Raw genomic sequence first — 56,239 nt, 5'->3', positions numbered from 1 at the left:
AATTATGTCATTTATTTTTATTAAAAAACCTAAATGACTTCTTTATATTTTTTAATACTTAGTATTTTTATTGGAATTGTAAACTTTAATTCTTAGCTTTATGGTAAAATATTAGAAATTAACACAATCGTTTTATAGCAAAAGGAGGGAATTCGATGGAATTTCGCGTTATTAAAACGTTTCAAACCATTGTTCGTTTAGGAAGCTTTCAATTAGCCGCTGAATATTTAAAGTACTCTCAGCCTACCATTACACTGCACATTCAAAAGTTAGAATCCGAACTAGGATTTAAGCTTTTAGAACGAGGAAAAAGCATTAAACTTACTGAAGCAGGTAAAATCTTTTACGAACGGGCAAATATTTTACTAAAGGAATATGAATATCTAAATAATACCTTAAAGGATTATTCAACAGGCGAAGCTGGCACGATCCGTATAGGTGCTGCAGAGCCTACAGCAAGCAGTCGACTGCCTTCCATTCTCTCATTATTTAAAAAAAGATATCCCAACACAGAAATTAGCTTACTCGTTGCAGACGAAAAGCACCTTCATCAACATATACGCAATCAAGAAATTGATTTCGCGATTGGCACTGTATCAGAATCGTTCAGAGATATAGAGTTTGAGGCATTGCTAACGGAAAAACTTGTGCTGCTACTACCATTCAATCATGCGCTAACAAAAAGAAAAACAATCTTTGCAAAAGATTTAATACACGAAACGCTGATTACAGCTGGGCAATCTTCCGTTCAAAAGAAAATTGAGCAGCTAATCTTTGAACGAACAGGACAGCTGCCTGCTAAAGTCCAGTTAGGCACTATTAGCACACTTCAGCATTTTGTAAAAGAAAACTTAGGAATAGCCGTTGTTCCACAAATAAGCGCAACTCTTCCGCCGGATCAAGTGGTGGTTAAAACGATTCATGACTTACATGAGGGGCCTGCAATCGGCATTTTAAAGCACCAGTCTCACACCGTAAGTACAGCTGGAAAAACATTTTTAGCTCTCTTAAAACAAAACCTCGCATTTGACTTAAAAAAGACGCAGATTGAACTCTCTGTATAATAATAAAAAGCACGCGCTCGAACAGCGCGTGCTTTTTATTATTTTCCTGTTGCTGCTTTTTCATTTTCGCAAATAAATGCAATCTTGCTTGCAATCTCTCCATATATTTGACCTAAACGATGCGATTCGTCGTAAATGGAAGGTGCAAAATCTTCTTCATTCCAATCAGGCTGACTTAACGGAAGCTGTCCTAACAGCTCTGTCTGAAGTTCCTCAGCCAGTTTTGGACCCCCGCCTTTACCAAATACATACTCTTTTTCCCCTGTTAGCTGGCTTTCAAAGTAAGCCATATTTTCTACAACTCCAATGACCTCATGATCGGTTTTCAAAGCCATAGCACCCGCTCTAGCTGCAACAAATGCCGCTGTAGGATGTGGTGTTGTAATAATCACTTCTTTACAAGCAGGAAGCATGGAGTGAACGTCTAATGCGACATCACCTGTTCCTGGGGGTAAGTCTAGTAAAAGATAATCTAATTCTCCCCATTCAACTTCTGTAAAGAAGCTCGTCAACATTTTTCCGAGCATAGGTCCTCGCCAGATAACAGGTGAATTATCTTCTACAAAGAAGCCCATGGAAATAACTTTTACTCCGAAACGATCAACTGGAATAATCTTTTCACCTTCTACTACAGGACGTTGTGTGATTCCCATCATGTCTGGGACGCTGAATCCATAAATGTCAGCATCAATTAAACCAACTTTTTTTCCTAAACGAGCTAGAGAAACGGCTAAGTTAACAGAGACTGTTGATTTACCAACGCCTCCTTTACCGCTGGCAATAGCAATAAATTCAGGTGCATTCGGACTAGTTAGTAAGTTGCCAGTATTCGGCTGCTCAGCTCGGTACTGCTGAAGTTCCTCAGGCGTAAACTCAACAAATCGCAGTCCAACCGACTGTACACCTGCTTTTTTTAATTCTTCTACAATTGTGCCTTGCAGGCTCAACTGTTCACTCGTACCTGTTTTTGCAACAGCAATCTTCAGGCTTATATGCTGTTTTTCAGCTTTGATTGTTATTTCTTTAATCGCATCTGTTTCTGATAGTTTTTTATTTAAAAATGGATCTGTAATTTCCCCTACTACTTCTTTTACTTGCTTTTCCGTTAGCATACTCCCACCACCATGTTAAAATCTATTTATTTATACTATCAAGTATATCATACATATTAGATTTTTCTGAATAGAAGGGTGCTATGCTTTTTATTTAGGCTTTTCTCCAGTAAAATACCGGCTGACTCCTTCATAAATGGATTCAGCTAACTTTTTTTGATAGCGTTTCGATTGAAGCATTTTACGTTCTGTAGGATTTGACAAGAATCCTACTTCAACCAAAGCACCGGGTGGCTTAGAATGCTTAAGAAGGTAAAGAGTTTGAATAGCTTTTGCTTCACGGGTCGTATTGTCCAGATTATTTCTTAGCTCTTGTTGAATGAGTTTGGCCACTTGCTCGTTTTCTTTTAGGGATCCGTAATAGAAAGTTTGAGCCCCTCTCCACGCAGAGGATGGAATAGCATTCAAGTGAATACTTAAGTACAAATCAGCGTTGGATTTATTAATCATCGTTAAGCGATTTTTTAAGTCTTCTACTTTTCTGCGACTGTATCCTCTTGTATCTTTGGCCGCTAGGTCTTCGTCTTTTTCTCTCGTCATAATAACAAGTGCCCCTTGCTCTTGCAGATAGTCTCGAAGCATTAACGAAATTTTAAGAGTTATTTCTTTTTCAAGCACCTCATCCTCTCCTACCGCTCCTCCATCAACACCGCCATGTCCAGGATCTAGTACAATAACTTTCCCGCTAAGAGGAAGTGAAAGCGAACCGGATGATGTTCTATGATCTATTTGATATTGTACAATGACAAAAAGAACGAGAAGCGCTATAATTGTGCTCATTATTTTTACTTTAGACATTTTATCCCTTCCCTTCTTGCCTCACCTATTTATTTCTATATGGGACAAGAACGGGAATTATGAGTACTTTTTAATGCAAACGTAAACGGCGTCTTTTTTCTGCGGTTCGATAACCTTCTTTCCACCAGTCTTGCACATATCCTTGACACAAATAATACAGACCATCTTGATAAAGATCTGTTACAGACATGCTAACGGCTCCGTACAATGTATCAATTAAAAGAGACTCTTCTTGCTTACTGTGCTTCTGAACATCTTCGTAGCCTTTACCACGTTTACTCACCCGGGCACCTAATAAAAATGATTCGATAGCAATGTCAAGACAGTACTCCTCCACATGTTCGTCTCCTAGCATATTCCACTGAAACATTGGATGAAAATAACGGCGCAGCCTCTCTTGAAGCAAATCAAACGATAGTTCCCTTAGGACTTTGCGTTCATATTTCATTTCTTTTTCATAACGTTTTTCTTTTAAATATGTAACCTCGTTCACGATAACGCCTCCCTTTTTTACATATTGTCTGCACAAGCCTTCGTCTCATACGCAAACAACAAATAAAAAAAGCCTTGGTCCAAAGACCAAGGCTTGAAACGTAATATAAAATTAACGTTTTGAGAATTGTGGTGCACGACGAGCGCCTTTAAGACCGTATTTTTTACGTTCTTTCGCACGAGCGTCACGAGTTAATAGACCAGCACGTTTTAATGTTCCACGGTATTCAGGGTCTGCTTCTAATAAAGCACGAGAGATTCCGTGACGAATAGCGCCAGCTTGACCTGCATAACCTCCACCATTAACGTTTACAAATACGTCATAGTTACCTACAGTTTCAGTTAAAGCAAGTGGTTGTTTTACTACTTCACGTAGTGCAGCAAATGGAATGTATTCTTCGATTTCACGACCGTTGATTGTTACGCGACCGTTACCTGGTACTAAACGTACACGAGCAACAGAGCTTTTACGACGACCAGTTCCGTAATATTGTACCTGTGCCAAGATAATAACCTCCTCTTATTAATTATCCGCGAAGTTCGTAAACTTCTGGTTTTTGTGCTTCATGTGGATGTGTTTCACCAGCATACACATGTAATTTTTTGAACATTTGACGGCCTAGGCTACCTTTTGGAAGCATGCCTTTGATTCCTAATTCAAGCATTTTCTCAGAGTAGTTAGTACGCATTTCTAATGCTGTACGTTGTTTCAAACCACCTGGGTGCATGCTGTGACGGTAATAAATTTTATCAGTTAATTTTTTACCTGTTAATTCGATTTTTGACGCATTGATAAGGATCACGTGATCACCAGTATCAACATGTGGTGTAAAAGTTGGTTTATGTTTACCGCGTAAGATTGATGCTACTTCACTTGCTAAACGACCTAAAGTTTTACCTTCAGCATCGACAACATACCATTTACGCTCTACTTCGTTTGCTTTCGCCATGAAAGTTGTACGCATGAGTTTCCCTCCTAATTTTCATCATCAATTATAAAATTATTTCAACCTTCTATTTCAACACGATTAATTTCCGGGGCTAACCGTGGGGTTAAAATACATACCATATGATATATTATATCTTTAAGCTACTAATGTCAAGAAAATGTTACACCAGGTTTAGTTGTCATAGAAAACGCGCCATAAATATAGTCCTTGCGAAGGCGCAGTTTTCCCTGCACGAGGACGTGATTTGCTTTCTAGAATATCTTTTATAGCATCTGGTTCAATACGGCCTTGTCCTACTTCTAAAAGCGTTCCAACAAGAATACGAACCATATTATACAGAAAGCCACTTCCAACGAATCTAAACACAAGCTGACTATTCTCTTCATACATATCAATCTTGTAAATCGTACGAATCTTATCTTCCACTTCTGTCCTCGCTGAACAAAAGCTTGTAAAGTCGTGTGTACCGAGTAAATATGTGATGGCTTTTTTCATTTTTGAGTAGTCTAATGGATAAGGGTAATGGTATGCATAAGAACGAGTGAAAGGATTTCGATCTTCGCCGCGCAAAATATGATAGCGATACTCTTTTGAAGTAACGTCATACCGGGCGTGAAAATGTGCATCAACTTCACATACATTCTTCATTACAATATCATCTGGTAGCATTGAATTCAATGCTTTTTTCCACTTATCACATGGAATATTTAGGTTTGTGTCAAAATGAATGACTTGCCCCTGTGCATGAACATTTGTGTCCGTTCGTCCAGAGGCGTAAATCGGAACTTTTTTGTTATGCATTTTCTCTAAAACGGCTTCAATCTCCAGTTGAACTGTTCGCTTATTGGGCTGAACTTGATAACCTGAAAAGTGTGTGCCGTCGTATGCAACTATACATTTTAAACGTTTCATCTTTTCACCAAACAATCTTTACGTTCTAATCAGCACTAAAACAACTGCTACTGCCAGCAGAAGTAAAAGCATAATTGTATCTATGCTTCCCCATTTTAATTGACGATACTTTGTACGCCCTTCTCCGCCTTTATATCCTCTTGCCTCCATGGCAATAGCTAGCTCTTCAGCACGCTTAAATGAACCTATAAATAAAGGAACAAGCAAAGGAACGACAGCTTTCAACCGATCCGTAACGGGACCGCTGCTAAAGTCCACTCCTCGTGCTGTCTGCGCTTTAATAATTTTATCTGTCTCTTCCATCAATGTAGGAATAAAGCGAAGAGAAATGGACATCATTAAAGCTAATTCATGAACAGGAAGCTTGAGCTTTTTAAATGGATTCAACAAGCTTTCCATTCCATCTGTTACTTCAATGGGCGTAGTCGTTAACGTTAGCATCGTCGTAATTAAAATTAAGAACAAGAAGCGCAAGGAAATTAAAACACCTTGAATAAGGCCGCCTTTATAGACAGAAAACCATCCCCATTCAAACAAAAGAGGACCTTCCTTCGTCATAAAAATGTGCAAAAGAAACGTGATGATAATAATAAATAGAACGGGCTTTAACCCTCTTAAAATAAAGGAAACGGGCACTTTACTCATGGCCACTATCACAAGGGTATACACACCTAAAAAAGAATAGCCGATAGGGTTATTTGCTAAAAACACAATTAATACATACGCAAATACGAGAAGCAGCTTGGCCCGAGGATCCATTCGATGGACAACAGAATGACCCGGGACATACTTACCAATAATGATTGAGTTCATCATATTCGTTCACCTTGCTGCATAAGGTGCTGCACTTTCTCTACCACTTCAGAAAAGGTAATAACCGTATCCGATGCTTCAAGCTGAAATTTCTCTTGCAGCTTCAGCATAAAGCGAAGCGATTCTGGAACATCCAATCCATATTCTTTTAGCTGCGTATGCTGACCGAAAACTTCTCTAGGTGACCCTTTCATCGCAATCGTTCCTTTATTCATTACAATTAGCTCATCAGCGTACATAGCTGCATCTTCCATGCTGTGAGTCACGAGAATCGTCGTCAAGCCTTTTTCTTTATGAAGACGATAAATCATATTCATAATTTCTTGACGGCCTCTAGGGTCCAATCCAGCAGTTGGCTCATCTAAAATTAGCACATTAGGATTCATCGCTAGAATACCTGCTATCGCTACACGACGCATTTGTCCACCACTCAAATCAAAAGGAGATCTGGTGAGAATGTCTTCTGGCAACCCCACTAACTTGATAAGCTCTCGTGCTTTTTGCTTTGCTTCTTCTTCCGAAATGCCATAATTCATTGGTCCAAAAGCTATATCTTTTTCCACCGTTTCTTCAAAAAGCTGATGTTCTGGAAATTGAAACACCACGCCTACTTGCTGACGAATAGCTTTTAAATTCTTTTCTTTTCGATTGGCTTTAATAGTGCGCTCACCGATTTGAATTTCACCAGCAGTTGGCTTCAATAAGGCATTCAGATGCTGTATGATTGTTGATTTCCCAGAACCAGTATGGCCAATAACAGCCAAAAATGTACCTGATTGAATGCTTAAATTTAAGTCATGCAGAGCAATTCGTTCAAATGGTGTATTAACTTGATAACGATGCTCTACTTCTTTGAATATAATGTCCATAGTTCGTCCACCAAGTCCTCATCTGTTAAATGAATTTTTGATAAAGGAATTCCTACGGAAGCAAAACGATGGCTTAGTTTAACGGAAAACGGCAAGTCTAGTCCAATATCCGTTAACTTGGAACCTAATGCAAATACTTCGCGTGGAGTACCTGTTGCATAGATCTTCCCTTTGTTCATCACAACGACTCTGTCAGCCATTGCTACTTCATCTAAATCGTGGGTAATTGAAATAACCGTCAGTTGTTTTTCTTCTTTTAATTTTCTAACAGTTTCAAGTACTTCAGTTCGTCCAATAGGATCTAACATAGATGTTGCTTCATCTAGAATGATAACAGATGGCTGTACGGCAATTATACCCGCAATGGCCACACGCTGTTTTTGTCCACCTGATAGCTGATGAGGCTCTTGATCCAGAAAAGCACTCATATTGACCATTTCGATTGCTTCAGGTATACGTTTTTCCATAATTTCAAATGGAATCCCGTTGTTTTCAAGCCCAAACGCAATATCATCTTGAACGGTTGAGCCAACAAATTGATTATCTGGGTTTTGAAACACCATTCCAATCTGCTTGCGCACATCCCATATTGTTTCTTCAGATAAAAGAGTATCGCCCACTCGAACCGTTCCTTTTTCAGGTAGCAAAAGGCCGTTTAGAATTCGTGCCAGCGTCGATTTCCCAGATCCATTATGTCCAGCTATCGCTAACCATTCACCTTTATAAGCAGAGAGAGAAAGGTGATCTAATGTTAGGTCTGCTTCAGGATCGTATCGAAAGCATAAATCTTTTACCTCTAAAGACATTTCTTTCAACGCTATCTTCCTCTCAGCTTTTTCTATTGCAGCATTGCCTACATTGGTTTTTTACGCTATTTACCCGGTTTAAGGTATAAAAAAAGGGCAACGACTAGTTACACACTGTCTCGCCCTTTTCTATCTGTATTAAAAATATTAAACTAATTCAATGATAACCATTGGAGCACCGTCACCACGGCGAGGTCCAACTTTTAAGATACGAGTGTAACCGCCTTGGCGATCTTCGTAGCGAGTAGCGATATCGCTGAATAGTTTTTGTAAAGCGCTTTGACCAGCTTCCTCGTTAGCTACTTCATTACGGATGTAAGATGCAGCTTGACGACGAGCGTGTAGATCTCCACGTTTACCTAAAGTAATCATTTTTTCAACAGTTGAACGTAATTCTTTTGCACGAGCTTCAGTTGTCTCAATGCGTTCACTGATGATTAAATCAGTTGTTAAATCACGAAGAAGCGCCTTGCGTTGTGCGCTTGTACGACCTAATTTACGGTAAGACATGTGAGGTCCCCTCCTTTGTTAAGTAGTTAAACAGGTAGATATAATCAGTCGTCCTTACGTAGACCCAAACCTAATTCTTCAAGTTTAGCTTTAACTTCTTCTAAAGATTTACGGCCTAAGTTACGAACTTTCATCATATCTTCTTCTGTTTTATTAGCAAGCTCTTGTACAGTATTGATGCCTGCTCGTTTTAAGCAGTTGTAAGAACGAACAGATAAATCCAGTTCCTCGATCGTCATCTCTAGAACTTTTTCTTTCTGGTCTTCTTCTTTTTCTACCATGATCTCTGCTTTTTGAGCTTCATCTGTTAAGTTAACGAAGATATTTAAGTGTTCCGTTAGAATCTTTGCACCTAAAGCAACAGCTTTTTCTGGCTCGATGCTACCGTCAGTCCAAACATCCAACGTTAACTTATCGTAATTTGTCATTTGACCAACACGAGTATTTTCTACATAATACGATACGCGAGTAACAGGCGTATAGATTGAGTCAATTGGAAGTACACCAATTGGTTGGTCTTCACGCTTGTTAGCATCGGCAGGATTATAACCTCGACCTGTGCGAGCAGTAAGTCTCATACGGAAATGAGCATCTGACTCAAGTGTTGCAATATGAAGATCCGGATTTAGAACTTCGATATCACTGTCTGCTTGAATGTCAGCAGCCGTTACTGTACCAGGACCTTTAACATCGATCTCAAGTGTTTTCTCTTCATCAGAGTAAATCTTTAACGCTAACTTTTTAACGTTTAAAATGATGTTTGTTACATCTTCAACAACTCCAGGAACTGTTGAAAATTCATGTAATACACCTTCAATTTGAATAGATGTTACAGCTGCACCAGGGAGTGAGGATAATAGGATACGACGTAAGGAGTTACCCAAAGTAGTACCATATCCACGCTCAAGTGGTTCGACGACGAATTTACCGTACTTTCTATCATCGCTGATTTCTACCGTTTCGATTTTTGGCTTTTCAATCTCTATCAATATAAACCCTCCTTCAAAACGTCGAAACCTCGGCTAGACGGCTGATTTCTCAAATGCCTAACCGAAATTCCCTATTAGACAGTTCCCGAATGTGCACAACAAATGGAAAACATTTCGTTGCATGAATAAATTCTACACCATCATCATTATAGACAACGAAATAGAATCTATACATATTAATTATACACGACGACGTTTTGGTGGGCGGCATCCGTTGTGAGGTACAGGAGTAACATCTCTAATAGCTGTTACTTCTAAACCTGCAGCTTGAAGAGCACGGATAGCTGCTTCACGACCAGCACCAGGGCCTTTAACTGTAACTTCAAGAGTTTTCATTCCGTTATCCATAGAAACTTTTGCAGCAGCTTCAGCAGCCATTTGCGCAGCAAATGGAGTGGATTTACGAGAACCTCTGAAGCCAAGTGCGCCTGCACTAGACCAAGCAATCGCATTACCGTGAACATCTGTAATTGTTACAATAGTGTTATTAAACGTTGAGCGAATATGAGCTACACCAGCTTCAATATTCTTTTTCACGCGACGTTTACGTGTATTAGTTTTACGTGCCATCTGTTAATGACCTCCCTTACTAATTATTTCTTCTTGTTCGCTACAGTACGGCGTGGGCCTTTACGTGTACGAGCATTGTTTTTACTGTTTTGACCACGAACTGGTAAACTACGACGGTGGCGGATACCACGGTATGAACCAATCTCAATTAAACGTTTGATGTTTAAAGAAACTTCACGACGAAGATCGCCTTCTACTTTATAGCTATCTAAAATATCACGAATTTTACCTAATTCTTCTTCTGTTAAGTCACGAACGCGAGTATCTTCAGAAACTCCAGCTTCAGCTAGAACTTTTTCAGCAGTTGGACGACCAATACCGAAAATGTATGTTAATGAAATTACTACACGCTTGTCACGAGGAATATCAACACCAGCAATACGTGCCATATGAATAGTGCACCTCCTTATTGATTAACCTTGTTTTTGTTTATGCTTAGGGTTTTCACAAATTACCATTACTTTACCTTTTCTACGGATAACTTTACATTTTTCGCAGATTGGTTTAACTGATGGTCTGACTTTCATGTTTCATACCTCCTTGATAGTACGGAGTGCATAGGTTTTATTTGAAACGGTACGTAATTCTACCGCGAGTTAAATCGTATGGTGACAATTCTACAGTTACTTTATCACCAGGTAAGATTCGAATGAAATGCATGCGAATTTTTCCTGATACGTGAGCAAGTACTGTATGACCATTTTCTAATTCTACCTTGAACATAGCGTTAGGTAAAGTCTCAGCAACTGTACCTTCAACTTCAATTACATCGTCTTTTGCCATTAAAGTGCTCTCCTTTCTTTGAAACAGTAACAAGCTATCATTAAACGACTTAAAAAGAACCTGTTCTGAACATCCGGAGATCGTAATCATTAAATTCAAGATGATTGACGCTAATATACATCTTTACCATTTTAACAGCAATTCAGACGAAAAACGATCATCGTGAATTTAGATAATTACTGTTTACTGTCCAGTGCATCTAGCGAGGAATGGATAGAGATAACATCCTTTAACATTACAATGCTGTCAGAATTTCATATCCCGTCTCAGTAATTGCAATAGTATGTTCGAAGTGCGCACACATTTTACCATCCACTGTCACAACTGTCCAGTTATCAGGTAATGTTTTTACATATCGCATACCAGCATTCACCATTGGCTCAACTGCCAATACCATGCCTGGACGTAGACGCGGTCCTTTATTCGGTGGACCATAATGAGGTACTTGCGGATCTTCATGTAAGTCTTTGCCGACACCATGGCCAACATATTCTCTTACAATCGAAAAGTTACGTGATTCTGCGTACTGTTGAATAGCATGTGAAATATTCGACAAACGCTCACCCGGCTTCGCTTCTGCTAATCCTTTGTAGAGAGATTGCTCAGTCACATCAAGCAGCTCTTGATTTTCTAATGAAATCTTTCCTACTCCATATGTCCAAGCTGAGTCACCATGATAGCCACCGAATTTAGCTCCGATGTCCAAACTGATGATATCCCCTTCATTAAGCTTGCGTTCTCCCGGAATACCATGAACTAATTCTTCATTCACAGAAGCACATACACTGCCGCGAAAACCATTATACCCTTTAAAAGACGGAATTGCATCATGTTGACGAATAAAATTTTCAGCAATTGCATCCAATTCTATAGTCGTTATACCTGGAACGATATGTTTTTTCAACTCTTGATGAGTTAAAGCCACGATTCGTCCAGCTTCACGCATGACCTCAATTTCCTCTGGTGTCTTGCAAATGATCATTGCTTAACCCCAGCAAGTAATTGACGAACATCCTCAAACACAATGTTAATATCTTGATTACCATTAATATTGCGTAGATAACCTTTTTCTTGATAGAAATCAAGTAGAGGTTGAGATTGTTTAACATTAACTGAAAGTCTAGTTGAAACCGTCTCAGCATTGTCATCTGCACGTTGATAAAGCTCTCCGCCACATTTGTCACAAACTCCTTCTTTCGCAGGAGGATTGAATACTAAGTGGTAAGTAGCTCCGCAATCTTTACAAATGCGGCGTCCAGTAAGACGCTCCATTAAAATGCTTTGATCTACATCAATATTAATCACATAATCAATTTGCTTGTTTAGTTCTTTTGTAATTGTTTCAAGAGCTTCTGCTTGGGCTACTGTTCTCGGGAAGCCATCAAGTAAAAAGCCGTTTTCACAATCTTGTTTGTTTAAACGCTCGCGCACAATTCCAATTGTTACTTCATCAGGAACAAGGTTACCTTGGTCCATAAATGATTTAGCTTTTAAACCTAGTTGCGTTCCTTCTTTAATTGCAGCTCGGAACATATCTCCTGTTGAGATATGAGGGATATCGTAATGCTCAACGATTTTTTCTGCTTGAGTACCTTTCCCAGCACCAGGAAGGCCCATTAACACTAAATTCATTTCTTGCTTCCCCCTCAGTATCTTATCCGTTTAATGGGAAAGCAGCCTGCCTCCCACTAAACAGCTTTACTTAATAAATCCCTTATAATGGCGTTTCACTAATTGACTCTCAAGCTGTTTCATTGTCTCAAGAGCTACACCGACAACAATTAACAAACTAGTACCGCCGATCTGAGCAGATGAGGGTAGGTTTGCAATTTTGATGAACAGAACCGGCAACACAGCAATTAACGCAAGGAATATCGAACCGATTAATGTCAGACGATATAACACTTTCGTTAAATAAGCTTGTGTGCTTTTACCAGGACGAATGCCTGGGATGTAGCCACCTTGCTTTTTCAAGTTCTCTGCTACTTGTTCAGGGTTAACTTGAACAAATGTATAGAAGTAACAAAAAGCAATGATTAACGCTACATACACTATCATACCAATTGGCTTAGTATAGTCAAATGTATTCTGAATCCACGTCGTTACATCATTTGGACCGAAAAATGATGCAATTGTTGGTGGTGTGATAATAAATGAAACTGCAAAGATAACAGGAATAACCCCAGCAGCATTTACTTTTAACGGTAAATGAGTGGATTGACCTCCAACAGGATTACGACCAGCTGAACCCTTTGCATATTGAATAGGAATTTTTCGTAGCGCTTGTTGGAAGTAAATAACCCCAACAATAATAGCTAAAACTGCAATCGCAATTAAAACTACCGTTACGATACGAATGAATAATTGATCCCCAACGTCTTCAAATTGCTGTGCATAAATTTGATTTAATGTTGTCGGAATACCAGCTGCAATCCCAGCAAAGATAATGATAGAAATACCATTACCTACGCCTTTTGCAGTAATCTGTTCTCCTAACCACATTAAGAAGGCAGTACCTGCCGTTAACACTGTAGCAATTAGAAGATACGTAGAAATTCCTGGATTAGCGATCAATTGTCCGCCCGAAATATTGTTGAATCCTATAGACATACCTAAAGCCTGGATAAATCCAAGCACAATTGTTCCATAACGAGTTACTTGAGCTAATTTACGGCGCCCAACATCTCCCTGCTTTGACCATTCTGTAAACTTAGGTACAACATCCATCTGCAATAATTGGACGATGATGGATGCTGTAATATAAGGCATAATGCCCATAGCAAGAATGGAAAAGTTTTTTAACGCGCCGCCGCCAAATGTATTCAGAACTCCGAATACATTTAACCCATCTTGCAATTTTAGTACATCCGTATTAACACTTGGTACAGGAATAAATGTACCAATTCGGAAGACAATTAACATTAACAAAGTGAAAAAGATTTTTTGTCTTATTTCACGCACGCGCATTAAATTGGAGATTGTTTGAAACATTAGATCACCTCAACTGTACCGCCAGCAGCTTCGATAGCTTCTTTAGCAGTTGAAGAGAATTTAGCAGCTTTAACAGTTAGCTTAGAGTTTAATGTACCGTTTCCTAGTACTTTAACGCCAGCTTTTGCTTTGCTTACTAAACCAGTTTCGATTAATAATTCTGGTGTTACTTCAGTTCCATCTTCAAAACGGTTAAGAGCTTCTAAATTAACGATCGCGTATTCTTTGCGATTGATATTAGTGAACCCACGTTTTGGAAGACGACGGAATAAAGGAGTTTGACCACCTTCGAAGCCAGGTCTTACGCCACCGCCAGAGCGAGCGTTTTGCCCTTTGTGACCTTTACCTGAAGTCTTTCCGTTACCTGAACCAGTACCACGACCTACACGGTTACGTACTTTACGTGAACCTTCAGCTGGTTTCAATTCATGAAGTTTCATTCCGGAGCACCTCCTTAGAGTGACAATTTATACTTATTGCTCTTTTACTGTAACAAGGTGAGCTACTTTGTTAATCATTCCGCGAATTGCAGGATTATCGTCTTGAACGACAGTTTGATTTAACTTACGTAGGCCAAGTGTACGAACAGTTACACGTTGATCTTCTGGACGACCAATTACGCTACGAGTAAGGGTAATTGCTAGTTTGTTTGCCATTCCATATCCCTCCCTTATCCTAACAGTTCTTCTACAGTCTTGCCACGTAGTTTTGCAACATCTTCAGCACGTTTTAGGTTAGCTAAACCGTTAAGAGTTGCACGTACCATGTTGATTGGAGTGTTTGAACCTAAAGATTTAGATAGAATATCACTTACTCCACCCAATTCTAGTACCGCACGAACTGGGCCACCAGCGATAACTCCTGTACCTTCAGAAGCAGGTTTTAAGAAAATTTGACCTGCACCAAATTGTCCAAGGATTTCGTGTGGAATAGTTGTACCAACCATAGGTACAGTAATTAAGTTTTTCTTCGCATCTTCAATTGCTTTACGGATTGCATCTGGTACCTCTTGTGCTTTACCAGTACCGAATCCAACGTGACCGTTTTTGTCACCAACTACAACTAATGCAGCGAAGCGGAAACGACGTCCACCTTTCACAACTTTAGCTACGCGGTTAACGGTAACAACACGTTCTTCAAGCTCTAATTTATTTGGATCAATACGACGCATGATTTTCCCTCCTTTTACAATTAGAATTGTAATCCAGCTTCACGAGCAGCGTCAGCTAATGCTTTAACACGGCCATGATATAAATAACCGCCACGGTCGAATACTACTTCGTTTACACCTTTTTCTACTGCGCGTTTAGCGACTAATTCGCCAACTTTGATAGCAGCTTCAGTGTTACCAGTGCTTTCTAAAGTCAGGTCTTTATCTAACGTTGAAGCACTTGCGATTGTTACTGAATTTAAATCGTCGATAACTTGTGCGTAAATATGTTGATTAGAACGGAACACGTTTAAACGCGGACGAGTTGCAGTTCCAGATAACTTCGCACGAACACGAGCATGTCTTTTTTTACGAACTTTGTTTTTATCAAGCTTCGTGATCATTTCGGGCACTCCTTTCTTTTACCTAACCGGCATTACTTCTTAGCAGTTTTACCTTCTTTACGACGTACATATTCGCCTTCGTAACGAATACCTTTACCTTTGTAAGGCTCTGGTGGACGAACGTCACGAATATTTGCAGCTAATGCACCTACGCGTTCTTTATCAATACCTTTAATAACGATCTTAGTTTGAGAAGGAACTTCGATTTCGATTCCTGTTTCAGGAGTAATCTCAACTGGGTGAGAGTATCCAACGCTCAATACTAATTTGCTACCAGATTTTTGTGCACGGTAACCTACACCGACTAATTCTAAACCACGTTCGAATCCTTTAGTAACACCTTCAACCATGTTACCTAAAAGGCTACGAGTAGTTCCATGAAGAGCGCGGTGCTCTTTATTGTCACTAGGACGATTAACAACTAATACGTTGTCTTCAACTTTAATTTCGATTTCAGGGTGGAATGTACGAGTTAATTCACCCTTTGGTCCTTTTACAGTTACAGTGTTGCTCTCGTTCGTAACTGTAACACCTGCTGGAAGTTCTAAAGGCTTTTTACCAACACGTGACATAGTTACACCTCCATTCACATTTAAAACTTATTACCAAACGTACGCTAATACTTCTCCACCAGTTTGCTTTTGACGAGCTTCTTTGTCAGTTAAAACACCTTGAGAAGTAGAAACGATTGCGATACCTAAACCGTTAAGTACACGTGGTACTTCGTTAGTTTTTGCATAAACACGTAGACCAGGTTTACTGATACGTTTTAAGCCTGTAATTACACGTTCGTTATTTGAACCGTATTTTAAGAAGATACGGATAATACCTTGTTTGTTGTCTTCGATGTATTCTACATCACGTACGAAACCCTCACGCTTAAGGATTTCTGCAATTTGCTTCTTAATGTTAGAAGCAGGAACTTCAATTTTCTCATGACGAACCATGTTCGCATTGCGGATACGAGTTAGTAAATCTGCAATAGGATCAGTCATTACCATATTAATTTACCTCCTTCCCAAACTTGGGTTTTACCAACTAGCTTTTTTAACACCAGGAATTTGACCTTTATAAGCAAGCTCACGGAAACAAATACGGCAAAGCTTGAATTTACGTAGTACTGAGTGTGGACGTCCACAACGTTCGCAACGTGTATACTCTTGTACTTGGAATTTTTGCTGGCGTTTTTGCTTCGCAATCATTGATTTTTTAGCCACATTTTCGCCTCCTCTGCTTAACGTTGGCAGTTATTACTTCTGGAATGGCATACCGAACTGAGTTAAAAGCTCACGAGCTTCTTCATCAGTGTTTGCTGTTGTAACAATAACGATATCCATACCACGAACTTTAGTTACTTTATCATAATCGATCTCTGGGAAGATCAATTGTTCTTTAACACCTAACGTGTAGTTTCCACGACCATCAAATGCTTTTTTAGATACACCACGGAAATCGCGCACACGTGGAAGTGATACTGATACTAATTTATCGAAGAATTCGTACATACGCTCGCCGCGTAAAGTAACTTTCGCACCGATTGGCATACCTTCACGAAGACGGAAACCAGCGATAGATTTTTTCGCACGAGTTACAACAGGTTTTTGACCAGTGATTTCAGCTAGTTCTTCAACAGCGTTATCTAAAGCTTTTGAGTTAGAAACAGCATCACCGATACCCATGTTGATTACGATCTTGTCGATTTTTGGCACTTGCATTACAGATTCATAATTAAACTTGCTAACTAGAGCAGGAGTAATCTCTTTTGTAAATTTCTCTTTAAGACGGTTCATGTGAACTAAACCTCCCTTCACATTTCATTAATTATTTATCTAAAGTTTCACCAGATTTTTTTGCTACACGTACCTTTTTGCCATCGATAACTTGGTACCCAACACGAGTTGGCTCACCAGATTTAGGATCCAACGGCATTACGTTTGATACGTGGATAGGTGCCTCTTGGCTAACGATTCCACCTTGTGGATTTACTTGAGAAGGTTTAGAGTGTTTTTTCACAACGTTCACGCCTTCAACAAGTACACGGTCTTTCTTTGGGAAAGCTGCAAGTACTTCACCTTGCTTACCTTTGTCTTTACCAGAGATAACCACTACTTTGTCGCCCTTTTTAACATGCATCCTATTCGCACCTCCTTAAAAGGCATTTTGTATTTGTTCTATATATCAATTAGATAACTTCTGGAGCCAATGATACGATCTTCATGAAGTTGTTATCACGTAATTCACGAGCAACTGGTCCGAAGATACGAGTACCACGTGGTCCTTTGTCGTCACGGATGATTACGCAAGCATTTTCGTCGAAACGGATGTAAGAACCGTCAGTACGGCGAACACCACTTTTTGTACGTACAACAACAGCTTTAACAACGTCACCTTTTTTAACAACGCCTCCTGGTGTTGCTTGTTTCACCGTACAAACGATAACATCACCAATGTTTGCTGTCTTACGACCTGAACCACCAAGTACTTTAATAGTAAGTACCTCACGTGCACCAGAGTTGTCTGCAACTTTTAAACGAGATTCTTGTTGAATCATGTACGAAACCTCCCTTCGGATGAATCATTCTTATCCGATCTATCTTAACTATTAGATGATAACAGCTTTTTCTACAACTTCTACTAGACGGAAACGTTTAGTAGCTGATAACGGACGAGTTTCCATGATCTTCACGATATCGCCTAGTTGAGCTGTATTGTTTTCATCGTGAGCTTTGAATTTCTTTGAGTATTTTACACGCTTGCCATAAAGCGAATGCTTTTTGTAAGTTTCAACAAGAACAGTAACAGTCTTATCCATTTTGTCAGAAACTACGCGGCCAGTGTAAACTTTACGTTGGTTGCGTTCACTCATTCTGAAAGCCTCCTCTCAGACTTAATTATTTATTAGCAGCAATCTCTCTTTCACGAACTACAGTTTTCATACGAGCGATCGATTTGCGCACTTCGCGAATACGAGTAGTATTCTCTAATTGTCCAGTCGCTAATTGGAAACGAAGGTTAAACAACTCTTCTTTTAAAGCCTTAACTTTTTGTTCAATTTCAGCAGTGGTAAGGTCACGAATTTCATTAGCTTTCATTAGAATCACCACCAATTTCTTCACGTTTTACAAACTTACATTTTACAGGTAGCTTGTGTGCAGCTAAACGTAAAGCTTCACGTGCAACCTCTTCAGATACACCTGAAATTTCAAACATTACTTTTCCAGGTTTAACAACTGCTACCCAACCTTCAGGAGCACCTTTACCAGAACCCATTCGGACTTCTAGAGGCTTAGCAGTATAAGGTTTAGAAGGGAAAATTTTAATCCATACTTTACCGCCACGTTTCATGTAACGAGTCATTGCGATACGAGCAGCTTCGATTTGACGGTTTGTAATCCAAGAAGCTTCAGTAGCTTGTAAACCGAATTCACCGAAATGTACTTCCGTACCACCTTTAGCGCGTCCACGCATTTTTCCGCGATGTTCGCGACGATATTTAACGCGTTTTGGTAATAACATAATTATTTTCCTCCTTCCTCAGTTTTCTTTTTAGTAGGAAGAACCTCTCCACGATAGATCCATACTTTCACACCAAGTTTACCATAAGTAGTATCTGCTTCAGCGTGAGCATAGTCAATATCAGCGCGAAGTGTATGAAGTGGAACTGTACCTTCACTGTAATATTCAGAACGAGCAATATCAGCTCCGCCTAAACGACCAGATACCATTGTTTTGATACCTTGTGCGCCAGCACGCATACTACGTTGGATAGCTTGCTTTTGAGCACGACGGAATGATACACGGTTCTCAAGTTGGCGAGCGATGTTTTCAGCTACTAGTTTAGCATCTAAATCTGCTCGTTTAATTTCAAGGATGTTAATGTGTACACGCTTGCCTGTTAATTGGTTAAGAGCTTTACGAAGTGATTCTACTTCAGTACCACCTTTACCAATTACCATACCAGGTTTTGCAGTGTGGATCGTTACGTTTAAGCGGTTAGCAGCGCGTTCGATTTCAACTTTAGAAACAGCTGCATCGTTTAAACGTTTAGCGATATATTCACGTACTTTTAAGTCTTCATGTAATAAGTCAGCGTAGTCTTTGCCAGCGAACCATCTTGATTCCCAATCACGGATGACACCGACGCGAAGACCGACCGGATTTACCTTTTGACCCATGAATTATCCCTCCTTCTTTTCTGATACCACGATTGTGATGTGGCTTGTGCGCTTGTTAATTTGGCTTGCACGTCCCATAGCGCGTGGACGGAAACGTTTTAAAGTTGGACCTTCGTTAACAAAAGCGTCAGTAATAACTAAATTGTTAGCGTCCATTTCATAATTGTGTTCTGCATTGGCAATAGCAGATTTTAATACTTTCTCAACGACTGGAGAAGCAGCCTTTGGCGTGTGAAGTAGCACTGCTAGCGCTTCACCCACTTGCTTACCTCGAATTAAATCTACAACTAAACGAACTTTACGAGGAGCAATACGTACTGTTCTCGCGACAGCTTTAGCTTGCATTTAAAAGCCTCCTCTCATATTAGCGTCTTGTTTTCTTATCATCACTTGCGTGACCTTTGTAAGTACGAGATGGTGCGAATTCACCAAGTTTGTGACCTACCATGTCTTCAGTAACATAAACTGGTACATGTTTACGACCGTCATATACAGCAATTGTATGACCAATGAACTGAGGGAAGATAGTTGAACGACGAGACCAAGTTTTTACTACTTGCTTGCTGTCAGTTTCGTTTAACTTCTCAATTTTGTTGATTAAATGGTCATCTACAAAAGGTCCTTTCTTTAAGCTGCGACCCATAAATGAACCTCCCTTCGTGATTGTCCTACGGTTCGTTTGAACCGTAGCTCAATCCCGTTATTTTTTACGACGACGAACGATAAATTTATCGGATTTGTTTTTCTTCTTACGAGTTTTGTAACCAAGTGTTGGTTTACCCCATGGACTCATTGGAGACTTACGTCCGATTGGAGAACGTCCTTCACCACCACCGTGTGGGTGATCGTTAGGGTTCATTACAGAACCACGTACAGTTGGACGAATACCTAACCAACGAGAACGACCGGCTTTACCGATGTTGATTAACTCGTGTTGTTCGTTACCAACTTGACCTACAGTTGCACGACAAGTTGCAAGGATCATGCGTACTTCACCAGAAGTTAAACGTACTAATACGTATTTACCTTCTTTACCAAGTACTTGAGCAGATGTACCTGCAGAACGAACTAATTGTCCACCTTTACCAGGTTTCAATTCGATGTTGTGTACTACTGTACCAACAGGGATGTTAGCTAAAGGAAGCGCGTTACCTACTTTAATGTCAGCTTCAGGACCTGACATAACTTCTAAACCTACTTTTAGGTTTTTAGGAGCAAGGATGTAACGTTTTTCACCATCAGCATAATGAATTAATGCGATGTTAGCTGAACGGTTTGGATCATATTCGATTGTAGCAACGCGTCCAGGTATTCCATCTTTATCGCGTTTAAAATCGATGATACGGTATTGACGCTTGTGCCCACCACCTTGGTGACGAACAGTCAATTTACCTTGGTTGTTACGACCACCTTTTCTCTTGACAGGTGCAAGTAACGATTTTTCTGGTTTGTCAGTAGTAATTTCAGCGAAATCAGAAACTGACATACCACGACGACCATTTGAGGTTGGTTTATACTTTTTAATCGCCATCTCAATTTCCCTCCTTCTCTAGTAATCTTAAGCTTCGAAGAATTCGATTTCGTTGCTCTCTTGAGTTAGTGTTACTACCGCTTTACGACGACGGTTAGTAAGACCACTGTAGCGACCTACACGCTTGAATTTACCTTTGTAGTTCATGATGTTTACTTTTTCAACTTTTACGTCAAAGATTTTTTCGATAGCATCTTTAACCTCAGTTTTATTAGCTTTTACATCAACATCAAACGTATATTTTTTCTCAGCCATTAAGTCTGTTGAACGTTCTGTAATTACGGGGCGCTTAATAATATCACGAGGATCTTTCATTATGCAAGCACCTCCTCTACTTTTTCAACTGCGTCTTTAGTGATTACAAGCTTATCATGGTTCATAACGTCTAATACGCTTAAACCATTAGCTGCAACAACTGTTACACCAGGAATATTACGTGCTGAAAGTGCAACATTTTCGTTAAGATCAGCAGTTACTACTAATGCTTTGCGTTCTACTGTTAGGTTTTTAAGAACTGCTACCATTTCTTTTGTTTTTGGAGCGTCAAAAGAAAGAGCTTCAAGAACAACGATGCTGTTATCTTGAGCTTTAGTTGATAATGCAGACTTAATTGCTAAACGACGAACTTTTTTAGGTAATTTGTAGCTATAGCTTCTTGGAACTGGACCAAATACTACGCCACCACCACGCCATTGTGGAGAACGGATAGATCCTTGACGAGCACGACCAGTACCTTTTTGACGCCATGGCTTACGGCCACCGCCTCTTACTTCAGAACGATTTTTAACTTTAGAAGTACCTTGACGTTGAGATGCGCGTTGCATTACGATCGCGTCGAAAAGTACTTTGTTGTTTGGTTCGATACCGAAAACGGCATCTTGAAGTTCGATCTCTCCAACGTTTTCACCGTTTTGGTTAAACAATGCTACTTTTGGCATTGGTTATTCCTCCTTTCTCGAAGAATTATTATTTAGATTTAACTGCAGATTTAACAGTAACTAGAGATTTTCTAGCTCCTGGCACGTTACCTTTTACTAATAAAAGATTGCGTTCTGCGTCAACTTTAACGATTGATAAGTTTTGCACAGTGATGCGCTCTCCACCCATGCGTCCTGGTAATAATTTACCTTTAAATACGCGGTTTGGAGCTACAGGACCCATTGAACCTGGGCGACGGTGGTAGCGAGAACCATGAGACATAGGTCCGCGAGATTGTCCGTGGCGTTTAATAGCACCTTGGAAACCTTTACCTTTTGAGATTCCTGTTACATCAATTACATCGCCTTCTGCGAAAATATCAACCTTGACTTCTTGACCAACTTCATATGCTGAAGCGTCCACACCGCGTAACTCACGGATGAAGCGCTTAGGAGCAGTATTAGCTTTAGTAGCATGTCCTTTTGCAGGTTTGTTAGATAGTTTTTCACGGATATCTTCGAAACCTAATTGGATTGCTTCGTAACCGTCTGTCTCAGCGTTTTTAACTTGAAGAACTACGTTAGCAGAAGCTTCAATTACTGTTACTGGGATCAAGTCACCATTTTCAGCAAATACTTGAGTCATACCGATCTTTCTTCCTAAGATTCCTTTGGCCATTAGTCACACCTCCTAAGTATCTTTTCATTCTTTATTTTAAATTAAAGTTTAATTTCGATATCTACACCAGATGGTAAGTCTAAACGCATTAATGAATCAACAGTTTGTGGTGTTGGATTCACGATATCAATTAAGCGTTTATGCGTGCGCATTTCGAACTGCTCACGAGAATCTTTATATTTGTGTACTGCACGTAGAATTGTATAAATTGATTTTTCAGTCGGTAATGGAATCGGACCAGATACAGCCGCACCAGAACGTTTTGCAGTTTCTACGATTTTCTCAGCAGATTGATCAAGAATTCTGTGATCATATGCTTTTAAACGAATGCGAATTTTTTCTTTTGCCATTATTTTCCCTCCTTTTTCGCCTATTTTACAATAGACATTCTCCGCGGAAATTTCCCCACACTCGCCATGGCAAAGCGGCCGGGTGTGTCGGCAACCTTCCGCATCATCGCAGTCAAAGACCAACATTTTTATTATACTAAAAATGGGTTCATATTGCAACAATAAAGTTAAAAAACTTTTTTATGTGTCGCACACTTTTTTCATTATATATAAAAGGAGATCATTTTGCAAGTGTAATAGTAAAAACTATCTTTACCTTTTATCACCAAATAAAAAAGGAGTAGGTTACCCTACTCCCTTTACTGAAACGAGAAATTACTCGCTGATTTTAGCTACAACGCCAGCGCCTACTGTACGTCCACCTTCACGGATTGAGAATTTAGTACCTTCTTCAATCGCGATTGGAGCGATAAGTTCAACAGTCATTTCGATGTTATCGCCAGGCATTACCATTTCTACGCCTTCAGGTAAGTTACAAATACCAGTTACATCAGTTGTACGGAAGTAGAACTGTGGACGGTAGTTTGTGAAGAATGGAGTGTGACGTCCACCTTCGTCTTTAGAAAGAACGTATACTTCAGCAGTAAATTTAGTGTGTGGAGTGATTGAGCCTGGTTTAGCTAATACTTGTCCACGTTGGATTTCTTCACGTGCTACACCACGAAGTAAAGCACCGATGTTGTCGCCAGCTTCAGCATAGTCAAGAAGCTTACGGAACATTTCTACACCTGTTACAGTAGTAGATTTTGGCTCTTCAGTTAAACCGATGATGTCGATAACGTCACCAACTTTAACTTGTCCACGCTCTACACGACCTGTAGCAACTGTACCACGACCAGTGATTGAGAATACGTCCTCAACTGGCATCATGAATGGTTTTTCAGTGTCACGTTCTGGAGTTGGGATGTACTCATCAACAGCGTCCATAAGCTCGATGATTTTAGCTTCCCAATCAGCTTCGCCTTCAAGAGCTTTAAGAGCAGAACCTTTGATTACTGGTACATCGTCACCAGGGAAGTCGTATTCAGAAAGAAGGTCACGTACTTCCATTTCTACTAATTCAAGTAGCTCTTCGTCGTCTACCATGTCACATTTGTTTAAGAATACAACTAGGTAAGGTACACCTACTTGACGAGAAAGAAGGATGTGCTCACGAGTTTGTGGCATTGGACCATCAGCAGCAGATACTACTAAGATACCGCCATCCATTTGAGCAGCACCAGTGATCATGTTTTTAACATAGTCAGCATGTCCTGGGCAGTCAACGTGTGCATAGTGACGAGTGTCAGTTTCATACTCAACGTGTGCAGTTGAGATTGTGATTCCACGCTCGCGCTCTTCTGGAGCAGCGTCGATCATGTCGTAAGCCATTGCTGCACCTTTACCACTTTTCTTAGCAAGAACAGTAGTGATAGCAGCTGTTAAAGTTGTTTTACCATGGTCAACGTGACCAATTGTACCGATATTGGCATGTGTTTTTGAACGGTCGAATTTTTCCTTAGCCATTCGAAAATCCTCCTTAAAATTCATGTAGTTTATGGTTTATGAGGCCGTGAAAGGGAATGAGCTCCACTTTCACAGCGTACATAAGTAGTTATACTTCAATAAAGAGTGAAAATCAATTATTCACCTTTATTTTTTTTAATAATTTCTTCTGAAATTGATTTAGGAACTTCTTCGTAGTGATCGAAGTGCATAGAATATGTTCCGCGACCTTGAGTGTTTGAACGTAATGCAGTTGCATAACCAAACATTTCAGAAAGTGGAACGAATGCACGTACAACTTGAGCGTTACCGCGTGCTTCCATACCTTCTACACGTCCACGACGAGACGTAACGTCACCCATGATATCTCCTAAGTATTCGTCAGGGATAACAACTTCAACCTTCATCATTGGTTCAAGGATAGCTGGGTTACATTTTGATACTGCGTTTTTAAGAGCCATAGAAGCGGCAATTTTAAACGCCATCTCACTTGAGTCAACGTCATGGTAAGATCCATCAACTAAAGCAGCTTTGATATCGATTAATGGATAACCAGCAAGAACACCGTTTTGTAATGCATCTTCAAGACCAGCTTGAACTGCAGGGATGTATTCACGTGGAACTACACCACCAACGATTTTGTTCTCAAATTCAAAGCCTTTTCCTTCTTCGTTAGGTTCGAACTCAATCCAAACGTGACCGAATTGTCCACGACCACCAGATTGACGAGCGAATTTACCTTCAACTTTCGCACCAGCGCGGAAAGTTTCACGGTAAGCTACTTGAGGAGCACCAACGTTTGCTTCTACTTTGAATTCGCGACGCATACGGTCAACGATGATATCAAGGTGAAGCTCACCCATACCAGAGATGATGATTTGACCAGTCTCTGTATTAGTTTCCGCACGGAAAGTTGGATCTTCTTCTTGTAACTTTTGAAGAGCTGTCGTCATTTTATCTTGGTCAGCTTTTGATTTTGGCTCAACAGATAAAGAGATAACTGGCTCTGGGAATTCCATAGACTCAAGAATTACAAGACTCTTTTCGTCACATAGAGTATCACCAGTAGAGGTATCTTTTAATCCTACAGCTGCCGCGATATCTCCAGCGTATACTTCAGAAATCTCTTCACGAGAGTTAGCATGCATTTGTAGGATACGACCTACACGCTCACGCTTACCTTTTGTAGAGTTTTTGATGTATGAACCAGAGCTTAGTACACCAGAGTACACACGGAAGAACGTTAATTTACCAACATAAGGGTCCGTCATAACTTTGAACGCTAATGCTGAGAAAGGAGCGTTGTCGCTAGACTCACGCGTAACTTCTTCTTCTGTGTCAGGTACGATACCTTGGATTGCTGGTACATCAACTGGAGATGGTAGGTAATCAATTACTGCATCTAGCATTAATTGTACACCTTTGTTTTTGAATGCTGAACCACAGATAACTGGGTAGAATTCAACGTCACAAGTACCTTTACGGATACCAGCTTTTAGTTCTTCAACTGTAAGCTCGCCTTCGTCTAAGTACTTCATCATTAATTCTTCGTCAAGTTCTGCAACAGCTTCTACTAGGCTTGCACGGTATTCTTCAGCTTGCTCTTTGTATTCCTCAGGAATTTCACGAGATTCTGAACGAGTACCTAAGTCATCTTCGTAGAAGTATGCTTTCATTTCCACAAGGTCAATGATTGCTTCGAAGTCATCTTCAGCACCGATTGGCAACTGAATTGGGTGAGCATTTGCACCTAAACGATCGTGGATCGTTTTTACAGAGTACAAGAAGTCAGCACCAATTTTGTCCATTTTGTTAACGAATACGACACGGGGAACACCGTACGTAGTCGCCTGACGCCATACTGTTTCTGTTTGAGGCTCAACACCAGATTGAGCATCAAGAACTGCCACAGCGCCATCAAGTACACGTAATGAACGCTCAACTTCAACAGTGAAGTCTACGTGTCCAGGAGTATCGATGATGTTAACGCGGTGACCTTTCCAAGAAGCAGTTGTCGCAGCAGACGTGATAGTGATACCACGTTCTTGCTCTTGCTCCATCCAGTCCATTTGTGAAGCTCCTTCATGAGTTTCACCAATTTTATGGATACGGCCAGTATAATAAAGAACACGCTCAGTTGTTGTTGTTTTACCAGCATCAATGTGAGCCATGATCCCAATATTACGAGTGTTTTCTAAGGAGAACTCTCTTGCCATCTTAGGTATTTCTCCTTCCATATTATAATTTGTTTTTTTAAAAGTTTCGTTAAAAGATTACCAACGGTAATGAGCAAATGCTTTATTAGCTTCTGCCATTTTGTGAGTATCTTCACGTTTCTTAACTGCAGCACCAGTGTTGTTAGCTGCGTCAAGGATTTCGTTAGCTAAACGCTCTTCCATCGTTTTTTCTCCACGAAGACGAGCATAGTTTACTAACCAACGAAGACCTAAAGTAGTACGACGCTCTGGACGTACTTCTACAGGAACTTGGTAGTTAGAACCCCCTACACGGCGTGCTCTAACTTCTAGTACAGGCATGATGTTTTTAAGAGCTTGGTCGAATACTTCCATAGCTTCTTTACCACTGCGCTCTTGTACTAAATCGAATGCTCTATAAAGAATAGCTTGTGACTTACCGCGCTTTCCATCAAGCATCATTTTGTTGATTAAGCGAGATACAAGCTTAGAATTGTAAATCGGATCTGGTAATACGTCTCTTTTTGCAACAGGTCCCTTACGTGGCATTCTACTTCCTCCTTTCACTTTTAAAAGTTTATCTATTAATTGTTAAGCTATTATTTTTTAGCTGCTTTTGGTCGCTTAGTACCATATTTAGAACGACCTTGCATACGGCCATCCACACCAGCAGTATCAAGTGCACCACGTACGATATGGTAACGTACCCCTGGTAAATCTTTTACACGTCCACCGCGGATAAGTACCACGCTGTGTTCTTGTAAGTTGTGACCAATACCTGGGATATAAGCTGTTACCTCGATACCGTTTGTTAAACGTACACGAGCATATTTACGAAGAGCCGAGTTCGGTTTCTTCGGTGTCATAGTACCCACACGTGTACATACACCACGTTTTTGTGGAGAAGACTGGTTAGTTTGAGCTTTCTTGAAGCTGTTGTAACCTCTGTTTAAAGCAGGTGAGTCAGATTTTTTACCTTTACTCACACGACCATTACGGATTAATTGGTTAATAGTAGGCATTTAATTTTTCCTCCTTTCGCCTTTTGTAAGACCACACATCCAGGTGGTTCATTTTTTAGCAAAAAACAAAGTCTTTGAAACTAAAAGTTCAAAAACGTGTTAACTAATAATTGCAACAGTTGCAGCGTTAACTTCTATCCTACAAGCTTGACCAAGCTTTCGCATAGAAGGGACATACGTATACGGAACGTTTTCTTGCTGTGCCGTTTTTGCCACAATGGATGTGACATAAAAATCAGCGTCTTCAGCAATGATGACTTCCTTTACTGTACCTTTTTTTAATGCTTTCACCGTCTGCTTTGTTCCTACAATAATATGATCAGCCTGTAATACTTTTTCATAAGACATTATCATATCCTCCAAAGTAACAGGTAGTTTATAGGAGCACCTTTGATATAGTATCATTCCCTAGAATGGATGTCAACTAACGTTTCGTAGTTTTTTTAAAAAACATCCATTCTAGAGTGATGATTTTATAATTAGTCGATTGTTACCGTTTCTTCAGCTTGGTTTTTGATTGGTTCAGCATTACGATATCTCGTCATACCTGTACCAGCCGGAACTAGCTTACCAATGATAACATTCTCTTTAAGTCCAAGCAACTCATCACGTTTTCCTTTGATTGCAGCATCTGTAAGAACACGCGTTGTTTCTTGGAATGATGCAGCAGATAAGAAGGAATCAGTTTCAAGAGATGCTTTTGTAATACCAAGTAATACAGGACGGCCTGTCGCTGGACGATTGCCTTCAAGTAATACTTTTTCATTAGCATCAGTGAATTGGTGAATATCAAGTAATGAACCTGGTAATACATCTGTATCTCCTGAATCCATTACGCGCACTTTACGAAGCATTTGGCGAACCATTACCTCTACGTGTTTATCTCCAATTTCTACCCCTTGCATACGGTATACTTTTTGCACCTCACGAAGCAAGTACTCTTGTACAGCCGTGATGTCTTTTACTTTTAGTAATTCTTTAGGATCAATTGAACCTTCCGTTAATTCTTGACCACGTGCAATGCGCTGTCCTTCAATAACTTTCAGGCGTGCACTGTACGGAGCTGTGTAAGAACGAGTTTCAATCTCTCCTTGAACAGTAATTTCGTGCTGACGATCGCGTCCTTCAGAAATGCCGGCAATTGTACCTTCAATTTCAGAAATAACGGCTTGACCTTTAGGGTTACGCGCTTCGAAGATCTCTTGGATACGCGGTAAACCTTGAGTGATATCGTCTCCAGCAACCCCACCTGTATGGAATGTACGCATCGTTAACTGTGTACCTGGCTCACCGATAGATTGAGCAGCGATGATACCAACTGCCTCACCCACTTCAACTTCTGAACCAGTTGCAAGGTTACGACCGTAACATTTTTTACATACACCGTGGCGAGTGTTACATGTGAATGCAGAACGAATCCATACTTCTTCAACACCAGCATCCACAATTGTTTCAGCTAGGTCTTCTGTAATTAGTTCGTTTTCTTTCACTAACACTTCGTTTGTTCCTGGGTGAAGTAGTGTTTTTCTTGCATAACGTCCAATTAGACGCTCATCAAGTTTCTCAATTTCTTCTGTTCCTTCTTTGATTGCAACAGCCAGAATACCGCGGTCTGTACCACAGTCGTCATCACGTACGATAACGTCTTGTGCCACGTCAACCAGACGACGAGTAAGGTAACCTGAGTCAGCTGTTTTAAGAGCCGTATCGGCAAGACCTTTACGTGCACCATGGGTAGAGATAAAGTACTCTAATACTGTTAAACCTTCACGGAAACTAGATTTGATTGGTAACTCAATGATACGACCAGACGGGTTGGCCATTAGTCCACGCATACCTGCAAGCTGAGTGAAGTTAGATGCGTTACCACGGGCACCAGAGTCACTCATCATGAAGATTGGGTTGCGTTTGTCTAATGACGCCATTAATTTACCTTGGATAACGTCTTTCGCGCTACTCCATACAGAGATAACACGCTCATAACGCTCATCTTCAGTAATTAAACCGCGACGGAATTGTTTTAGTACGTTATCTACTTTAGCTTGCGCTTCTGTTAAGATAACTTCTTTTTCTCCTAAAACCACGATATCAGCTACACCAACTGTAATACCAGCTTTAGTAGAATATTTGAAACCTAGGTCTTTCATACGGTCAAGCATTTTAGAAGTCTCAGTAATTTTGAAACGTTTAAATACTTCAGCGATAATATTACCTAAGATTTTTTTCTTAAACGGTGCGATAGCCGGTTGATTCTTGATGAATTCCTTCACATCTGCACCTTTTTCAACAAAGTACTTCTCAGGAGTTTTCACTTCTAAGTTTTCTCTTGTTGGTTCGTTAATGTATGGGAACGATTTTGGTAAAATTTCGTTGAAAACTAATTTACCAACCGTTGTAACAAGCAACTGTTGATTTTGTGCTTCTGTAAACGTTTCGTTGTTTAAAGAACCTGCATACACACCTACACGTGTATGAAGATGCACATAACCGTTTTGGTACGCTAATAGTGCTTCATTTGTATCCTTGAACACCATGCCTTCTCCAACTGCCTCTTCACGCTCAAGCGTTAAGTAGTAGTTACCTAATACCATATCCTGTGAAGGTGTAACAACTGGTTTACCATCTTTAGGGTTCAAGATATTTTGAGCAGCAAGCATTAAGATACGTGCTTCTGCTTGTGCTTCCGCAGATAATGGAACGTGAACCGCCATTTGGTCACCGTCAAAGTCAGCGTTATATGCTGTACATACAAGCGGATGAAGACGAATAGCGCGACCTTCTACAAGCGTAGGCTCAAATGCTTGAATACCTAGTCTGTGTAGCGTTGGTGCACGGTTTAAAAGAACTGGATGCTCTTTAATAACCGATTCTAATACGTCCCATACTTCAGGTTGCACACGTTCAATTTTACGTTTTGCACTCTTGATGTTATGAGCTAAACCGCGTTCAACAAGCTCTTTCATTACGAAAGGTTTGAAAAGCTCTAACGCCATTTCTTTTGGAAGACCACATTGATACATCTTTAAGTTCGGACCTACAACGATTACCGAACGGCCAGAGTAGTCAACACGTTTACCTAATAAGTTTTGACGGAAGCGACCTTGCTTACCTTTTAACATGTGAGAAAGAGATTTTAATGGACGGTTACCTGGTCCTGTTACCGGACGGCCACGACGACCATTATCGATTAATGCATCTACAGCTTCTTGAAGCATACGCTTTTCGTTTTGAACGATAATGCTAGGAGCTCCAAGGTCTAATAAACGCTTTAAGCGGTTGTTACGGTTAATTACACGGCGATATAAATCATTTAGATCAGACGTAGCAAAGCGTCCACCATCTAATTGAACCATTGGACGAAGTTCTGGCGGAATAACCGGTAGAACGTCTAAAATCATCCAAGAAGGTTCGTTACCAGAATGACGGAAAGCCTCTAGTACCTCTAAACGTTTAATAGCACGTGTACGACGTTGACCTTGAGCAGTTTTCAATTCTTCTTTCAAAGCATCTACTTCTTTATCAAGATCGATGTCATGCAATAATTTTTTAACAGCTTCAGCACCCATTGCTGCATGGAAAGTTTGTCCGTACTTCTCACGATACGCACGGTATTCTTTCTCTGATAAAAGCTGTTTCTTTTCAAGTGGTGTATCACCAGCATCTGTTACTACATAAGAAGCAAAATAAATGATTTCCTCTAGCGCACGAGGGGACATGTCTAAGACAAGTCCCATGCGGCTAGGAATACCTTTGAAGTACCAAATATGTGAAACAGGTGCAGCTAGTTCGATGTGACCCATGCGTTCACGACGAACTTTTGCGCGCGTAACTTCTACGCCACAACGATCACATACAACACCTTTATAACGAACGCGCTTATATTTTCCGCAGTGACATTCCCAGTCCTTTTGTGGACCAAAAATACGCTCACAGAATAAGCCGTCTTTTTCAGGTTTTAACGTACGATAGTTGATCGTTTCAGGTTTTTTTACCTCACCGTACGACCAAGAACGAATTTTATCTGGCGAAGCTAGACCGATTTTCATATACTCAAAGTTATTTACATCTAGCAAGGAGCCTACCTCCCTTTTAATCTACAGGTTTTTTCCCTTAACGTTTATATGAAAGTAATTCCTTACTCTTTTGTGACAGGATCTTTTTGTCCTTCAGAAAGGCTTTCTTCGTTATCTGCAATAATTGATTCTGTTGGTTGCTCATGGTCCTCTTCTGAGTCCATGATATCAATTTCTTGCTCGTCAGCAGAAAGCATCTTCACATCCATACCTAAACTTTGTAGTTCTTTGATTAATACTTTGAACGATTCAGGTATGCCAGGTTCTGGAATGTTTTCACCTTTAACAATTGCTTCGTATGTTTTCACACGACCTACTACGTCGTCTGATTTCACTGTTAAGATCTCTTGTAATGTATAAGCAGCACCGTATGCTTCAAGTGCCCATACTTCCATCTCACCAAAACGCTGTCCACCGAACTGCGCTTTACCACCAAGTGGTTGTTGTGTAACAAGTGAGTATGGTCCAGTAGAACGAGCGTGAAGTTTATCGTCTACCATGTGAGCAAGTTTGATCATGTACATGATTCCTACTGATACACGGTTATCGAATGGTTCACCTGTTCGACCATCATATAGAACTGTTTTAGCATCACGAGACATGCCAGCTTCTTCGATTGTTGCCCAAACATCTTCCTCACGCGCACCATCAAATACTGGAGACGCAACGTGAATGCCAAGCTTACGAGCAGCCATACCTAAATGAAGCTCTAGCACCTGACCGATGTTCATACGAGATGGTACCCCTAATGGGTTTAACATGATGTCAATTGGCGTACCGTCTGGTAGGTAAGGCATATCTTCTTCCGGTAAAATACGTGAAATTACACCTTTGTTACCGTGACGACCGGCCATTTTGTCACCTTCAGAAATTTTACGCTTCTGAACAATGTATACACGGACTAATTGGTTTACACCTGGTGGTAATTCGTCGCCATCTTCACGGTTGAAGACTTTAACATCAAGGATAATTCCACCGCCGCCGTGCGGTACACGAAGAGAAGTATCACGAACTTCACGCGCTTTTTCACCGAAAATAGCGTGTAGAAGACGTTCTTCAGCTGTTAGTTCTGTTACACCTTTTGGCGTTACTTTACCAACTAAAAGATCTCCATCTTTTACTTCTGCACCAATGCGGATGATTCCACGCTCATCTAAGTTGCGAAGCGCATCTTCACCTACGTTTGGAATGTCACGCGTAATTTCTTCAGGTCCAAGTTTCGTATCACGAGACTCAGATTCATATTCTTCAATATGAACAGACGTATATACATCGTCTTTCACAAGGCGTTCACTCATGATGATGGCATCCTCATAGTTGTAACCATCCCATGTCATGAAACCAACCATTACGTTTCGTCCTAAAGCAAGCTCACCTTTTTCCATTGAAGGACCGTCGGCTAAGATCTCACCTTTTACTACTTCGTCGCCAACTGAAACAATTGGACGCTGGTTGTAACAAGTACCTTGGTTAGAACGAACGAATTTTAATAATTTGTATTGATCTAAGTTACCTTTAACTTTTTGTCCGTCTACTTCTTCATAGCGGCGAACAAAAATTTGTTTTGCTTCTACGCGCTCTACAACGCCAGGGTATTTACAAATCACGGCTGCACCAGAGTCTTTACCAGATACATATTCCATACCTGTACCTACGATTGGTGCTTCAGGATTTAATAAAGGTACTGCTTGACGTTGCATGTTCGCACCCATTAATGCACGGTTAGAATCATCGTTCTCTAAGAATGGGATACATGCTGTAGCGGCAGATACAACTTGTTTTGGTGATACATCCATATAGTCTAAACGATCGCGACGGATAACCGTGTTTTCTCCACGGAAACGTGCAACGACATTTTCATCTAAGAATGAACCATCATCACCTAGACGAGCGTTCGCTTGGGCTACAACATAGTTATCTTCTTCATCAGCTGTTAAGTAGTCAATTCGCTCTGTCACTTTACCTGTTTCAGGATCGATACGACGGTAAGGTGTTTCGATGAAACCGAATTTGTTTACTTTCGCATAAGAAGAAAGTGAGTTGATTAACCCGATATTCGGACCCTCTGGCGTTTCAATCGGACACATACGGCCATAGTGGGAGTAGTGAACGTCACGCACTTCGAAACCAGCGCGTTCACGCGTTAAACCACCAGGTCCTAGAGCTGAAAGACGACGTTTGTGCGTCAATTCGCCTAATGGATTCGTTTGATCCATGAACTGTGATAATTGAGAACTTCCAAAGAACTCTTTAATCGCCGCAATAACTGGACGAATATTAATTAATTGTTGAGGTGTGATTGTATTCGTGTCTTGAATTGACATTCTTTCACGAACAACACGTTCCATACGAGATAAACCGATACGGAATTGGTTTTGTAACAATTCACCTACAGAACGCAGACGACGGTTACCTAAGTGGTCGATATCATCTGTGTCTCCTACTTGATGAAGCAAGTTAAAGAAGTAACTGATTGATGCTAAAATATCAGCAGGTGTGATATTTTTAACTTCTTCTGTTACATAAGCGTTGCCTGATACAGTGATGACTTTTTCACCTTCTGGATCATTTGGCGCATAAATCTTAATAGATTGTAATGTAACATCGTCTTCTACTACTCCACCAACCGGACTATAAGTTTTGAAGTTTACTCCACCTTCAAGCATCGGAATCAAGCGATCTAGCAGACGGCGATCAATCATTGCGCCTTTTTCTGCAATAATTTCACCTGTTTCAGGATCAACTAATGTTTCAGCTAGCTTTTGATTAAATAAGCGATGTTTGATATGAAGCTTTTTATTAATTTTATAGCGACCTACGTTCGCTAAGTCATATCGTTTTGGATCAAAGAAGCGAGATACTAATAGAGACTTCGCATTCTCAACTGTCGGTGGTTCACCCGGACGTAAACGCTCATAGATTTCTAATAGCGCTTTTTCCGTTGTTTCCGTATTATCTTTTTCAAGCGTATTACGGATGTATTCATTATCACCGATTAAATCGATAATCTCTTGGTCAGAACCGAAACCTAGCGCGCGTAACAGCACTGTTACTGGCAGTTTACGAGTACGATCAATACGCACGTATACTACATCTTTTGCATCAGTTTCATATTCTAGCCATGCACCACGGTTAGGGATAACAGTTGCTGTATATCCTTTTTTACCGTTTTTATCAAGCTTTCCACTATAGTAAACACTTGGTGAACGAACCAACTGTGATACGATAACACGCTCAGCACCATTAATTACAAAGGTACCTGTTTCGGTCATCAATGGGAAATCTCCCATGAACACATCTTGGTCTTTTACTTCACCTGTTTCTTTATTAATTAACCGCACCTTAACACGAAGAGGTGCTGCATAAGTTACATCACGTTCTTTAGACTCTCCTACTGAATACTTTGGCTCACCTAAGCTGTAATCAATAAATTCTAGTGATAAGTTACCTGTAAAATCATCAATTGGAGAAATATCTTGGAACATTTCTCGTAAACCTTCATCTAAAAACCATTGGTATGAAGCCGTTTGAATCTCGATTAAGTTCGGTAACTCTAAAACTTCACTAATACGAGCATAACTTCTGCGTTGGCGGTGGCGTCCATACTGAACTAGTTGACCTGTCAACTGATTCACCCCTCAAATCAAGCGTTATTATTCAAAATATATAATAAACCATATGTTTATTATTGAACAAAAGAAAAATGGTCTCTTTAAATAGAAAACCACAATTTCATAAAAACGTACTATTGATTTTATTAGTTTTTCCCATATAATTCAAAATTATACCTTTTATTTTATGTATAACCCGAGCTTATATGGAATATTTATATATTGGCATTTTATAATGCTAACATACTAAAAAATATTAGTCAACATTTTTTAGCACATATGATATAATACCCTTTTTTCTTTTCTACTACTTCTACTTCATTAAATAGAGATTCTAATTTCGCAAGAGCAGATGGCGCTCCTTGCTTTTTCTGAATCACAATCCAAAGTTCTCCTTGGTCAGCAAGGTGATCTAATGACTTTTCTAGAATTTCATGAACAACTTTTTTACCCGCACGGATCGGCGGATTACTAAGAATAGCTGCAAAATTCGTTTCCTTCACATTTTCATAGCAAGTGCTTTGATAGATTGAAACATTTGATACTGAATTAACTTCAGCATTTTTTTGAGCTAGTGCTAATGCACGTTCATTAACATCGACCATATGAACGTTTCTTTGGCTATCCTCTTTTGCAAGAGCCAACCCAATCGGGCCATATCCGCACCCAACATCCAGAAGCGGGCCGGGACTCTCAGGCATTTGAAACGTTTCAATTAACAGGCGCGATCCAAAATCGATCTCTTTTTTTGAAAAAACACCGCTGTCACTCGTAAATGAAAAAGAGGTTCCTCTCAATTCAAATGAAAAGCGCTCTTCATTACTTGCAGACGATGGTGTATTAGAAAAATAATGTTCTGTCAAAATAGAACCTCCTAATCAATATGTTCTTCTTTACTATAAATGAAAAGGATGACAGAAGCAAAAAAGCTCGCTTGTACAAGCGAGCTTTTTTATATCAGTTGTTAAGCAATAATTACTTAACTTCTACAGAAGCGCCAACTTCTTCAAGTTTAGCTTTTGCTTCTTCAGCTTCTTCTTTAGAAATACCTTCTTTAAGAGCTTTTGGAGCGTTATCAACGATTTCTTTAGCTTCTTTTAAGCCAAGACCAGTGATTTCACGTACTACTTTGATAACTTTGATTTTTTGTCCGCCAGCACTTTCAAGTACTAGGTCAAATTCAGTTTTCTCAGCAGCAGCTTCACCAGCAGCACCGCCAGCTACAGCTACAGGAGCAGCAGCAGTTACGCCAAATTCTTCTTCGATTGCTTTTACTAAATCGTTAAGTTCTAAAACAGTCATATTTTTAACTGCTTCAATGATTTGTTCTTGAGTCATTGTTAATTTCCTCCTTGTGATTGTGTTATATATAACAGACTAGATTATGCACCTTGTTCTTCTTTTTGATCTGCCACAGCTTTTGTAGCAAGAGCAAGGTTGCGAATTGGAGCTTGAAGCACGCTAAGCAACATAGAAAGTAAGCCTTCGCGAGATGGTAGTTCTGCAAGTGCTTTAATTTCTTCAACAGATGCAACATTACCTTCAATTACACCAGCTTTGATTTCTAACGCTTCGTGTTCTTTAGCGAAGTTGTTTAAAATTTTAGCTGGAGCAACAACATCTTCTCCACCAAATGCGATTGCATTTGGACCTACTAACGCATCATTAAGATCTGTTAGTTCAAGTTTTTCTACAGCACGGCGAGTTAAAGTGTTTTTGTAAACTTTGAACTCAATGCCTGCTTCACGTAATTGCTTACGAAGTTCAGTAACTTCAGCAACATTCAAACCACGGTAGTCAACGACAACTATTGAGTTACTCGCTTGAAGTTTTTCAGCAATTTCGTCTACGACTTGTTTCTTTTGTTCAATTACGTTGCTCATCTTTACACCTCCTGTAGATTTCCTTCCGTACACTCAGACAAGGTGCAATAAAAAACCTCCATGACAATAAAGACATGGAGGTGTAGTAAGCGAACCATAACGTTTCACTAATTTATCTCACACACCTCGGTAGGAAATTAAGCTTTGCAGCACCTACTGTCTACGGTACAAATGTTATTCTTTTTAACAACATTATCTATTATAATCAGGGACTTTCAAAAAGTCAACACCGATTTATTTCCAAATTTATTAAGCAGAGAATGAAGCAGTATCAACTTTGATACCAGGGCCCATTGTTGAAGTAACAGCTACGTTCTTCATGTATGTGCCTTTTGCTGCTGCCGGCTTAGCTTTTACCATAGTTTCGAAGATTGTAGTGAAGTTTTCAACTAACTTGCTCTCTTCGAAAGATACTTTACCGATTGGTACGTGGATGTTACCAGCTTTATCAACACGGTATTCTACTTTACCAGCTTTGATTTCGTTAACTGCTTTTTGAACATCAAATGTTACTGTACCAGTTTTAGGGTTTGGCATTAAACCTTTAGGTCCTAATACACGACCAAGTTTACCAACTTCACCCATCATGTCTGGAGTAGCTACGATTACATCGAACTCGAACCAACCTTGTTGGATTTTGTTGATGTAGTCAGCATCGCCAACGTAGTCAGCGCCTGCAGCTTCAGCTTCTTTAGCTTTTTCGCCTTTAGCGAATACTAATACACGTTGAGTTTTACCTGTACCGTTTGGTAGTACTACTGCACCACGAATTTGTTGGTCAGCTTTCTTAGGGTCAACTCCTAAACGGAATGCTACTTCTACAGTTGCATCAAATTTAGTTGTGTTTGTTTTCTTTACTAATTCAATCGCTTCTTGTACTGAATAAGTTTGTGTACGATCTACAAGCTTAGCAGCTTCAACGTACTTTTTACCTTTTTTAGCCATTTTTGTTTCCTCCTTATGTGGTTTTAACGGAATAACCTCCCACTAATAAAGGTTGCGAGCATAGGAAAACTTCCATTTCTCGCAACCTTCTAACACCCAATCAAATGGAATTAGTCTTCAACTACGATTCCCATACTGCGCGCTGTACCTTCTACCATGCGCATTGCAGATTCAACGCTAGCAGCGTTTAAGTCAGGCATTTTAGTTTCAGCAATCTCACGCACTTTGTCACGCTTGACTGTTGCAACTTTATTACGGTTTGGTTCACCAGAACCAGACTCAATACCAGCCGCTTTCTTAAGTAGTACAGCAGCAGGTGGAGTTTTCGTAATAAATGTAAATGAACGGTCTTCAAATACCGTGATTTCAACAGGAATGATAAGACCAGCTTGATCAGCTGTGCGAGCGTTAAACTCCTTACAGAAACCCATGATGTTAACACCGGCTTGACCTAATGCAGGACCAACTGGTGGCGCTGGATTTGCTTTACCTGCAGGAATTTGTAACTTAACAAGTTTAATTACTTTTTTAGCCACGAGACACACCTCCTTAAGTCCGTGATGTGGTAATAGGGCGATGCCCTCCCACTCAATGTTCTTTATATATAAAATAAAGAAATAGTTGTTTTAGTCTCTAGTTTTGAGACATACTGACTTATGAAATATTAACATTAAACTTCATGAATTGCAAGGTCTTACAGATTATATTTTTTCAATTTGTGTAAAGTCTAGCTCTACTGGCGTTTGTCTTCCGAACATATCGACATGAACCTTAACTTTACGTTTATCTGTATCGATTTCTTCAATGGTACCTTCGAAGTTTGCAAACGGACCTTCTTGAACCAATACTGTTTCTTTTAGTTCAAAGTCAAAGTCAGCATGATGCTCGTCCATGCCCATTTGTTTTAAGATCATTTCTACTTCTTCTGGTAGAAGAGCAGTTGGCTTTGATCCAGAACCTGCTGAACCTACAAAGCCCGTAACGCCAGGTGTATTACGAACTACATACCATGAATCATCTGTCATGATGATTTCAACTAACACGTACCCTGGGAATACTTTTTTCTTTGTAATCTTTTCTTTGTTGTTCTTAATTTCTCTTTCTTCTTCTTCAGGAACAACAACGCGGAAAATTTTATCTTGCATACCCATTGTTTCTACGCGCTTTTCTAAATTTGTTTTTACTTTATTTTCATATCCAGAATAAGTATGGACTACATACCAATTTTTCTCCATTTCTGAGGACTATACGTCCTTCCCTCCCAGCTCACTATAAAATAAGATGTCCTAATCTATTGCACAGACAACGCACTAGGAAAATAGTTGACTCCTAGCACAATCATTCTTAAAGCAAATTAAAAAACCCGTCTCCGGGCTTTTCTGAAAAAAACATAATTTAGCTTTATTATACCATGATTTAAGTCAATTTATTCAAGGGATTAAACGAATAAGTGACGAAATTCCGTAATCAACTACTACAAAAAAGAGTGTCATAAATACAACTGTAGAAATAACAGTAATTGTATAACGAGTTAGCTCATTTTTTTTAGGCCAACTTACCTTCTTCATCTCACGCCCAACATCACGCAAGAAATTTCCTACACGGTTCATGTTTGTAACCTCCAATAAATTAAAAGGGGTATTAGTCTGTGCAGATTATTGATCTACTTTGTTTCACGATGAATCGTATGTGCGTTACACGTTTTGCAAAACTTCTTCATTTCTAAACGCTCTTCGTTTTGCTGTGTGTTTTTCATAGTCGTATAGTTACGACTAGCGCATTGCACACACGCAAGTACAACTTTTTTACGCATAATGTCAACCACCTATAGAGTGATAATGTCTATAAAAAAGTATCACAGACTTTCTTAGCATGTCAATATGAGGATAGAAGGCTACATTGTGATTTCACGAATCTCGAGGTAGCGCTCTAATTTCCTCTTCACACGCTGAAGTGCATTATCGATGGATTTGACGTGGCGGTTTAACTCTTCTGAAATCTCTTGATAAGATTGACCATCTAAATAAAGAACGAGAACTTTTCGCTCAAGATCACTTAACAGTTCAGCCATCTTTAATTCAATATCATCAAACTTCTCTCGATTAATGAGCAACTCTTCTGGATTTGCTACTTTTGTCCCCGAAATAACATCCATTAAGGTTCGGTCGGACTCTTCATCATATATTGGCTTGTCCAATGATACATAAGAGTTTAATGGAATATGTTTTTGCCTTGTTGCGGTTTTAATAGCGGTAATAATTTGCCTGGTAATGCAAAGTTCAGCAAAAGCTTTAAACGAAGTTAGCTTATCTTCTCTAAAATCTCTAATTGCCTTGTATAACCCTATCATACCTTCTTGTACAATATCTTCACGGTCTGCCCCAATTAAAAAATACGACCGCGCCTTTGCTCGCACAAAGTTTTTGTATTTATGAATCAAATACTCTAATGCGTCAATATCGCCTTTATGCACAAGATCGACAACTGTTTCATCCTCTTGTTGTTCGAAATGAGCATGCAGTTTTCTCCCATAAGTATCGCCCATATCGATCCCCCCGACCGCACAGTAGATAGAAATATTATACAGTAGCTAATTCCGTACCGTCAATAACCTCACCGCTGTCCCCGGCGCCATTTTTCGAAAATTTCGGCTACTTGATTGGAAAGTTGAATGCGTGCCGCTGGCTTTTGATTTTGAATAGACTTCACATCAAGATTAATATGTTTCTCAATTTGCTCAATTTCGTTGTACAATTCTCGAGCAGAAATTCTAAGCGCACCTTGTCCAAAGATTGCCCACTGCTCCGTAAAATCAGATGTAGCAACATGAATCTGTGTCTTTACATTGTTTAGCTCTTGAGCCAGCTTTTCAATGTACTCATCCGCTGTTTCATTTTCTCGTGTAAATACAACGTCAACCTTATGATTTTTTGCCTTCTTTTCAATTCCTTCGACCATATGAGCATCGAAGACAATAATGACACGATACCCCATATATGCTTGATACTCTGCCATCTTTTCAATTAACAGGTCTCGAGCACCCGCTAAATCATTATCTCTAAGCTTTCTTAGGTCGGGCCACGCACCTATCATGTTATAACCATCCACCAGTAGAATATCCATTTTTATTCACCTAGAGGATGGCGTTTTCGGTAAACCTCATACATGAGAAGACTAGCTGCTACAGATGCATTTAACGATGTAACATGCCCAACCATTGGAAGCTGTACAAGAAAGTCGCATTTTTCACGAATCAAACGACTCATGCCTTTTCCTTCACTTCCAATCACTAACGTAAGCGGCATACCTCCATCTAAGTTGCGGTAATCGTCACTTTCTTTCGCATCCGTTCCAACAATCCATACGCCTCGATCTTTTAATTCATCAATCGTCCTTGATAGGTTTGTTACCCTTGCTACAGGAATATGTTCAATCGCTCCTGTAGACGCCTTTGCTACAGTGGCCGTTAATCCAACTGAACGGCGCTTTGGAATAATGATACCGTGTGCGCCAACGGCATCGGCTGTTCGCATAATAGAACCTAAATTATGGGGATCTTCGAGCTCATCTAACAGAAGGAAAAACGGACTTTCATTACGTTTTTCCGCTAAGTTAAATAAATCATCTAACTCTGCATACTGATAAGCAGCAACTTGTGCAGCTACTCCTTGATGAATACCGTCTACCATTTGCTCAATTTTCTTTTTCGGTACAAACTGCACCAATACACCATTACGTTTTGCTAACTGCGTGATTTGCCCCATAGAACCGCCTTGCGATCCTTCGGCAATCCATAGTTTGTTAATGTCACGCCCAGACTTTAGGGCTTCTAGGACCGGATTACGTCCAATGATAAATTCATGTTCCATGATTCATTCCTCCCTCTCCTTCATCGACGAAAGAGATAGCTTTAGTAATAAGTTCCATCATTCTTTCTTCTTCACCTAAAAGATACAAATAGCCTACGACCGCTTCAAATGCTGTACTGTAGCGATACGTTTGCACATCTGTGTTTTTAGGGACTGTACCAGACTTTGCATTGCGTCCTCGGCGCAGTACACCTTCTTCTTCTTCAGTAAAAAAGTTTTCATTTTTAAAATAATATACGATTTGTGCTTGTGCTTTTGCTGATACGTATTTTTTAGCTTTATTATGAAGCTGGTTAGGGCGTACTGTCCCTAACACCAGCAGGTGGCGGCGAACATGTAAATCAAACACCGCATCACCCATATAAGCAAGAGCTAAGCTATTTAGCTGTTTTACATCTAATTTACTGCTGCTCATAACACTATTATCCTCTTTTCCATCTTGTTCCTTGCGCCGTATCTTCTAAAATAATATTTTTAGCCTTTAATTCATCTCGAATTTGATCTGCTAATTGGAAATTACGATCTTTACGAGCTTGAATACGATCTTGGATCAATTGATCAATTTCTTCGTCTAGAAGTTCAGCTTCTCCAAACGCAATGCCTATTGCAGCACCTAGTTCTTTAAACTCTTTAATAAAGGCTTCAATTACATCTGTAGACGTTGTTTGTTCTAATAAATACAAGTTAGCTTGCTTTGCTAGCTCGAACAGAACAGAAATGGCATTTGCCGTATTAAAATCATCATCCATCTCTTCAACAAAGGTTTCGCGGAGCTCTTTTAGCTTTTCGAACCATTCTGAAGCATCTTCTTGAAGATTTGTTGCTGCCTCTAGACGGTGAGTTAAGTTGCCGTAAGCTGTTTGCAGACGCTCAAACCCTTTGCGCGTATTCTCTAAGATTTCTTCGTTATAGTTAATTGGGTGACGATAGTGAACAGATAAAATAAAGAATCGAAGTAGAGAAGGATCATGCTTTTTAATAATGTCATGAACTAACACGAAATTCCCTAGTGATTTAGACATCTTTTCATTATCAATATTGATATATCCGTTATGAAGCCAGTATTTCGCAAACGATTTCCCAGTGAGCGCTTCTGATTGAGCAATTTCATTTTCGTGATGAGGGAAAGCTAAATCCTGGCCGCCTGCGTGGATATCAATTGTATCACCTAAATACTTGCGTGCCATCGCCGAGCATTCAATATGCCAGCCTGGTCTTCCTTGACCCCAAGGGCTATCCCATGCAATCTCTCCATCTTTGGTTGCTTTCCAAAGAGTAAAGTCTAATGGATCTTCTTTCTTTTCTCCAACTTCGATACGAGCACCGGATTGCAATTCATCAATGGACTGATGTGATAATTTTCCGTATCCTTCAAATTTACGCGTACGATAGTATACGTCGCCCTCTGACTCATACGCACAGCCTTTTTTCACCAGTTCATCAATGAATTCAATAATGATATCCATATTTTCAGTTACGCGTGGATGCACATCGGCATGCTTGCATCCAAGAGCTGACGTATCTTCAAAGTAGGCATCGATAAAGCGGTTTGCGATCGTTGGAACATCTTCTCCTAACTCTTTTGCTGCCTTAATTAATTTATCATCCACATCTGTGAAGTTTGAGACATACTCCACGTCGTAGCCTCTAAATTCTAAATAGCGGCGCACCGTATCAAATACGATCGCAGGACGTGCATTTCCAATATGAATATAGTTATACACGGTCGGTCCGCACACGTACATTTTGACTTTGTTTTCTTCTAGCGGTACAAACGTCTCTTTTTGACGTGTTAACGTGTTATATAGCTTAATTGCCATGGTGAATCTTCCCTTCTTTTAATTCCTTTAATTGATTTTGCAGGTGTAAAATTTCTTTCTCTAGCTGTTTGAAACGCTCTGCATCTGGATCTGGCAAATCTTGATGATTCAAATCTTTTGGAATCCGGACGCCATTTTGAATGACGACTCGGCCAGGGATACCAACAACCGTTGAGTTTTCTGGGACGTCATTTAACACAACTGAGCCTGCTCCAATTTTGGAGTGCGCATGAATCGTAATCGATCCTAGCACTTTAGCACCTGTTGCAATTAAGACATTGTCTTCAATCGTCGGGTGACGCTTTCCTTTTTCTTTCCCTGTTCCTCCGAGTGTTACTCCTTGATATACTGTTACATTATCTCCAACTTCGCACGTTTCCCCAATAACAATTCCCATTCCGTGGTCAATAAAAAAGCGGCGGCCAATTTTCGCACCCGGATGAATTTCAATCCCTGTGAAGAATCGGCTAATTTGTGAGATTACACGTGCCAGAAAAAACCACTTTCTTTTAAAAAGCCCGTGAGCGAATCTATGTGCCCAAATAGCATGCAACCCTGAATAGGTTAATATCACTTCAATATAACTTCTTGCTGCAGGATCTTGTTCAAATATGGCCTCAATGTCTTCCTTTAACAACTTTAGCATCATCTCACCCCAATTCCGCTATTCCTCTATCTACTCATTGATTGTATAAAAAAACGCCCCTATGTCAAATGACACAGAGACGTATATACGCGGTTCCACTCTGTTTGGATCAACAAACAATCCCAACTCTTCTCTCATAACGTGAAAGTAACCGCTTTTGCCTACTTACTTAGTAGCATTCAACAAAAGACTCAAAGGCGCACTTCAACAAGTTTTGTCATAGGTTACTTTCAGCCGGTGATAACCCTCTCTGATATGCAATGAACTTGCCTACTCTTCCTTCTCAACGATATCCATATTTGATTATTTTATCATATGGGCAAAATAGAAATTTGTTAACTATAAATGCTTTCTAGACGAGCTAAAACTGTTTCTTTCCCTAAAAGAGAAATAGCTTTTGGAAGCTCGGGACCGTGTGTTTCGCCTGTTGTTGCTACACGAATTGGCATAAATAGTTTTTTACCTTTTTGACCTGTTGCTTTTTGTACAGCCTTTGTTGCTGCCTTAATTTCATCAGCGCTGAATTCTTCTAAGGAAGAAATCTCTTCAGCAAATGCTTTTAACACTTCCGGTACTTGTTCTTCAGCAAGTACTGCTTTTGCTTCTTCACTGTAATCAATTTCTTTCTTAAAGAACATTTCAGTAAGTTCAACAATCTCAGCGCCAAAGCTCATTTGTTCTTGGTATAGAGCGACTAAGTCACGTACCCATTGTTCTGTTTCTGCATCGCGCGTTTCTTCAACTTTTCCAGCTTTCACTAAGTGAGGAACTGATAAAGCTACTACCTCGTCTAAATCCAATTGTTTCATGTATTGGTTGTTCATCCAACGTAATTTGCTTGTATCAAATAGTGCTGGAGATTTTGATAAACGAGCTGGGTCAAAAATTTCAATAAACTGTTCTTTAGAGAAAATTTCTTCTTCCCCCACAGGTGACCAGCCAAGCATTGTAATAAAATTAAATAGTGCTTCTGGCAAGTAGCCTAATTCTTTATATTGCTCGATAAACTGAATGATTGACTCATCACGTTTACTTAGCTTGCGACGATTTTCATTTACGATTAACGTCATATGACCAAATACAGGAGGCGTCCAGCCTAAAGCTTCATACACAAGAATTTGCTTCGGTGTATTGGAAATATGGTCATCTCCGCGTAGAACATGTGTCATCTTCATTAGATAATCATCAATGGCTACAGCGTAGTTATATGTTGGTGTACCGTCTTTTTTCACAATAACGAAATCACCAATGCCTTCAGACTCAAACGATACTTCATCTTTGACAATATCATTCCACTTAATTTCTGTGTTACTAGGAACACGGAAGCGAATGCTCGGCTCACGGCCTTCTGCTTCTAGTTCAGCACGCTGTTCAGCTGTTAAGTTACGGCACTTACCTGAATAGCGCGGCATTTGACTGTTCGCCTGCTGTTCTTCACGCTCTTTTTCAAGCTCTTCTGACGTACAGTAACAGTGATAAGCTAATCCTTTTTCAAGAAGTTCTTCCGTATATTTTTGATAGATTTCCGTACGTTCAGACTGGCGGTAAGGACCGTACTCCCCGCCTACGTCGATACTTTCATCCCATTCAATACCTAACCATTTTAAATAGCGCAGCTGACTTTCTTCGCCGCCTTCGATATTACGCTTTTGATCTGTATCTTCAATACGGATAATAAATTTACCGTTTTGATTTCGTGCAAATAAATAATTAAATAGTGCTGTTCTTGCATTCCCTATATGAAGATGTCCAGTTGGACTCGGGGCATAACGAACTCTTACTTCGCTTGACATAACTAAGATGACCTCCAATTTAATATTACTTATAGTATGTATTTATATGTTTTAGACATGTTCTAATTTTATCACCAAATAGGTATCTGTCAAAGTCAACTGTTTTTATTTTTGATAAACTAAAACGGCTGCTTGGGCAGCGATTCCTTCTTCACGTCCCGTAAAACCTAACTTTTCTGTTGTTGTTGCCTTGACGTTAATTTGAGAAATGCTTGCTTCTAACAGCTGCGCAATACGCTCTCTCATTGGTTCAATGTAAGGAGCCATTTTAGGTTTTTGCGCGATAATCGTGCAATCTACATTGCTTAATTCATAACCTTCATCTTTTAGTAGTTTCCATACGTGTTGAAGAAGCTTTGCTGAATCAGCATCTTTAAATTCAGGGTCTGTATCCGGAAAATGCTTTCCGATATCTCCTTTAGCCGCCGCTCCTAATAAGGCATCTGCGATTGTATGTAACAGCACATCTGCATCTGAGTGGCCTAATAATCCTTTTTCATACGGAATTTCTAAACCGCCGATGATTAAAGGTCTTCCTTCTGCAAATTCATGTACGTCGAAACCTTGTCCTACTCGAATGTTCATTTTTCCACTCCTTCAGTCCTGTTTAGCTTTGTTAATATAGCTTCTGCATATAACAAATCTTCTGGTGTTGTTAGTTTTATATTATCGTAATTTCCCTCTACAATCGATACTTTTTGTCCTGCTTTTTCTACTAAGCTTGCATCATCGGTGCCTAAGTATTCATTTGTTTTTGCTTTTTCGTGTGCATCTATTACTACATCAAAAAGAAAAGCCTGCGGCGTTTGAATAGCCCACAAGCTAGAGCGCTCAACTGTTTCAATGACAGTCCCCTGTTCCACACGCTTAATTGTGTCTTTTACTGGAACAGCCAGTACAGCAGCCTTATCACTAGCAGCTTTTTCTACTAACTCATGGATTGTGTTTTGTTGAACAAATGGTCGAGCGCCATCATGAATTAATACCATCTGAGCCTGCTTTAGACTTTTAAGGCCGTTATAAACGCTATGTTGACGTTCATCGCCTCCAACTGTCAATGATTGAACCTTTTGAATTGGATATTCAGCTAATAACTCTTCAAAAATCGCCACTTCTTTTTCGTTTACAACTAGTACAATTCCACTGCACCAAGGATCTTGTTCGAATTTTTGCAGCGTATGAATGATAAGCGGAACGTTTTGAATAGTTAAAAATTGTTTGTTCCGCCCCGCTTTCATTCGCTTCCCCTGCCCTGCAGCTAAAACGATAATTTCATACTTCATAGGTATACTCCCTTTACCTGTTACGTCACAGTGCTTTTTCTAATAACTTGGGTTTCGCAAAAATCATACGGCCTGCTGAGGTTTGGAGTACGCTCGTCACCAGTACATCAATTTGCTTTCCAATGTAATTTCTTCCTTCTTCTACCACGATCATTGTACCGTCATCAAGATAGGCAATACCTTGATTATGCTCTTTACCGTCTTTTATAACCAACACATTCATTTCTTCTCCCGGAAGCACAATTGGCTTAACGGCATTTGCTAAGTCATTAATATTTAAGACGCCGACATTTTGAAGTTCACATACTTTATTTAAATTAAAGTCGTTTGTAACGACCAACCCAGAAGTCAGCTTTGCCAATTTGACCAGCTTACTGTCCACTTCTTGAATGTCTTCGAAATCGCCTTCATAAATTTCTACCTTCATTGCCAGTTCCTTTTGAATACGGTTTAGAATATCTAGACCTCGTCTACCTCTGTTTCGTTTTAGAACATCCGACGAATCAGCAATATGCTGAAGTTCCTCAAGCACAAAGCGCGGAATAACAATCGTTCCGTCTAAAAATCCTGTTTGACAAATATCTGCGATACGACCGTCAATAATAACGCTTGTATCTAAAATTTTAAGAGACTTTAGTGATTCTTCATTATCTGCTTCTTCTTCTTGCCCTTTTTTCTTCCCAATTCGAGATGGCATGGAAAACACGTTCACAAGCTCATCACGTTTTTTAAACCCGACTTGAAACCCTAAGTAACCTAAAAGAATACTTAGAAAGATTGGTAAAATGGTACTTACTACTTGAAGTTGAATTCTGCCTAAAAAAGCTCCGACCAAGTAGGCTACAATAAGCCCTAAAATCAATCCTAAGCTACCAAAAAGTACATCCGTTACAGGCGCCTTCAGCAACGCCTCTTCCACTCGGCGAATTAATTCAACTATATAATCAACAATCCAAAACGTGACAAGGAAAAACAAAATAGCTCCCAGTATTGCATCGACGTAAGGTTTTTCTAGAAATGCTACATCTTGCAGATTTAATAATTGAATAAGTTCAGGTATAAAAAAGACGCCCAATGTACCACCTGTAATAATAAAAAATAACTGTACAAAACGTTTTAACACGCCTTCACCTCCCTTTATCATTATAAACAGTTTACAATGATTGAAACCTGTTATTTAACCAAAAAACAGAATTTGTAAACAAACTGTCACTTTTTTTGTATTTTCACAATATCTTAATGAATCAAACATTTAATGTCAATTAATATCCTATAGCTGACGGTTTGTAAGATGCTGCTCTTTTAGTCTTTTTAGGCCTTCTCTAATTTTCCGTGCTCGAATTTCACCGATGCCTTCTACCTCATCCAATTCTTCTACCGACGCATCTGCTATCGTTTTTAAATCCCCTAATTCATCAATGAGATTTTCAATAATAATCGATGGAAGTCTTGGAATTTTATGAAGCATTCGATACCCTCTAGGAATAACGCTGTCTTCAAAGCTTGTATACATAGGATATCCCATTAAGCGAAGGAGCGTTTGGTCATCGAGAAGAACATTATTTGACGGCTGCTGCATGCGTTCAATTACTCGGTAAGGGTCAAAGCTGAGGTCATACATATAATCTTTGATTAATAAAGTTGCTTCTTCCTCTAAGTGAGAAAGCAGTTCATTCATTTGGAGACGAATTAGCCTTCCTTCTGTTCCTAACTCGCTAATATAGCTCAAAATTTCATTTTTAATACGCAAAACCATTTCTGTACGATGAAGCGACTGCAGCACATCTGTATGAGTTACTTGCTCTTCAAACTCTAATGCACTGAGACTTGTAATCGATTCATCTAATACCGCCTTGTACTTTTCAAGGGTTCCAAGCGCTTGATTCGCTTTTGCTAAAATAACGCTAATGTCTTTCAATACATACTGCAGAGACCCTTTGTAAAGCGTAATCACATTCCGTCTTTGTGAAATGGCTATCACCAATACACCTGACTGCTTAGCTACGCGCTCCGCTGTACGGTGACGCATTCCTGTCTGTGAAGAAGGGGTAGAGGGATCTGGCATGAGCTGAGCATTAGCAAACAATATCTTGCTTCCGCTGTCGTTTAAAATAAGCGCTCCATCCATTTTGGCTAACTCGTATAAATGCGCAGGTGTAAATGCACAATTAATCGAAAATCCTCCATCTACCATCTTTTTGACTTGTTCATTGTAGCCCATAACAATTAAGCCGCCCGTCTTTGCCCGCAAGACGTTATCGATACCGTCACGAATAGGGGTTCCTGGTGCTACAAACTGCAGAATTTCTGATATTTGTTTTTGACTAACTGTTGTTTTTTCTCCTTCCACTGCTTATCCTCCTAATGTATATTGCAGAGCCTCCGCTACTGTTGATACCCCAATCACATCAATACCATCTGGGACTTTCCATCCTCCTAAATTTTTCTCCGGAATAATAATTCGTTGGAACCCTAATTTTACCGCTTCTTGAACGCGCTGTTCAATTCTAGACACTCGGCGTACTTCGCCTGTTAATCCTACCTCTCCTACAATAACATCTGTAGCGCTAGAAGCAGCATCTCTGAAGCTTGAAGCAATGCTAACGGCTACAGCTAAATCGATTGCTGGTTCATCTAATTTCACTCCACCTGCTACTTTTAAATAAGCATCTTGATTCTGCAGCAGCATTCCTACACGCTTTTCTAAGACAGCCATGATAAGCGAAACGCGATTATGATCTACTCCTGTCGCCATTCTTCTAGGGTTTCCAAAGCTCGTTGGACTGATTAGCGCCTGCAGCTCTACTAATACGGGTCTTGTCCCTTCCATTGAAGCGACAACAACCGAACCTGCTGCTCCCTGAGACCGTTCTTCTAGAAAGATTTCAGATGGATTCAATACTTCTTCTAGCCCACTTTCTTTCATTTCAAAAATGCCCATTTCATTTGTAGATCCAAATCGGTTCTTAACCGCTCTTAATATACGATACGTATGATGGCGCTCTCCTTCAAAATAAAGAACCGTATCTACCATATGTTCAAGAAGTCTTGGACCCGCAATGGCCCCTTCTTTCGTTACATGACCCACAATAAAGATGGCAATGCCATTCGTTTTAGCAACACGCATTAGTTCAGCCGTACACTCTCGCACCTGTGAGACGCTTCCTGGCGCTGATGTCACATCAGCATGGTAAATGGTTTGAATTGAATCAATCACCACAAAATCAGGCTGCATGCTTGAGATGGCCTCTAGTATTAATTCTAAGTTTGTTTCTGCGTGAACATAAAGCTCTTCAGCTTTTACACCTAGCCTGTCCGCTCTTAACTTTGTTTGTTTGGTTGATTCCTCTCCCGAAATATATAGTACTTTATCTTGTTTCATTGCTAACTGCGCGGAGGTTTGCAAAAGTAAAGTAGACTTTCCGATACCCGGATCTCCCCCTATTAAAACGAGTGACCCTCTGACAATACCGCCTCCTAATACACGGTTTAACTCTGCAGAAGGTGTAAAAATCCGTGGTTCTGTTGTAGATTCAATCGCTGTAATTGACTGAGGTTTTTGAACTTTAGAAGCAGTAGCTCCGGAAAAAGCTCCTCGGCGTGATGATTTCGTTTCTTCCATTTCTTCCACCATCGAATTCCAGCTTCCGCATCCAGGACATTTCCCCATCCATTTTGCGGATTCATATCCGCAATGCTGACATGCAAATTTTGTTTTTCGTTTCGCCATTATGTTATCAATCTCTCCGTTCATTCAATCGATTTCTATCTCTATTGTACACTATTTCCTAAGCTAAAATAAAAAGGGAGGCATACGTGTTTTTTCGTATGCCTCGTCTTGGTTTGAGTAAATTTAGCTGATGCTGCTTGGAGCGGAGGATTTAACAACAAATTCTCCTTTGTCTACATCTAGCGTCACTTTCTGACCTTTTTGAACAACCCCTTTTAGCAGCTCTTCAGATAAACGGTCTTCAATATGTTTTTGAATTGCTCTACGAAGTGGACGAGCGCCGTATTCTGGGTCAAAACCTTCCTCTGCAATCTTATCAATTGCTTCTTTTGTTAATTCAAGATCAATTTCTTGCTCTTTTAAGCGTTTTGTTAACTGGTCCGCCATTAATTTAACGATTTCAGCTAAGTGGGGTTTCTCCAATGAATGGAAGACGATAATTTCATCGATACGGTTTAGGAACTCCGGACGGAATGCACGCTTCATTTCCGCCATTACTTTTCCTTTCATATCTTTGTAGTCTTGGCCTTCTGCTTCTACTGTGAACCCTAAGTGCTTGCTTCGTTTTAATGTGTCCGCACCTACGTTTGATGTCATAATTAAAATCGTATTACGGAAATCAACTGTACGGCCTTTTGAATCTGTTAAGCGTCCATCTTCTAACACTTGTAATAAAATGTTAAATACATCCGGATGTGCTTTTTCAATTTCGTCTAAAAGAACAACTGAGTAAGGTTTTCTTCTTACTTTTTCCGTTAACTGGCCGCCTTCTTCGTATCCAACATATCCTGGAGGTGAACCTACTAAGCGTGAAGTAGAATGTTTCTCCATGTACTCAGACATATCGATACGAATCATTGCGTCTTCGTCGCCAAAGATTGACTCCGCTAATGCGCGTGCAAGCTCTGTTTTACCAACCCCTGTTGGTCCTAAGAAAATGAATGAACCAATTGGGCGTTTTGGATCTTTCAAGCCTGCTCTAGCACGGCGCACAGCTTTTGCAACTGCTTTTACCGCTTCTTCTTGCCCAATTACACGAGAGTGAAGAATCTCTTCCATGTTTAGCAGTCTTTCTGTCTCTTCCTGTGCCAGTTTAGAGACCGGTACACCCGTCCAGCTAGATACCACCATCGCAATATCTTCTACGGTTACAGCTGAGTTTTCTTTACCTTGCTGTTCTTTCCAAATTTTCTTTGTGTCTTCTAATTCTTCGCGTAGGCGTTGTTCTGTGTCGCGTAAAGATGCTGCTTTTTCAAATTCTTGACTTTGAACAGACGCATCTTTTTCATTGCGTACTGATTCTAATTTTTGCTCTAATTCCTTTAAATTTGGCGGCGTTGTAAATGAACGTAAACGCACTTTTGAACCAGCTTCATCAATTAAATCGATTGCTTTATCCGGTAAGAAACGATCTGAAATGTAGCGATCTGATAGTTTCACCGCTTGCTCAATTGCCTCATCAGAAATAGATACTCGGTGATGCGCTTCATAACGGTCACGAAGCCCTTTTAAGATTTGAATAGACTCTTCCAACGTTGGTTCATCCACTTGAATTGGCTGGAAGCGACGCTCTAACGCTGCATCTTTTTCAATATATTTTCTGTATTCATCTAAAGTCGTAGCACCGATACACTGAAGTTCTCCACGAGCAAGAGACGGTTTTAAAATATTAGAAGCATCGATAGCACCTTCTGCACCACCAGCGCCAATTAATGTGTGTAACTCATCGATAAAGAGAATGATATTACCTGCTTGACGAATTTCATCCATTACTTTCTTCAGGCGATCTTCAAATTCTCCGCGATATTTTGTACCAGCCACGACCGTTCCCATATCCAAAGTCATAACGCGTTTGTCACGTAAAATTTCTGGAACTTCATTGTTGACGATTTGCTGAGCCAAACCTTCAGCGATTGCCGTTTTACCGACACCTGGCTCCCCAATTAATACAGGATTGTTTTTTGTACGTCGGCTTAACACTTCAATAACACGCTGAATTTCTTTCCCACGTCCGATAACAGGGTCTAAGCTTCCTTCGCGCGCTACAACTGTTAAATCGCGTGCTAAGCTGTCTAGCGTAGGTGTATTGGCATTTGAAGAACCTCCGCCTTGATGGCTTGAAGCAGCTTCATTGCTACCTAATAAATGAAGTACTTGCTGACGAGCTTTATTTAGGCTGACACCTAGATTATTTAAAACGCGTGCTGCAACGCCTTCACCTTCACGAATTAAGCCTAGTAAGATATGTTCTGTTCCTACGTAAGAATGACCAAGCTTTCGGGCTTCATCCATTGAAAGTTCAATGACTTTTTTCGCTCGAGGTGTATAATGAATGGTCTGCGTTAATTCTTGGCCTCTGCCAATTAATGCTTCCACTTCTTTTTGAATTTTTTCAGTGCTTAGGCCTAGAGCAGAAAGAGCTTTTGCTGCAATTCCTTCACCTTCACGAACGATACCTAATAAAATGTGCTCCGTTCCAATGTTGTTGTGACCTAGGCGTAGTGCTTCTTCCTGTGCTAAAGCTAATACTTTTTGTGCGCGCTCTGTAAATCTACCAAACATCATATAATCGTCACCCTCCACGTTTAATTTGTGTTTTTATTTATAGTGAGACGTTCTCGAATTAAGGTGGCTCTTTTAATGTCACGTTCCTGAGGCTTTAGGGGCCCTCCCGAATACTTTTGTAAAAAGCCTGGCTGCGTCATAATGATAAGTTCATTCAATATATTTTGACTCAGTCCTTTTATATACCCTAAATCGATTCCTAATCGAACATCTGATAAACATTGTGAAGCTTCTTTGGACTCAATAATACGGCTATTGGCCAATACTCCATATGAACGATACACTCGATCTTCTAACTCTACATGAGATGTTTTAAACAGTGCGTCTCTTGCAGAGTGCTCTTGTGTAATTAACTGCTGTACGACACTATTTAAATCTGCCACAATATCTTCTTCAGATTTCCCTAAGGTTATCTGATTAGAAATTTGAAAGATATTCCCTAAAGCTTCGCTACCTTCTCCATAAATTCCTCTCACCACTAAGCCAAGCTGGTTAATAGCGGGAATAATACGATGAATTTGACGGGTCATCACTAAAGCCGGCAGATGCATCATCACAGATGCACGTAGCCCAGTACCCACATTTGTGGGACAGCTGGTTAAATACCCTCTATTTTCATCAAACGCATAATCTACGTATTTCTCAATCCAATTATCTACTTTATTCGCTGTGCTTAAAGCTTCAGATAATTGAAGGCCTGGAAATAAACATTGTATGCGTAAATGATCTTCTTCATTAACCATAATACTCAAATCTTCTTTTTCTGATAAAAAACAAGCTCCGTTGTTGTCTCCTTCAGCCAAGTTAGGACTGATAAGATGTTTTTCAACCAACACTTGCTTTTGAAGAGGCTGTAATTCGTTCATCTTTAGTAAATGCAAATTCCACTGATTGGTGTTCTCGCTTTTTTGAAAAACTTGCTCAAATACTCGAACCACTTCAACTGCTTGTTCTTTAGAAAAGAGAGTTGGAAAAAGATAATGAGTTAAATTTCGAGCCAGCCTGATTCGACTGCTTAGCACAATATCTGAATTCGAAGCTTCTTGACGCATCCAAGAGCTAACAGGCTGGGAAAAGAACAAATCCTGGGACATGAATTACGCTTCCTCCTCTCTCGATTCGTTCATCTTCTTTTCTAGTAATCGAATGTGATCTCGGAGTTCGGCTGCTTTCTCAAACTCCTCTTTTTCGATATACTCTTTTAAGTTCAATCTTAATGCCTGTAATTCCTTTTTTAAATGAAGATTACTTGCAATTCTTGCTGGTATTTTTCCATGATGTAGATAATTACCTCCATGCAGCCTCTTCAAGAAAGGAATAAGAGGTCTCTCAAATGTTTTGTAGCAATCTGCACATCCAAACCTGCCGATTTTAGCAAATTTTTGATATGTCATGCCACAAGTAGGACAAGAAAGAACGTCCTGACTTTGTTTCTTATAATTTTCAGTTACTGCTGGGTCTAGGTTAAGTAGGCCAGCTAGTAAGTTATTGATTGAAAAACCTTGCTGATTTGAAAAAGAAAATGCATCTCCATTTTCTGAAGCGCATTGTTCACATACGTGCATCTCCGTCTTTTCACCATTAATAATTTTTGTGAAGTGAAGAGTTGCAGGTCTCGTTTCACATTGCTGACAAATCATCCTGTCATCACTCCCTGTTCTAAATAAAATAGATCATGAGCTTATCGGTAGCGTAATGAATTAAGCATTGCTTTTAAAAGATTGGCTCTTAGCTCATCACGATAAGGAAGTTCAATATTAATAACTGAACGATTGATAACGCTCAACATGATTTTTGCTTCTCGTTCTGTGATGACTTTTTCTTCAACTAACCTAATAATGACATTTTCAGCACTTACTTGTGAAATTTCATTTTGAATCATCTCAATCACTTGCTGAAACAAATCCGCTGCATCATGCATTTTTACTTTTGCAATACGAATAAATCCGCCGCCGCCTCGCTTACTTTCTACAAGGTAACCTCTCTCAACCGTAAAGCGGGTATTGATAACGTAATTAATTTGCGACGGAACGCATTGAAATTTATCAGCAATCTCACTGCGCCTTATTTCAACAATTTCTCTTTCACTTAATTCAAGTACTTGTTTTAAATACTGTTCGATAATGTCAGAGATATTTGGCACGCTGCCCCCTCCTTCTGACTTTGACTATATTTGACCTTAATTTAAATATAAAAGGAAACGAAAAAATTTTCAACTATGTACTATTAAAGTTTATTCTTTACTTTTATCGTTGCCACTAAAATTTATTTCAAAACCTGCAAATCGCGAATTTTATTGTTCTTACTATACTTTTTCATAAAACAAATAAATTGTAAACAAAAAAGGACTAGCTAAAATAGCTAGTCCTTTTTCAGGTGCCTGGCAACGTCCTACTCTCACAGGGACAAAGTCCCAACTACCATTGGCGCTAAAGAGCTTAACTTCCGTGTTCG

At 39.8% G+C, this 56,239-nt stretch carries 71 protein-coding genes, 1 rRNA gene and 2 other annotated features; of the genes, 1 reads left to right on the top strand and 71 read right to left on the bottom strand.

What is annotated here, in order from left to right; all coding sequences use genetic code 11:
• The first annotated feature begins 155 nt into the window (after positions 1-155).
• Positions 156-1,064 (top strand): LysR family transcriptional regulator, encoded by a 909-nt coding sequence (locus WKH56_RS32950; protein WP_014462003.1) that lies wholly within the window; start codon positions 156-158, stop codon positions 1,062-1,064.
• A gap of 38 nt (positions 1,065-1,102) precedes the next feature.
• Here WKH56_RS32950 and WKH56_RS32945 read toward each other — a convergent pair whose 3' ends face one another.
• From WKH56_RS32945 to rrf, 71 genes are all read right to left on the bottom strand, one after another.
• Entirely contained in the window at positions 1,103-2,176 is a 1,074-nt protein-coding gene (locus WKH56_RS32945) for an Mrp/NBP35 family ATP-binding protein (RefSeq protein WP_014462004.1), read from the bottom strand.
• 90 nt (positions 2,177-2,266) lie between these two features.
• Entirely contained in the window at positions 2,267-2,974 is a 708-nt protein-coding gene (cwlD, locus tag WKH56_RS32940; RefSeq protein ID WP_014462005.1) for an N-acetylmuramoyl-L-alanine amidase CwlD, read from the bottom strand.
• Positions 2,975-3,044: 70 nt separating this feature from the next.
• Positions 3,045-3,467: a DUF2521 family protein gene (locus tag WKH56_RS32935; protein WP_028412723.1), complete on the bottom strand. Its 423-nt coding sequence runs from the start codon at positions 3,465-3,467 to the stop codon at positions 3,045-3,047.
• A 111-nt stretch (positions 3,468-3,578) separates the two neighbouring features.
• Positions 3,579-3,971, bottom strand: coding sequence for a 30S ribosomal protein S9 (gene rpsI / locus WKH56_RS32930; RefSeq protein WP_013054959.1), 393 nt, complete (start codon positions 3,969-3,971; stop codon positions 3,579-3,581).
• A 22-nt stretch (positions 3,972-3,993) separates the two neighbouring features.
• On the bottom strand, positions 3,994-4,431 hold the full coding sequence (gene rplM, locus WKH56_RS32925; protein WP_013054958.1) for a 50S ribosomal protein L13: 438 nt from the start codon (positions 4,429-4,431) through the stop codon (positions 3,994-3,996).
• A 156-nt stretch (positions 4,432-4,587) separates the two neighbouring features.
• The gene (truA, locus tag WKH56_RS32920) at positions 4,588-5,328 is read right to left on the bottom strand and encodes a tRNA pseudouridine(38-40) synthase TruA (RefSeq protein ID WP_013054957.1); all 741 of its coding nucleotides are present in this window, start codon (positions 5,326-5,328) and stop codon (positions 4,588-4,590) included.
• 18 nt (positions 5,329-5,346) lie between these two features.
• Complete coding sequence (locus tag WKH56_RS32915) at positions 5,347-6,144, bottom strand: energy-coupling factor transporter transmembrane component T family protein (RefSeq protein ID WP_063248115.1); 798 nt, start codon at positions 6,142-6,144, stop codon at positions 5,347-5,349.
• Complete coding sequence (locus WKH56_RS32910) at positions 6,141-7,010, bottom strand: energy-coupling factor ABC transporter ATP-binding protein (RefSeq protein WP_063248114.1); 870 nt, start codon at positions 7,008-7,010, stop codon at positions 6,141-6,143. Before WKH56_RS32910 ends, WKH56_RS32915 begins: the two co-directional genes overlap by 4 nt.
• Positions 6,986-7,825, bottom strand: a complete 840-nt coding sequence (locus WKH56_RS32905; RefSeq protein ID WP_013054954.1) for an energy-coupling factor ABC transporter ATP-binding protein — start codon at positions 7,823-7,825, stop codon at positions 6,986-6,988. Before WKH56_RS32905 ends, WKH56_RS32910 begins: the two co-directional genes overlap by 25 nt.
• Positions 7,826-7,963: 138 nt before the next feature.
• On the bottom strand, positions 7,964-8,326 hold the full coding sequence (gene rplQ, locus WKH56_RS32900; protein WP_013054953.1) for a 50S ribosomal protein L17: 363 nt from the start codon (positions 8,324-8,326) through the stop codon (positions 7,964-7,966).
• Between the two features lie 44 nt (positions 8,327-8,370).
• Positions 8,371-9,315: a DNA-directed RNA polymerase subunit alpha gene (locus tag WKH56_RS32895; RefSeq protein ID WP_013054952.1), complete on the bottom strand. Its 945-nt coding sequence runs from the start codon at positions 9,313-9,315 to the stop codon at positions 8,371-8,373.
• A gap of 180 nt (positions 9,316-9,495) precedes the next feature.
• Positions 9,496-9,885 carry a 30S ribosomal protein S11 gene (gene rpsK, locus WKH56_RS32890; RefSeq protein ID WP_028412666.1) on the bottom strand — a complete coding sequence of 130 codons (390 nt, stop codon included), beginning with the start codon at positions 9,883-9,885 and terminating at the stop codon, positions 9,496-9,498.
• Positions 9,886-9,908: 23 nt separating this feature from the next.
• A complete protein-coding gene (gene rpsM / locus WKH56_RS32885) occupies positions 9,909-10,274 on the bottom strand; it encodes a 30S ribosomal protein S13 (protein WP_013054950.1) in 366 nt (121 codons plus the stop codon).
• A 24-nt stretch (positions 10,275-10,298) separates the two neighbouring features.
• Positions 10,299-10,412: a 50S ribosomal protein L36 gene (rpmJ, locus tag WKH56_RS32880; RefSeq protein ID WP_003156543.1), complete on the bottom strand. Its 114-nt coding sequence runs from the start codon at positions 10,410-10,412 to the stop codon at positions 10,299-10,301.
• A 37-nt stretch (positions 10,413-10,449) separates the two neighbouring features.
• Positions 10,450-10,668: a translation initiation factor IF-1 gene (gene infA / locus WKH56_RS32875; RefSeq protein ID WP_010285101.1), complete on the bottom strand. Its 219-nt coding sequence runs from the start codon at positions 10,666-10,668 to the stop codon at positions 10,450-10,452.
• A gap of 235 nt (positions 10,669-10,903) precedes the next feature.
• Complete coding sequence (map, locus tag WKH56_RS32870; RefSeq protein WP_028412665.1) at positions 10,904-11,650, bottom strand: type I methionyl aminopeptidase; 747 nt, start codon at positions 11,648-11,650, stop codon at positions 10,904-10,906.
• Positions 11,647-12,300, bottom strand: a complete 654-nt coding sequence (locus tag WKH56_RS32865) for an adenylate kinase (RefSeq protein ID WP_013054948.1) — start codon at positions 12,298-12,300, stop codon at positions 11,647-11,649. The genes map and WKH56_RS32865 overlap by 4 nt, the downstream gene beginning before the upstream one ends.
• Positions 12,301-12,366: 66 nt before the next feature.
• Complete coding sequence (secY, locus tag WKH56_RS32860; RefSeq protein ID WP_013054947.1) at positions 12,367-13,659, bottom strand: preprotein translocase subunit SecY; 1,293 nt, start codon at positions 13,657-13,659, stop codon at positions 12,367-12,369.
• Positions 13,659-14,099 (bottom strand): 50S ribosomal protein L15, encoded by a 441-nt coding sequence (gene rplO, locus WKH56_RS32855; protein ID WP_013054946.1) that lies wholly within the window; start codon positions 14,097-14,099, stop codon positions 13,659-13,661. The genes secY and rplO overlap by 1 nt, the downstream gene beginning before the upstream one ends.
• Before the next feature lie 33 nt (positions 14,100-14,132).
• Positions 14,133-14,315 (bottom strand): 50S ribosomal protein L30, encoded by a 183-nt coding sequence (gene rpmD / locus WKH56_RS32850; protein ID WP_013054945.1) that lies wholly within the window; start codon positions 14,313-14,315, stop codon positions 14,133-14,135.
• A 14-nt stretch (positions 14,316-14,329) separates the two neighbouring features.
• Positions 14,330-14,830, bottom strand: coding sequence for a 30S ribosomal protein S5 (gene rpsE, locus WKH56_RS32845; RefSeq protein ID WP_013054944.1), 501 nt, complete (start codon positions 14,828-14,830; stop codon positions 14,330-14,332).
• A gap of 20 nt (positions 14,831-14,850) precedes the next feature.
• Positions 14,851-15,213, bottom strand: coding sequence for a 50S ribosomal protein L18 (rplR, locus tag WKH56_RS32840; protein ID WP_013054943.1), 363 nt, complete (start codon positions 15,211-15,213; stop codon positions 14,851-14,853).
• A gap of 32 nt (positions 15,214-15,245) precedes the next feature.
• The gene (rplF, locus tag WKH56_RS32835; protein ID WP_013054942.1) at positions 15,246-15,785 is read right to left on the bottom strand and encodes a 50S ribosomal protein L6; all 540 of its coding nucleotides are present in this window, start codon (positions 15,783-15,785) and stop codon (positions 15,246-15,248) included.
• Positions 15,786-15,815: 30 nt separating this feature from the next.
• Entirely contained in the window at positions 15,816-16,214 is a 399-nt protein-coding gene (gene rpsH / locus WKH56_RS32830; protein ID WP_013054941.1) for a 30S ribosomal protein S8, read from the bottom strand.
• A 30-nt stretch (positions 16,215-16,244) separates the two neighbouring features.
• Entirely contained in the window at positions 16,245-16,430 is a 186-nt protein-coding gene (locus WKH56_RS32825; protein WP_013054940.1) for a type Z 30S ribosomal protein S14, read from the bottom strand.
• A gap of 33 nt (positions 16,431-16,463) precedes the next feature.
• Positions 16,464-17,003 (bottom strand): 50S ribosomal protein L5, encoded by a 540-nt coding sequence (gene rplE / locus WKH56_RS32820; RefSeq protein WP_013054939.1) that lies wholly within the window; start codon positions 17,001-17,003, stop codon positions 16,464-16,466.
• A gap of 31 nt (positions 17,004-17,034) precedes the next feature.
• Complete coding sequence (gene rplX / locus WKH56_RS32815) at positions 17,035-17,346, bottom strand: 50S ribosomal protein L24 (RefSeq protein WP_013054938.1); 312 nt, start codon at positions 17,344-17,346, stop codon at positions 17,035-17,037.
• A gap of 49 nt (positions 17,347-17,395) precedes the next feature.
• A complete protein-coding gene (gene rplN, locus WKH56_RS32810) occupies positions 17,396-17,764 on the bottom strand; it encodes a 50S ribosomal protein L14 (protein ID WP_013054937.1) in 369 nt (122 codons plus the stop codon).
• Between the two features lie 51 nt (positions 17,765-17,815).
• Complete coding sequence (gene rpsQ / locus WKH56_RS32805; protein ID WP_013054936.1) at positions 17,816-18,079, bottom strand: 30S ribosomal protein S17; 264 nt, start codon at positions 18,077-18,079, stop codon at positions 17,816-17,818.
• Between the two features lie 25 nt (positions 18,080-18,104).
• Positions 18,105-18,305 carry a 50S ribosomal protein L29 gene (gene rpmC / locus WKH56_RS32800; protein WP_013054935.1) on the bottom strand — a complete coding sequence of 67 codons (201 nt, stop codon included), beginning with the start codon at positions 18,303-18,305 and terminating at the stop codon, positions 18,105-18,107.
• Positions 18,295-18,729, bottom strand: a complete 435-nt coding sequence (rplP, locus tag WKH56_RS32795) for a 50S ribosomal protein L16 (RefSeq protein ID WP_013054934.1) — start codon at positions 18,727-18,729, stop codon at positions 18,295-18,297. The genes rpmC and rplP overlap by 11 nt, the downstream gene beginning before the upstream one ends.
• Before the next feature lie 2 nt (positions 18,730-18,731).
• On the bottom strand, positions 18,732-19,388 hold the full coding sequence (gene rpsC, locus WKH56_RS32790) for a 30S ribosomal protein S3 (protein ID WP_013054933.1): 657 nt from the start codon (positions 19,386-19,388) through the stop codon (positions 18,732-18,734).
• Positions 19,389-19,391: 3 nt separating this feature from the next.
• The gene (gene rplV / locus WKH56_RS32785; protein WP_013054932.1) at positions 19,392-19,733 is read right to left on the bottom strand and encodes a 50S ribosomal protein L22; all 342 of its coding nucleotides are present in this window, start codon (positions 19,731-19,733) and stop codon (positions 19,392-19,394) included.
• A gap of 19 nt (positions 19,734-19,752) precedes the next feature.
• Complete coding sequence (gene rpsS / locus WKH56_RS32780; protein ID WP_013054931.1) at positions 19,753-20,031, bottom strand: 30S ribosomal protein S19; 279 nt, start codon at positions 20,029-20,031, stop codon at positions 19,753-19,755.
• 57 nt (positions 20,032-20,088) lie between these two features.
• A complete protein-coding gene (gene rplB / locus WKH56_RS32775) occupies positions 20,089-20,919 on the bottom strand; it encodes a 50S ribosomal protein L2 (RefSeq protein WP_013081374.1) in 831 nt (276 codons plus the stop codon).
• A gap of 27 nt (positions 20,920-20,946) precedes the next feature.
• The gene (gene rplW, locus WKH56_RS32770; RefSeq protein WP_028412664.1) at positions 20,947-21,234 is read right to left on the bottom strand and encodes a 50S ribosomal protein L23; all 288 of its coding nucleotides are present in this window, start codon (positions 21,232-21,234) and stop codon (positions 20,947-20,949) included.
• Complete coding sequence (gene rplD / locus WKH56_RS32765; protein WP_013081372.1) at positions 21,234-21,857, bottom strand: 50S ribosomal protein L4; 624 nt, start codon at positions 21,855-21,857, stop codon at positions 21,234-21,236. Before rplD ends, rplW begins: the two co-directional genes overlap by 1 nt.
• A gap of 28 nt (positions 21,858-21,885) precedes the next feature.
• Complete coding sequence (gene rplC, locus WKH56_RS32760) at positions 21,886-22,515, bottom strand: 50S ribosomal protein L3 (RefSeq protein WP_013054927.1); 630 nt, start codon at positions 22,513-22,515, stop codon at positions 21,886-21,888.
• A gap of 41 nt (positions 22,516-22,556) precedes the next feature.
• A complete protein-coding gene (gene rpsJ, locus WKH56_RS32755) occupies positions 22,557-22,865 on the bottom strand; it encodes a 30S ribosomal protein S10 (protein ID WP_013054926.1) in 309 nt (102 codons plus the stop codon).
• Between the two features lie 315 nt (positions 22,866-23,180).
• Positions 23,181-24,371: an elongation factor Tu gene (tuf, locus tag WKH56_RS32750; RefSeq protein ID WP_013081371.1), complete on the bottom strand. Its 1,191-nt coding sequence runs from the start codon at positions 24,369-24,371 to the stop codon at positions 23,181-23,183.
• A gap of 116 nt (positions 24,372-24,487) precedes the next feature.
• Positions 24,488-26,566, bottom strand: coding sequence for an elongation factor G (gene fusA / locus WKH56_RS32745; protein WP_028412663.1), 2,079 nt, complete (start codon positions 26,564-26,566; stop codon positions 24,488-24,490).
• Between the two features lie 57 nt (positions 26,567-26,623).
• Complete coding sequence (rpsG, locus tag WKH56_RS32740) at positions 26,624-27,094, bottom strand: 30S ribosomal protein S7 (RefSeq protein WP_013054923.1); 471 nt, start codon at positions 27,092-27,094, stop codon at positions 26,624-26,626.
• A gap of 50 nt (positions 27,095-27,144) precedes the next feature.
• Entirely contained in the window at positions 27,145-27,567 is a 423-nt protein-coding gene (gene rpsL, locus WKH56_RS32735) for a 30S ribosomal protein S12 (RefSeq protein WP_013054922.1), read from the bottom strand.
• 99 nt (positions 27,568-27,666) lie between these two features.
• Positions 27,667-27,915 (bottom strand): 50S ribosomal protein L7ae-like protein, encoded by a 249-nt coding sequence (locus WKH56_RS32730; RefSeq protein WP_013054921.1) that lies wholly within the window; start codon positions 27,913-27,915, stop codon positions 27,667-27,669.
• A 131-nt stretch (positions 27,916-28,046) separates the two neighbouring features.
• Positions 28,047-31,640, bottom strand: a complete 3,594-nt coding sequence (rpoC, locus tag WKH56_RS32725) for a DNA-directed RNA polymerase subunit beta' (RefSeq protein WP_013081369.1) — start codon at positions 31,638-31,640, stop codon at positions 28,047-28,049.
• A 62-nt stretch (positions 31,641-31,702) separates the two neighbouring features.
• Positions 31,703-35,266 (bottom strand): DNA-directed RNA polymerase subunit beta, encoded by a 3,564-nt coding sequence (gene rpoB / locus WKH56_RS32720; protein WP_028412662.1) that lies wholly within the window; start codon positions 35,264-35,266, stop codon positions 31,703-31,705.
• Between the two features lie 245 nt (positions 35,267-35,511).
• Positions 35,512-36,114 carry a class I SAM-dependent methyltransferase gene (locus tag WKH56_RS32715; protein WP_221831908.1) on the bottom strand — a complete coding sequence of 201 codons (603 nt, stop codon included), beginning with the start codon at positions 36,112-36,114 and terminating at the stop codon, positions 35,512-35,514.
• Between the two features lie 112 nt (positions 36,115-36,226).
• On the bottom strand, positions 36,227-36,589 hold the full coding sequence (gene rplL, locus WKH56_RS32710) for a 50S ribosomal protein L7/L12 (protein ID WP_013054917.1): 363 nt from the start codon (positions 36,587-36,589) through the stop codon (positions 36,227-36,229).
• Positions 36,590-36,633: 44 nt separating this feature from the next.
• The gene (rplJ, locus tag WKH56_RS32705; RefSeq protein WP_013054916.1) at positions 36,634-37,134 is read right to left on the bottom strand and encodes a 50S ribosomal protein L10; all 501 of its coding nucleotides are present in this window, start codon (positions 37,132-37,134) and stop codon (positions 36,634-36,636) included.
• A gap of 40 nt (positions 37,135-37,174) precedes the next feature.
• Positions 37,175-37,318 (bottom strand) — a sequence feature (ribosomal protein L10 leader region).
• Positions 37,319-37,383: 65 nt separating this feature from the next.
• Positions 37,384-38,079, bottom strand: coding sequence for a 50S ribosomal protein L1 (rplA, locus tag WKH56_RS32700; protein WP_013054915.1), 696 nt, complete (start codon positions 38,077-38,079; stop codon positions 37,384-37,386).
• A 110-nt stretch (positions 38,080-38,189) separates the two neighbouring features.
• Positions 38,190-38,615: a 50S ribosomal protein L11 gene (rplK, locus tag WKH56_RS32695; protein ID WP_013054914.1), complete on the bottom strand. Its 426-nt coding sequence runs from the start codon at positions 38,613-38,615 to the stop codon at positions 38,190-38,192.
• A gap of 165 nt (positions 38,616-38,780) precedes the next feature.
• Positions 38,781-39,314 carry a transcription termination/antitermination protein NusG gene (gene nusG / locus WKH56_RS32690; protein WP_048022297.1) on the bottom strand — a complete coding sequence of 178 codons (534 nt, stop codon included), beginning with the start codon at positions 39,312-39,314 and terminating at the stop codon, positions 38,781-38,783.
• A 195-nt stretch (positions 39,315-39,509) separates the two neighbouring features.
• On the bottom strand, positions 39,510-39,689 hold the full coding sequence (gene secE / locus WKH56_RS32685) for a preprotein translocase subunit SecE (protein ID WP_013054912.1): 180 nt from the start codon (positions 39,687-39,689) through the stop codon (positions 39,510-39,512).
• Between the two features lie 53 nt (positions 39,690-39,742).
• Entirely contained in the window at positions 39,743-39,892 is a 150-nt protein-coding gene (rpmG, locus tag WKH56_RS32680) for a 50S ribosomal protein L33 (RefSeq protein WP_013081365.1), read from the bottom strand.
• Positions 39,893-39,973: 81 nt separating this feature from the next.
• A complete protein-coding gene (sigH, locus tag WKH56_RS32675) occupies positions 39,974-40,624 on the bottom strand; it encodes an RNA polymerase sporulation sigma factor SigH (RefSeq protein ID WP_028412660.1) in 651 nt (216 codons plus the stop codon).
• A gap of 68 nt (positions 40,625-40,692) precedes the next feature.
• Positions 40,693-41,202: an NYN domain-containing protein gene (locus WKH56_RS32670; RefSeq protein ID WP_013081364.1), complete on the bottom strand. Its 510-nt coding sequence runs from the start codon at positions 41,200-41,202 to the stop codon at positions 40,693-40,695.
• 2 nt (positions 41,203-41,204) lie between these two features.
• Entirely contained in the window at positions 41,205-41,948 is a 744-nt protein-coding gene (rlmB, locus tag WKH56_RS32665; protein ID WP_014462034.1) for a 23S rRNA (guanosine(2251)-2'-O)-methyltransferase RlmB, read from the bottom strand.
• A complete protein-coding gene (locus tag WKH56_RS32660) occupies positions 41,938-42,363 on the bottom strand; it encodes a Mini-ribonuclease 3 (RefSeq protein WP_013054907.1) in 426 nt (141 codons plus the stop codon). Before WKH56_RS32660 ends, rlmB begins: the two co-directional genes overlap by 11 nt.
• A gap of 7 nt (positions 42,364-42,370) precedes the next feature.
• Entirely contained in the window at positions 42,371-43,768 is a 1,398-nt protein-coding gene (gene cysS / locus WKH56_RS32655) for a cysteine--tRNA ligase (protein ID WP_048022300.1), read from the bottom strand.
• Positions 43,758-44,414: a serine O-acetyltransferase gene (cysE, locus tag WKH56_RS32650; protein ID WP_342837582.1), complete on the bottom strand. Its 657-nt coding sequence runs from the start codon at positions 44,412-44,414 to the stop codon at positions 43,758-43,760. The genes cysS and cysE overlap by 11 nt, the downstream gene beginning before the upstream one ends.
• 72 nt (positions 44,415-44,486) lie before the next feature.
• Positions 44,487-44,710, bottom strand: a binding site (T-box leader).
• Between the two features lie 39 nt (positions 44,711-44,749).
• Positions 44,750-46,207, bottom strand: coding sequence for a glutamate--tRNA ligase (gene gltX / locus WKH56_RS32645; RefSeq protein ID WP_028412658.1), 1,458 nt, complete (start codon positions 46,205-46,207; stop codon positions 44,750-44,752).
• A 105-nt stretch (positions 46,208-46,312) separates the two neighbouring features.
• Positions 46,313-46,792: a 2-C-methyl-D-erythritol 2,4-cyclodiphosphate synthase gene (gene ispF, locus WKH56_RS32640; protein ID WP_013054903.1), complete on the bottom strand. Its 480-nt coding sequence runs from the start codon at positions 46,790-46,792 to the stop codon at positions 46,313-46,315.
• Complete coding sequence (ispD, locus tag WKH56_RS32635) at positions 46,789-47,490, bottom strand: 2-C-methyl-D-erythritol 4-phosphate cytidylyltransferase (protein ID WP_063248112.1); 702 nt, start codon at positions 47,488-47,490, stop codon at positions 46,789-46,791. Before ispD ends, ispF begins: the two co-directional genes overlap by 4 nt.
• 25 nt (positions 47,491-47,515) lie before the next feature.
• Positions 47,516-48,613 carry a PIN/TRAM domain-containing protein gene (locus WKH56_RS32630; RefSeq protein WP_014462040.1) on the bottom strand — a complete coding sequence of 366 codons (1,098 nt, stop codon included), beginning with the start codon at positions 48,611-48,613 and terminating at the stop codon, positions 47,516-47,518.
• 147 nt (positions 48,614-48,760) lie between these two features.
• Positions 48,761-49,840, bottom strand: coding sequence for a DNA integrity scanning diadenylate cyclase DisA (disA, locus tag WKH56_RS32625; RefSeq protein ID WP_013054900.1), 1,080 nt, complete (start codon positions 49,838-49,840; stop codon positions 48,761-48,763).
• 3 nt (positions 49,841-49,843) lie between these two features.
• Entirely contained in the window at positions 49,844-51,220 is a 1,377-nt protein-coding gene (radA, locus tag WKH56_RS32620) for a DNA repair protein RadA (RefSeq protein WP_310884515.1), read from the bottom strand.
• Positions 51,221-51,343: 123 nt separating this feature from the next.
• Positions 51,344-53,785 carry an ATP-dependent protease ATP-binding subunit ClpC gene (gene clpC / locus WKH56_RS32615; RefSeq protein WP_014462041.1) on the bottom strand — a complete coding sequence of 814 codons (2,442 nt, stop codon included), beginning with the start codon at positions 53,783-53,785 and terminating at the stop codon, positions 51,344-51,346.
• 20 nt (positions 53,786-53,805) lie between these two features.
• Positions 53,806-54,879, bottom strand: coding sequence for a protein-arginine kinase McsB (mcsB, locus tag WKH56_RS32610; RefSeq protein ID WP_013054897.1), 1,074 nt, complete (start codon positions 54,877-54,879; stop codon positions 53,806-53,808).
• 3 nt (positions 54,880-54,882) lie between these two features.
• Complete coding sequence (mcsA, locus tag WKH56_RS32605; RefSeq protein ID WP_028412656.1) at positions 54,883-55,425, bottom strand: protein-arginine kinase activator protein McsA; 543 nt, start codon at positions 55,423-55,425, stop codon at positions 54,883-54,885.
• 41 nt (positions 55,426-55,466) lie between these two features.
• A complete protein-coding gene (locus WKH56_RS32600) occupies positions 55,467-55,928 on the bottom strand; it encodes a CtsR family transcriptional regulator (protein WP_013054895.1) in 462 nt (153 codons plus the stop codon).
• 235 nt (positions 55,929-56,163) lie between these two features.
• Positions 56,164-56,239, bottom strand: a 5S ribosomal RNA gene (gene rrf, locus WKH56_RS35200); the annotation flags it as partial.

It is taken from the genome of Priestia sp. SB1, from assembly GCF_038898415.1.
The sequence above is the reverse complement of the archived record's forward strand: the minus strand, read 5'-3'. Positions and strand labels throughout refer to the sequence as shown.

Excerpts from the sequence above, each read along its gene's own strand:
- WKH56_RS32950 (WP_014462003.1), top strand. The coding sequence starts at position 156 with ATGGAATTTCGCGTTATTAAAACGTTTCAAACCATTGTTCGTTTAGGA.
- WKH56_RS32945 (WP_014462004.1), bottom strand. The coding sequence starts at position 2,176 with ATGCTAACGGAAAAGCAAGTAAAAGAAGTAGTAGGGGAAATTACAGAT.
- cwlD (WP_014462005.1), bottom strand. The coding sequence starts at position 2,974 with ATGTCTAAAGTAAAAATAATGAGCACAATTATAGCGCTTCTCGTTCTT.
- rplM (WP_013054958.1), bottom strand. The coding sequence starts at position 4,431 with ATGCGTACAACTTTCATGGCGAAAGCAAACGAAGTAGAGCGTAAATGG.
- truA (WP_013054957.1), bottom strand. The coding sequence starts at position 5,328 with ATGAAACGTTTAAAATGTATAGTTGCATACGACGGCACACACTTTTCA.
- WKH56_RS32915 (WP_063248115.1), bottom strand. The coding sequence starts at position 6,144 with ATGATGAACTCAATCATTATTGGTAAGTATGTCCCGGGTCATTCTGTT.
- WKH56_RS32910 (WP_063248114.1), bottom strand. The coding sequence starts at position 7,010 with ATGGACATTATATTCAAAGAAGTAGAGCATCGTTATCAAGTTAATACA.
- rplQ (WP_013054953.1), bottom strand. The coding sequence starts at position 8,326 with ATGTCTTACCGTAAATTAGGTCGTACAAGCGCACAACGCAAGGCGCTT.
- rpsK (WP_028412666.1), bottom strand. The coding sequence starts at position 9,885 with ATGGCACGTAAAACTAATACACGTAAACGTCGCGTGAAAAAGAATATT.
- rpsM (WP_013054950.1), bottom strand. The coding sequence starts at position 10,274 with ATGGCACGTATTGCTGGTGTTGATATTCCTCGTGACAAGCGTGTAGTA.
- rpmJ (WP_003156543.1), bottom strand. The coding sequence starts at position 10,412 with ATGAAAGTCAGACCATCAGTTAAACCAATCTGCGAAAAATGTAAAGTT.
- infA (WP_010285101.1), bottom strand. The coding sequence starts at position 10,668 with ATGGCAAAAGACGATGTAATTGAAGTTGAAGGTACAGTTGCTGAGACT.
- map (WP_028412665.1), bottom strand. The coding sequence starts at position 11,650 with ATGATCATTTGCAAGACACCAGAGGAAATTGAGGTCATGCGTGAAGCT.
- WKH56_RS32865 (WP_013054948.1), bottom strand. The coding sequence starts at position 12,300 with ATGAATTTAGTGTTAATGGGCCTTCCTGGTGCTGGGAAAGGTACTCAA.
- secY (WP_013054947.1), bottom strand. The coding sequence starts at position 13,659 with ATGTTTCAAACAATCTCCAATTTAATGCGCGTGCGTGAAATAAGACAA.
- rplO (WP_013054946.1), bottom strand. The coding sequence starts at position 14,099 with ATGAAACTTCATGAATTGAAACCAGCTGAAGGTTCACGTAAAGTACGT.
- rpmD (WP_013054945.1), bottom strand. The coding sequence starts at position 14,315 with ATGGCAAACAAACTAGCAATTACCCTTACTCGTAGCGTAATTGGTCGT.
- rpsE (WP_013054944.1), bottom strand. The coding sequence starts at position 14,830 with ATGCGTCGTATTGATCCAAATAAATTAGAGCTTGAAGAACGTGTTGTT.
- rplR (WP_013054943.1), bottom strand. The coding sequence starts at position 15,213 with ATGATCACGAAGCTTGATAAAAACAAAGTTCGTAAAAAAAGACATGCT.
- rplF (WP_013054942.1), bottom strand. The coding sequence starts at position 15,785 with ATGTCACGTGTTGGTAAAAAGCCTTTAGAACTTCCAGCAGGTGTTACA.
- rpsH (WP_013054941.1), bottom strand. The coding sequence starts at position 16,214 with ATGGTAATGACTGATCCTATTGCAGATTTACTAACTCGTATCCGCAAT.
- rplE (WP_013054939.1), bottom strand. The coding sequence starts at position 17,003 with ATGAACCGTCTTAAAGAGAAATTTACAAAAGAGATTACTCCTGCTCTA.
- rplX (WP_013054938.1), bottom strand. The coding sequence starts at position 17,346 with ATGCATGTTAAAAAGGGCGACAAAGTAGTGGTTATCTCTGGTAAAGAC.
- rplN (WP_013054937.1), bottom strand. The coding sequence starts at position 17,764 with ATGATTCAACAAGAATCTCGTTTAAAAGTTGCAGACAACTCTGGTGCA.
- rpsQ (WP_013054936.1), bottom strand. The coding sequence starts at position 18,079 with ATGAGTGAACGCAACCAACGTAAAGTTTACACTGGCCGCGTAGTTTCT.
- rpmC (WP_013054935.1), bottom strand. The coding sequence starts at position 18,305 with ATGAAAGCTAATGAAATTCGTGACCTTACCACTGCTGAAATTGAACAA.
- rplP (WP_013054934.1), bottom strand. The coding sequence starts at position 18,729 with ATGTTATTACCAAAACGCGTTAAATATCGTCGCGAACATCGCGGAAAA.
- rpsC (WP_013054933.1), bottom strand. The coding sequence starts at position 19,388 with ATGGGTCAAAAGGTAAATCCGGTCGGTCTTCGCGTCGGTGTCATCCGT.
- rplV (WP_013054932.1), bottom strand. The coding sequence starts at position 19,733 with ATGCAAGCTAAAGCTGTCGCGAGAACAGTACGTATTGCTCCTCGTAAA.
- rpsS (WP_013054931.1), bottom strand. The coding sequence starts at position 20,031 with ATGGGTCGCAGCTTAAAGAAAGGACCTTTTGTAGATGACCATTTAATC.
- rplB (WP_013081374.1), bottom strand. The coding sequence starts at position 20,919 with ATGGCGATTAAAAAGTATAAACCAACCTCAAATGGTCGTCGTGGTATG.
- rplW (WP_028412664.1), bottom strand. The coding sequence starts at position 21,234 with ATGAAAGATCCTCGTGATATTATTAAGCGCCCCGTAATTACAGAACGT.
- rplD (WP_013081372.1), bottom strand. The coding sequence starts at position 21,857 with ATGCCAAAAGTAGCATTGTTTAACCAAAACGGTGAAAACGTTGGAGAG.
- rplC (WP_013054927.1), bottom strand. The coding sequence starts at position 22,515 with ATGGCCAAAGGAATCTTAGGAAGAAAGATCGGTATGACTCAAGTATTT.
- rpsJ (WP_013054926.1), bottom strand. The coding sequence starts at position 22,865 with ATGGCAAAAGAAAAAATTCGCATTCGTTTAAAAGCATATGATCACAGA.
- tuf (WP_013081371.1), bottom strand. The coding sequence starts at position 24,371 with ATGGCTAAGGAAAAATTCGACCGTTCAAAAACACATGCCAATATCGGT.
- fusA (WP_028412663.1), bottom strand. The coding sequence starts at position 26,566 with ATGGCAAGAGAGTTCTCCTTAGAAAACACTCGTAATATTGGGATCATG.
- rpsG (WP_013054923.1), bottom strand. The coding sequence starts at position 27,094 with ATGCCACGTAAGGGACCTGTTGCAAAAAGAGACGTATTACCAGATCCG.
- rpsL (WP_013054922.1), bottom strand. The coding sequence starts at position 27,567 with ATGCCTACTATTAACCAATTAATCCGTAATGGTCGTGTGAGTAAAGGT.
- WKH56_RS32730 (WP_013054921.1), bottom strand. The coding sequence starts at position 27,915 with ATGTCTTATGAAAAAGTATTACAGGCTGATCATATTATTGTAGGAACA.
- rplL (WP_013054917.1), bottom strand. The coding sequence starts at position 36,589 with ATGACTCAAGAACAAATCATTGAAGCAGTTAAAAATATGACTGTTTTA.
- rplJ (WP_013054916.1), bottom strand. The coding sequence starts at position 37,134 with ATGAGCAACGTAATTGAACAAAAGAAACAAGTCGTAGACGAAATTGCT.
- rplA (WP_013054915.1), bottom strand. The coding sequence starts at position 38,079 with ATGGCTAAAAAAGGTAAAAAGTACGTTGAAGCTGCTAAGCTTGTAGAT.
- nusG (WP_048022297.1), bottom strand. The coding sequence starts at position 39,314 with ATGGAGAAAAATTGGTATGTAGTCCATACTTATTCTGGATATGAAAAT.
- secE (WP_013054912.1), bottom strand. The coding sequence starts at position 39,689 with ATGAACCGTGTAGGAAATTTCTTGCGTGATGTTGGGCGTGAGATGAAG.
- rpmG (WP_013081365.1), bottom strand. The coding sequence starts at position 39,892 with ATGCGTAAAAAAGTTGTACTTGCGTGTGTGCAATGCGCTAGTCGTAAC.
- sigH (WP_028412660.1), bottom strand. The coding sequence starts at position 40,624 with ATGGGCGATACTTATGGGAGAAAACTGCATGCTCATTTCGAACAACAA.
- WKH56_RS32670 (WP_013081364.1), bottom strand. The coding sequence starts at position 41,202 with ATGGATATTCTACTGGTGGATGGTTATAACATGATAGGTGCGTGGCCC.
- rlmB (WP_014462034.1), bottom strand. The coding sequence starts at position 41,948 with ATGGAACATGAATTTATCATTGGACGTAATCCGGTCCTAGAAGCCCTA.
- WKH56_RS32660 (WP_013054907.1), bottom strand. The coding sequence starts at position 42,363 with ATGAGCAGCAGTAAATTAGATGTAAAACAGCTAAATAGCTTAGCTCTT.
- cysS (WP_048022300.1), bottom strand. The coding sequence starts at position 43,768 with ATGGCAATTAAGCTATATAACACGTTAACACGTCAAAAAGAGACGTTT.
- cysE (WP_342837582.1), bottom strand. The coding sequence starts at position 44,414 with ATGCTAAAGTTGTTAAAGGAAGACATTGAGGCCATATTTGAACAAGAT.
- gltX (WP_028412658.1), bottom strand. The coding sequence starts at position 46,207 with ATGTCAAGCGAAGTAAGAGTTCGTTATGCCCCGAGTCCAACTGGACAT.
- ispF (WP_013054903.1), bottom strand. The coding sequence starts at position 46,792 with ATGAACATTCGAGTAGGACAAGGTTTCGACGTACATGAATTTGCAGAA.
- ispD (WP_063248112.1), bottom strand. The coding sequence starts at position 47,490 with ATGAAGTATGAAATTATCGTTTTAGCTGCAGGGCAGGGGAAGCGAATG.
- radA (WP_310884515.1), bottom strand. The coding sequence starts at position 51,220 with ATGGCGAAACGAAAAACAAAATTTGCATGTCAGCATTGCGGATATGAA.
- clpC (WP_014462041.1), bottom strand. The coding sequence starts at position 53,785 with ATGATGTTTGGTAGATTTACAGAGCGCGCACAAAAAGTATTAGCTTTA.
- mcsB (WP_013054897.1), bottom strand. The coding sequence starts at position 54,879 with ATGTCCCAGGATTTGTTCTTTTCCCAGCCTGTTAGCTCTTGGATGCGT.
- mcsA (WP_028412656.1), bottom strand. The coding sequence starts at position 55,425 with ATGATTTGTCAGCAATGTGAAACGAGACCTGCAACTCTTCACTTCACA.